We start from the raw sequence: 57671 nt of genomic DNA, 5'->3' as shown, positions 1-57671 counted from the left end.
TATATAACTGAGAACGGTGCAGCGATGGCCGATGTATTAATAGATGGAAACGTAGATGACATACATCGTATCAATTACTACCATACACACCTTAATGCCGTTCATAATGCCGTTGAGCAAGGCGTTAATGTGCAAGGCTACTTTGCATGGAGTTTAATGGATAATTTTGAATGGGCCTATGGCTATGAAAAACGCTTTGGGCTAGTCTATGTTGATTACCAAACTCAACAACGCACCTTAAAACAAAGTGCAATTGCGTATCGTGATTTTCTTAAACAGCGCCAAAAATAATAATGAGTGGCTTTTATGCTGAGTAAAAAAGAAAAAATAGCTTATGGCCTAGGTGATACGGCCAGTAATATTATTTTTCAAACCGTAATGCTATTTTTAACTTTTTTCTACACCGACATTTTTGGTATTTCGCCTGCTGTTGTTGGTACCCTTTTTTTAGTCGTCAGAGTCATTGATGCAGTTACAGACCCAATAATGGGCGCCCTGACCGATGCCACTCATACAAAATACGGTAGCTACCGACCTTATCTACTTTGGCTTGCCATCCCCTTCGCTGTTATAAGCGTGATTACCTTTACTACCCCCGCGATGGATGACGGCAACAAAATTATTTACGCGTTCGTTACCTACACCTTGCTAATGTTGGTTTATACCGCAATTAACATTCCTTATTCGGCACTTGGCGGCGTACTCAGTAGCAATCCTAACGAACGGGTTTCTATTCAATCATATCGATTTGTGTTTGGCATGCTGGGGGGGGTATTGGTTACCAGCTGCACTTTACCTTTAGTAAAGTGGTTTGGCGAGGGTAATAACGAGTTGGGCTATCAACTCACCATGCTGGTTATGAGTTGCCTTGGTGTAGTGTTATTTCTAATTTGTTTTCGTTACACCAAAGAGCGGGTGATCAATCCACCACATAAATTATCTTTAAAAACACAACTTCACGTTTTATGGCAAAATCAGCCGTTTAAAATATTGTGTATGGCAGCACTGATATTATTGACCAGTATGGTGCTGCGCACTACCTTAGCTATTTACTATGTAAAGTATGTTCTTGGAAAAGAAGATTTAATCACCGAATTTGTGACTTTAGGTATGGTCGGTAATATTATAGGCTGTGCGTGTGCGCAACCTTTAAGTAAACGCTTAGATAAAAAAACGGCTTATATTTATCTGCAATATATTTCTGCCATATTGAGCTGTTTTGCTTTTTTTGTCCCTAATGAGCAAGTTTTACTCGCCTTTTTAATGTATTTTTTATGGTGCTTTTTCACTCAAATGGCGACACCTTTATTGTGGGCAAAAATGGCAGATGCTATTGACTACGGAATTTGGCAAAATGGTCAACGACTCACAGGTTTGGTTTATGCAAGTGTGGTATTTTTTATCAAATTGGGGCTCGCATTAGGCGGCGCTATAGCGGGTTGGTTACTTGCGTATTATCAGTATCAAGCCAATGTAGAATTAAGCGAAGCAACTAAAAGCGGTATTTTAACCTCATTTACACTCTACCCTGCGATTGGCAGTATACTTGTGGCTTTAATAATGACTAAATACAACTTAGATAACAAAACCATAAAAAAAATCACCGCCGATTTAACACAAAAAAGTAATTTGTAACAAGGAATAGTATGGCCACCATTTATGAGGTGTCAAAGCTTGCAGGGGTATCACTTGCCACTGTTTCAAGAGTAATGAACAACAATGCAAACGTAAGTGATGCAACCAGAAAAAAAGTGACTTTAGCGATGGAAGAATTAGGCTACCGCCCAAATTCTATTGCCCAATCACTGGCCTCTAATTGCTCTAATAGTGCTGGCTTATTGGTTTCTGAGTTAAAAGGTCCTTTTTATGGCCCTATGATGAGCGGCATAGAAAACACCCTCAGAAAACAAGGTAAACACGTTATTATTACCGCAGGGCACAGTGACGCAGAGCGAGAACAACAAGGCATAGAGTTTTTAATTAGCCGTAATTGTGATGCACTTATTTTGCATGTTGAAGCGGTTAGCGATGAATATTTAATAAAGCTGAGCAAAGGTAAAACGCCGTTTGTTTTACTTAATCGCCATATTCCTGAGCTCGCCGATCGCTGTATTATTCTTGATAATGTTAAAGGGGGCTATTTAGCGACTAAATACATTCTTGAGTCTGGTCACAAAAACATTGCTTACATTAGCGGCCCTTTATGGAAAAAAGACGCTCAAGAGCGTTTAAACGGACATAAACAAGCACTTGCTGAACATACCATTGAGTTTGATGAAAACAGTTTGTATGAAGGTGACTTTATAGAAGATAGCGGCTACGAAGGATTTACTGCTCTTTATAAAAAAAATCCCGCCATTACCGCCTTAGTGTGCGCCAATGACGAAATGGCAACGGGTGCAATGGTCAGTGCCAGAGAGCATGACATTGAACTACCCGCACAACTTTCAATAATAGGCTACGATAACGTGTTCTTTACCCGCCATGTGTACCCCCCTTTAAGCACTATTAATTACCCAATAGATGAAATGGGTAAAGTAGCTGCACAGTGGGTACTGAGCCATGTTTATCAAAAAAGCGTACACCCTATTCAAACGTTATTTGAGCCCGAGTTAGTTATACGCCAATCTGTGGTTAAACCTTTAACATCTAGGTAAGCTAATAGGGTGTTAAACAAGCTGATTGAGTAATGCTAAATTTATTGGTTTTAACAATACCTGCTCTATTTCTAGCTGTCTAATGTGTACGGCATCAGGCTCCATTCCACTAATAATAACTCGTTGAATATCAGGATAGTGTTCTTTAATAAACCCAGCAAGCTCTAAACCTGAACCATCAGGTAAATGCATATCGAGTAATACTTTGTCGTAATTACTGTTATGCTCAAGCGTCGCCTTACAGTCTTTGACACTTGTTGCTATATCCGTGTCTACATCCAAACTTTCTAATAATAACTGAGTAATTTGTCCGGCATCAGCATCGTCTTCCACTAATAAAAAACGCTTTATATTAGTATTATGTTTTGGCGTTGGCTGTATCGATGAAACACGTTGTGTTTTTTTCCCCAGCGCTGATTCTAAGCATTGGTATAGTAAGTTTGAATCCACAGGTTTGGCAATCATATCGTCAAACCCTAACGCGGTTAGTTCGTTATGAATACCTTTCATGGTGGCCGCGGTTAAAGCAATAATCGCCCCTTTAAACCCTAACTTTCTAAGTTCAATGGCTGCTTCTTTTCCGCCCATCACCGGCATATGAATATCTAAAAATATAATATCGTAAGCGGCGCGGCCCTCTGCAAGTTGCTTTTTAACCTTATCAAGCGCTTGTTTGCCATTATCAGCATAATCTACATCTGCACCCGCTGAGCCAATTAAATGGCCAACTAACACGCGTAAATCGCGTAAGTCATCCACCACCAACACTTTGCCACTTACTTCGCATGGCGCTACTTTTTGCTGCATGTTGGGGGTTAAATCAAGTTTTAATAAATTGCGCTCTACCTGTCTGATATCACCAGGGTATAAGGAAATGGTAAACGTTGAGCCCTCACCTACATAAGAATCTAATGAAATGGTGCCCTGCATACGACTAAGTAGCTCAGAACAAATAGCTAATCCCAAGCCTGCACCACCTACTGAGCGCGACTCGACATCGGCAATTTGCTCAAAAGGCTTAAAGATGAGTGCTTGTTTTTCTGGAGCAATACCCAAGCCTGAATCTTTAATGCTAAAAAAGAGCATTTCACGATCAGCCACCGTCTCTGTCCATGCGTTAACGATAATTTCGCCTTGCTCGGTAAATTTTATCGCATTATTGATCAGGTTAATGAGAATTTGTCGAACCCGAGTAGCATCTACACGAATAACTAATGGCAAAGGCTCCAGTGATTCAAATTTTAATGATAAACCTTTATCAAGGGCTGATACACGCATTAGCGTAAACACGTCGGCCATTAGGCTATCAAGATTAACATCCCCCAAGCTTAGCTCAAGCTTATCGACTGCAATTTTAGATAAATCTAAAACATCATTCAGTAAGCTCAATAAGTGTTTGCCATTACGATAAATAACACCCAACTCATTTTCAGCTTGCTTGCTAAAATCACTGAGCATAAGTAGTTCGGTATAGCCTAAAATAGACGACAAGGGAGTTCGCAGTTCGTGGCTTAAATGCGCTAAAAAGCGGTCTTTTGAACGGTTTTCGGCCTCTGCTTTTAAGCGCTCAACTCGCTCATCTTCTACATCGCGGCGCGCTAATGCATAACGAATAGAACGGGCAAACCGGCTACCACTCATTTCACTTTTAACTAAGTAATCAACCGCACCAGCATCAAGCGCAGCCGAATCTAGCGCATCGTTAGATTGCCCCGTTAACATGATAATAGGCCCACAAAAGCCATTCTTAATCGCTTGCTTTAAAACACTTAAGCCATCTGAGGCACCTAAGCGATAGTCAAGCAAGCAAATATCATGCTCATTTTTACTTAGTACATGTATTGCCTGCTCAGGAGAGCTTGTCCAGTCTATGTCAAACACATGGGAACTGAGCTGCTCTAAATAGTCACGAGTAAGAATGTAATCATCTTCATCATCTTCAACCAATAGCAGCTTCGTTGCCTTTGCTAACATAGCGTCTCCTATTTTAATTATATGCTTAATCGTTAAACGTGCTTGGTAGCTCTACAAATTCAACCCAGTATTTACCTAACGTTTTCATCAACTCAACTAAACCATCAAAAGTTACTGGCTTGGTAATATATGACGCCGCACCTAAATCGTAACCTTTAACCATATCCTCTTCTTGCTTTGAAGTAGTTAAAATAACAACGGGAATACCTTTTAAATTAGGGTTGGCTTTAATCGCTTGAAGTGCTTCACGTCCATCCATTCTCGGCATGTTTAAGTCGAGTAAAATCAAGCCAGGTCTTGGTGACAGGGTTTTATCTTCAAACTTGCCTTTACGCTCTAAATACTCTAAAAGCTCTACACCGTCTTCAACAAAGTGTAATTCATTTAAAACGCGACTTTCAGCGAGGGCATCTTGGGTTAATAAACGATCATCTTCATCATCGTCTGCCATTAAAATGGTAATGGGTTTTACGTTTGTTAATGGCATATTATGCCTCTCCTTGTAATGTGAATAACTCTGCATCCACAGGTAGTTTAATAATGAAGGTTGCGCCTTCATTAGGGGTGCTTATTGCTGTAATAGTTCCGCCATGTCGCTCTACAATTCTGCGACACACAGATAATCCAATGCCGGTTCCTTTATATTGAGAACGCCCATGTAAACGCTGAAATGGCACAAATATTTTATCTGCATACTCAGCTGAAAAGCCGATACCATTATCTTTTACAGTAATAACATGCCAACTTACTTTACTATTATGGTCTTCACTAAACTCGCTAATTCGTTCAAAGCTAATATCAATAACAGGATTTACGTTAGGCGCTCTAAACTTCACAGCATTTGAAATTAAGTTTAAAAACAGCTGATGCATTTGACTCGGATCAGCCTGAATGATTGGCATATCAACCGTTATCACTTGCGCATTAGACTCGTTAATGGCTATTTCTAAATCGCTTAAAATATCATTAAGTATGCTATTTAGATTGGTGTCGGTAAAATCTATACCTCGAGTTGTTACTCGAGAGAACTCTAATAAATCATTAATTAAATTAGACATGCGCTGCGCAGCATTTTTCATTCGAGCAATGTAGTCAGTTCCCTTTTCACCTAACTCGTCTTTAAACATGCTTTCAAGACGATCGCTAAATGCTTGAATTTTTCTCAGCGGCTCTTGCAAGTCATGACTGGCAACAAAAGCAAACTCTTCTAACTCACGGTTACTGCGACTTAACTCATCAGAATATAACGTAAGTTCTTGGGTACGTTCGGTCACTTTACTGGCTAAGGTTTCGTTTTGCATTTCGAGCTCAGCTCGATATACCGCTGCATTTTTTAAGTTAAGCCGCGCAAGTAAAAACATACCACCAATAAGTAAAGCACTCGTGATGGCTGTAATTGCAAAAGTGATTTTTGCCTCGTTTTTTATTTGCGCTAATTTAGAAAAGTGACTGACTTTAAATAACAGCTCACGATCTTGAATATCATTAACAAGTACACGAATCTCTCGGTATAGGTCACGCCCTTTATGAGAGTTGAGTATGAGCATTGCACGTTCTTCTTTGTCATTTAATGCTAATTGAACTGTGCTTTTAAGCTCAGCAATTTTACTTTCAACTAATAAAATTAACGTTGCAATACGCTCAGCTTGCCCCTCAATTTCAGAGTTTAAAGAGCGAACATAATCGGTTTGCGATTCAATTTGTGCAACCGCATCGTAATATGGAGCTAAGTAATCATCGTCCTGCGTTAATAAATACCCGCGCTGCCCTGATTCAGCCTGCACTACAGAGAGATGCATTTGCTCAATGGCTGTACTTAGCATATTAGTGTTATCTAAACTTTGCTGAGTACGCGTTAAGCCTTGTATGGTATTAACCGCTAAAAATGCATTACCTACAATAATGCATAGTATTATGGAGATAAATAACGCCCATATAACATTTGCTTTGCCTTGCTGTTTGCGTTTAATCATTCATCGTCCTGGTTTTTATTATTTTGAGTCTGAAATAAGCTGTAAACTGTCACTACATGCTTGGCAATTAACAATTATTTTATCGAGCGCCTCGAGTGCTTTTTCGACGGGCATATCGTTTTCAAGTACTAGCTTGATAAGCTCAGCATTCATTGAAATACGATTTAACGGTGCCCGCGCATCATGTACTAATTCGTTTAAAGGCTTTATTTGTTTAGTTAATGCCATACTATCCTCATGTTGTTTTATTTATATTCGCCAATGCCACCATATGCGTTAAGGCGGTTATAAAGCGTTTTAGTACTTATACCTAACATTTGTGCAGCCAATGTTTTATTACCTTGTACCTTATCGAGCGTGGCATGAATAAGCTCTTTTTCAACTTCTTCAATTGTTTGCCCTGCTGATACCTGTTTGTCTTCAGATTGAGTGTTAACCCTTGAAAAAGGCGATTCTAAGTTGTCAGGTAATGTAATTGTGCTAGTTTGCGGGTCGCTCATAATAAAAGCGCGATGAATAGCATGGCGAAGTTCACGTACGTTACCTGGCCAGTCGTATGTTTGTAGCTCTTTAAGCTGTTCGTTAGCCCAGGCAAACGCTGTACCATTTTCATCGTTCAACTGACCTAAAAACGCTTTTGCGAGTAATGGAATATCTTCTTTTCGCTCTCGTAGTGGCGGTATATCAATTGGAAAAACAGCCAGTCTAAAGTAAATATCTTCACGTAAAATATTATTCTGCGCTAAATCGGTAAGAGAGCGGTTAGTCGCTGAAATAACACGGCAATTTACTGGTAACTCACGATTACCGCCTACTCGTGTTACTTTTTTAGTTTCAAGTACACGCAGTAAATTAGGCTGCATATCAATCGGCATTTCGGTGACTTCATCAAGAAATAACGTTCCGCCATCTGCTTGTTCAAAAACGCCCTCTTTACGGGCAATGGCACCGGTAAATGCGCCTTTTTCGTGGCCAAATAATTCACTGCCAATAAGCTCTTTAGAGAGTGCCCCACAGTTACTCGCCACCAGTGGACCTTCGCATTTACTAGCATTATGAATGGCTTGGGCTACCACCTCTTTACCTGAGCCACTTTCACCCATAAGCATAACATTAGCATTGGTTTTAGCTACACGCTCAATCATAGTATAAAGCTGTTGCATGGGCGCAGACTCGCCAATAAGCGTGTCAAAATGATGAGTAATAGCGGCGCTTTTCTCTTTTTTTACTGTTTTTTTAGGGCCATTTAAAACCAGTTCTAAATCTTCACGTTGCAGCGGCTTTAATAAATGCGACACATTAGGCTCACACATCTCAGCTAAAATACCTTTAACCGAAGGGTGACCTGAAATAAGGGTGACTTTAGGCGATTGACCAATCATTTTTAAGTGATCCAGCAAGTGCAAACCACTGCCATCAGGTAACATAAAATCGAGCAGCACATGATCAAAGGTGTTATTTTCAAACCATTGATGCGCTTCTTTTAAACTGGTTGCTGTATTAATGTTGTGGCCAAGAAACTCAACAATATGGCAAATAACATCACTGAATTCGACGTCGTCATCGACTAAAAGTATATTTAACATGAATAATCCCTGTGCTTTTTCACCATTCTACTTACCCTTTAATGTAAATGAAAGATATACATAATTAAGGTACAAAATGCAGCTGTTTTATTTTTAATCCACTAGTTTAATCATAAGTAGCTGTATAGGCGCTGAAATAGCGCTATTTTATGCGGCTTATTAAATCTCTATTAAAGCAATTAATATAACCAACTGATATAATTTATTTTTATTACAGGAGTTGTTATGCGCTTATTAAAAACCTACATTCATCCCTCAATCAATATTGAGCAAGGTCGTCAATTTTCTCGCCCAACCGCTCGCGCTATTGCATTTAAGCAACAACACATTTTACTTATGTATACTCAGCGCTATGACGACTTTAGCTTACCTGGCGGTGGGATTGACTCACATGAAAGCATAAAGCAGGGATTGATCAGAGAACTAAGTGAAGAAACTGGCGCACAAAATATAAAAGTATGTAGCGAGTTTGGGCTTTACGAAGAGTACCGCCCTTGGTACAAAGATGACTTTGATATTATTCATATAAAGTCATACTGTTATGTATGCGAAATTAACGAACAACTCGGCCAAGCACAGCTTGAGCACTATGAGCAACAAAATGGTATGCAAGCTAAATGGGTAAATATTTTTGAGGCGATAGCTCACAACGAACGCACATTAGCTAATAGCGATAAACAAGGATTGTCGATTATTCGAGAAACCTTTTTATTAAAAGAAATTGCCAAACAGTTCTTTTAATAAGTTTGCATTGCTGCATTTTACGTTCCTACTTGAGGTTCAGCAAGGCTTTTTTACTAATATAAAATCGATATAAACCAAATAAGTTACTACTTAAAAATAGGCTTTCCATAATTATTGCCACAGGGGAGCCAGCAAAAATATTATGCGTTATCCAAAAAGAGGTTCCCACCACCATACATAACCTCAAGTGCAAGTCTCTATTTTGAAATGAAGCAATGGTTTGTATTAATGTCGCCACCAGCGCAAAGCCACTAAACCAATCTTGCCATGTTAAATAAACGGCTAAACAACTCACTGTCATAAATCCAAACATGGCCCAAGTATGCTTAAAGTATATGCAGTAAAAATAACGTAACGCGGCAATAAGCATTAAGCAGCCGGCACTGTTATAACCCAAAATAAAAAAGTGGACTGAGGTTAATAACACAGAGGTAAATAAACAACATAAGATAATGCGTCGGGACTTAAACTGAAATGAAGCTAAGTCGAGTAAAGTCGCGACGGCAACCAATGATTGGGCAATTAAAAACATAACACTCCAAGGCACTAAAGGCATAAAAATGAGGAGTGTATAGTGCTTTATATAAACAGCACTTAACTTAAGTTAAGTCGCTTACGAATTCGAGATAACGAAATGGCCGAAATACCTATATACATAGCCACTTGGCTTAAGCTTAACTGCGCCAACCAATGCGGTTTATGTTTGAGCAAGTAACAGTATCGCTGCTCGGGGCTGTTGAGTAATAAAAATGCTTCTTTGGCTTCTTTAAATATTAGTTGCTGCGCAATGAGTTGCTGCTTAATGAGTTGGTACTGTGCTTGCTCAAATAGTGTTAGCGGTACTTTAATTACACTTGCCTCATTAATTACTTTTAATTGATAAAAAGCGGGGCTTGAGGTCATCCAATTGGCAAACAGCAATGCTAACTCATTTTTAAAATAAAACTCTTTGCATTTTTGCCCGCCATCAATATCATCATGAATAGCACCTAAAACCCCCTCCACAATTAAATAGCCATAACGCTGCACATCGCCTTGGGGCAATAACACGGTATTGCGCGCGACAAGCTGTTGAGGGTAAATACCTGCCAATTGTGTTTTAAGCGTATTTATAAGCACTTCGTAACTATCGCCAAGCGATAAAAGTGGGTTATCAGACATTAAACTCTACCATTTTTTCATTAAAATATGCGTAATATCCGCAGCTGATACCCCCACCCTAGGAATATATTTCTGGCCACACCACAAAGGCGAAAAATCACTTTGGCCTGCTTTTTCAGCGCATGTTCTTAATGCTGTTATTGCGCTACTAGCGTGAGGAAACGAAGGCACGCCCTCAGGCATAGTACCTAACTCGAGCATGACGCGGTTTTGAATCCCCCGCGCAGCCCGACCTGAAAACAAAGTAGTTAGTGCGGTGCTATCTTGAGCCTGCTCTAAAATAGCTTGCTGATGTAAAGCAGATGTTTTTGCCTCTTTAGATAATAAATAAGCGCTACCAACTTGAACTCCACTGGCTCCCAGCGCTTTCATATGCTTTACATCATCTGGCGTTGCAATACCTCCTGCAGCAATAATCGGTAATGATAAATGCTCAACACAACGCTTAACTAACTGCTCAGTGGTTTGTTGCAAGCTTAAATCCATTGATAAAAAATGCCCTCGATGCCCTCCAGCTTCTAAACCCTGAGCAATAACAGCATCAGCGCCATTTTCACTGAGCCAAATAGCTTCATCTAAAGTGGTCGCCGTTGAAATTACTTTAGTGCCCCAGCTTTTTATTTGCGCCACAATAGCGTGCTTAGGTAAACCAAAATGAAAACTCACAACCGCCGGTTTATAGGGTGCAATAATATCAACAACAGCTTGGTTTATAGGCTGACGGGATGCCCCTGCGGTTAAACTTTGCGGGTCAATTTCATACTCTGCAAAATAAGGGGTCAGCATATTATGCCATTGCTGTTTTTGTTGGCTGGTGTAATCAGTAACCGTGTGACAAAAAAAGTTTAGATTAAATGGTTTATCTGTTTTTTGAGTAAGTAAGTCGAGCTGTTCAACCAACTGTGCTGGCGATAACATAGCGCAAGGCAACGACCCTAGCCCGCCAGCTTCACAAACGCTTGCAGCCAATTCAACGTTTTGTACGCCCGCCATAGGCGCTTGAATAAGAGGTAAATCGATATTAAACAATGACTGTATCATCTAACTACTCCCTGTAACTTTTTCAACAACTTGCAGTATTTACAGAACCATAGCAAAAACGACGAACAAACAAAATCTAGATTTTTGTATAAAGTAATATAAAAACCATTATTAACAAAAAGTTATGAGTTTTTATAAACTATCGCCCAACTGGCTTTGGTTTTGCACCTACCCTATTACATAATTTGTTAGGAGGTAAAATGAGTAACACAGTAGATACGATCAATCCAGCAACCGAGCAAGTCATCAATAGCTATACGCTGCTTTCTCAAGCTCAAGCAGAACAAGTGATCGAAAAGTCTCATGAAACATACTTAACATGGCAATTAACCTCGTTTACGGAGCGCGCTAAATACCTGAATAAGCTAGCCTCTTTATTTGAAGAGCAAAAAGAAGCGCTTGCTAAACTGATGACCGAAGAAATGGGTAAAGTGTACGAACAAGGCTTTCAAGAAGTGCAGCTTTGTGCTGACATTTGCCGTTATACCGCAGTACATGGCGCCGATATGCTGAGCGACGAAGAACGCGATATGCAAGGCGGTCGTGCAATTATAAGTTATCGCCCCACTGGCGTGTTGCTAGGTATTCAGCCATGGAACTTCCCACTTTATCAAGTCATTAGATACAGTGCCGCAAATATTATGGCGGGTAATACCACGGTATTAAAACACGCGGGCAATGTGTTTGGTATGGCTGAAAAAATAGATACCTTATTTAAACTAGCTGGGTTCCCTGAGCATTGCTTTAGTAACTTACTAATTGACGGAAAAACAGCCAGCGCACTTATCTCTCATAAACACATTAGTGGCGTTACCTTCACAGGAAGTGATGGCACAGGCAAAAAAGTAGCTGAGCAGGCCGGTAAGCACGTTAAAAAAACGGTATTAGAGCTTGGTAGTAACGATGCTTATGTTGTACTTGATGATGCTGACCTCGCACAGGCAGTTAAAACCTGTTTGCAGGGCCGCATTATTAACAATGGCCAAACCTGTGTGGCTGCCAAGCGTTTTGTGGTAGTTGACTCTTTATACAATGACTTTAAAGAAGCGCTGAGCCAGCAATTTAAAGCAATTAAAATGGGCGACCCTATGGATAAAGATACGGAACTGGGTCCTATGGCACGAGAAGATTTACGCGACAAAATTCATCAGCAAGTGCAAGACTCAGTTAATGCAGGCGCAAAAGTAATTGTAGGCGGAGAAATTCCGCAGCAAACAGGCTATTACTACCCGCCTACCGTGTTAGAAAATTTATCACCAGGGATGCCTGCATATGATGACGAATTATTTGGCCCTGTCGCATCTTTGATTAAAGCCAAAGATAATGACGACGCTATGCGTATTGCCAACGACTCCCGTTATGGACTAGGCGGCGGTATCTTTTCAAAGGATGAGAAAAAAGCCATTGAGCTGGCTAAAAAGCATTTTGATACCGGTATGATCAACATAAATGGTTACGGACTGGCACAACCGAACCTACCATTTGGCGGTGTTAAAGACAGTGGCTATGGCAGAGAACATGGCGGCTTTGGTATTCGCGAGTTTGTGAATGTTAAAAGCATCATGATTAAGAGCTAATATCAGGTATCAGGTATCAGGTATCAGGTATCAGGTTAGTAAAATTAAATACCGCGCTTGTCGCAAGCGTGGTGTTTTTTTGTCTAATAAATTTAAAAACCTGAGTTAGGCTGTTTTAAAAATTCAAGCTCTTCTTTTGTAGAGTCCCGCCCCAGTATCTTATTACGATGCGGATAACGATTAAATCTATCGATAATCGCTTTATGTTGATACTCAAAGTCTAAGTTATTTTGAATACCTAACGCTTTATATAACTTCACTGCTTCCTTATGAATTAGCTTTGATTCGCTGTGCATAAAAGGCATATACAAAAATACGCGTTGCTCATCCGTCAATTCCTTATCAAACCCTTTGGCAATAGCTGCTTGCGCTAACGCTAGAGCTAACGCATCACAGGCAAATGCTGCGGGCTTTTCACGGTAAATATTGCGCGAGAACTGATCAAGCACAATAATTTCCGCAAGACTACCTATCGCACTTTCACGCCAATCAAATAACTCATTTACACTTGCTTGATGATGCAATTTACCAAAACGAGTTTTAATTTGTGCATCAAGCCCATCGTCTTTTTGCCACCACTGTTTAGGCTCAAGCTCGGTAAACCAAAAGTCGATAATTTTATTAAACATAATGAATCTCTTTGTTAATTAACGCTAAACCAAATAGTTTGCTACAAAAAACTTCGTCTAAAACCATTAACCTAATATCTGTACTATACCTAGCTCTTTTCAAACATAGGTACTTTGCGTTTATCTGCTTTGTTCATTGCCAGCTCTTGTATGTCTTGTTGCTTTTGCTCACTTGGTTTTGTTTCTAGGGATTGCTGATTAGCATCTTCAAATACCAATTCGGTTAATAAGGCAAAATGATCGGAGCCATATTTAGCAAGGCGCTTTATTCGTTTTACACTAAAGCCTTTTGAGTGAAACAAATGATCAAGCGGCCAACGCATAAAAAAGTAATTAGCATGAAAAGTATTAAAAAAACCACGGCCTTTACGGGGGTCTAAAAAGCCACTAATTTGCATAAATAAACGAGTACTGCGTGACCAAGCAACATCATTTAAATCGCCGGCGACTATCGTCGGGCGAGTTGAACCTTTAAGGGCTTTGGCCACCATTATTAATTCGCTATCGCGCGGACGCGATGAATCTTTTTCTGTTGGGCTCGGTGGGGCAGGATGAATAAAGTGGCCTTGCATTTTTAGCCCTTGATGATTTTCAAACAAAATATGAATAGAGGGAATATTATCTTCTATGAGTTCACAAATTTGTGCATCGAGTATGTTAAATTTACTAAAGACATGCATGCCGTAGCGGTTATCTTTTGGACACTGTACTTGATAAGGGTAGTTTTTTTTAAGCACGGACAATTTATCTTGCCACCAACTATCGCTTTCTAAAGTGATGAGTAAATCGGGCTGATATTTATCGACTAAGTTAATTAGCTGCTCACTATGTCGATTCGACATCAGTACATTAGCGGATAAGATTCTGATGCTATGATCACTACTTTTTGGCGCTGTTAATACTTCTTTTTTAGCAAACCAAGTGTAGGGATAAATCCACTTAGCTTGAAGCGCACAAATAATTAAAGCAACAGCCGCTATTAATGAGTATGCAATAAAGTCGCTTTGCCACATACCTATTAGTGCCACGATAATTACAGCGCTTGCTAGGTAGCACACCTGCAAGCGCACAAAGTCGCAACTACGTATCAAGTAATGCTGACTGTATGACAGGGGTAATAAGGTTATTAATAACAACAAGCCAGTAACTATGACCAATACAGTGAGCATTTATAAATCCTAATAGCGCTGTAAAATAGAGAGTATTTCACGAGTGTCGTGCACTAGGTGAATAATAGTGCGATCAATTTCAACTCGCACTGTGTCTCTTTCTCGGTCTATTACTCTAGCACGCTTATAAATGTCATGCCCAAGGATATCACCTTGATGATAAGATCTGTGCCACCCTGGTGGAGTCCACCCTTGACGAATTAACTGCTTGGCTTGTTTCTTAGAAAGCCATTTTTTATTATGGTATTGGTTATTTTTTTGCTTTTTCCAGTGATGCTTGTTTGCGTGTTTATTCGCATGCTTGCCTGCATGTTTGTCTTTGTGTGGTACAGCAAATGCGTTTGTTGCCGTTAGCGCAAAAACCATTAATAAAATACTGATTAATGTTTTCATGGCTGTTCTCCAGTGTGGTTATTACTGAAGATTATTAACGCTTAAGCCTGAACAACACATGAAACCCTAAAATTAGCGCTGTTTGTACTGTGTTTTACAATGACTGCGCATAATCGCGGGGTCGCGCAACTTTAGGTGTTTAGTTTTACGCCCGGCATGGCGCTTACGCCATACTTTAAATGACCCGCTAGAGATATGCTCCCGCATAAAATTAACTAATTGAGGGTAATTTAGCCCATACAGATTTTCAATGGCTTCAAACGGTGTTCTGTCTTCCCATGCCATTTCTATAATGCGTGATTGCTGTTCTTGGTTAAACATATTTATTCCAAATTCTGTTGATACGCAAAAGTTAAATTTAGCGATCATCACTTGGTTGTGATGTTAAAAATATAACCTCTTTTCATTTATTAACTTTAATTAAGTGTATGATTAATCTACACACTGAAACCGGAGCTAAAAGGATGTTTACAAAACTACCTAAGTGGGTCGAATATGGTGCGTTTACCCTCGCTTTTATTGCCGGTATGGTAAACGCAGTAGGCTTATTAGGGTTTGAACAGCAAGCAATTTCTCATGTTTCGGGGTCGGTGACTTCATTAGCTATTGAACTTACTACCAACATCAATGCAGCGTTATTTTTAATTGCGATTGTACTGAGCTTTATATTTGGCTCGGCATTAACAGGCTTAATGCTCTCAGGCGGGTCACTTAAGTTAGGACGCCATTACGATACGCTCTTATTTATTGAGGGTATTTTACTACTGGTAAGCGCACAGCTACTTCAACATTCATATCCTTACGCACTTACACTCGCCTCTGCCGCCTGCGGCTTACAAAATGCTTTAGCCACTAACTACAGCGGTGCTGTAGTGCGTACCACTCATTTAACCGGTATTTTTACCGATCTGGGTTTGATGTTTGGTAAAGCCCTAAAAGGAGAAGCTTTTGACAATAGAAAATGCTTGGTCTTTGCATTAATTGTTGCCGGTTTTTTAACCGGTGGAGTGGTAGGCGTATTGCTATTTAAACATTACTCAGTGCTCACTTTAGTTTTTCCGGGTATTTTTTGTATTGTTTTATCGATTACTTATCGGGTTTATAGGTTGAGTGTGCTTTAACCAATTCACAAACTCCCCTACCCTAAACTTATCAACTTGCCGATGTGCTGGAATTTATGAAATATTACTATTTACCCTCTTTATTGTTATGCAGTCAGTTAAGTTTAATTAATAGTGCGTGTGCTGAAGATACCGCGCAATCAATTGAACGTATCACCACCACAGCATCACGTAGTGAAGCGCTCTCCACCCCATTACCTTTGGTGATCAGTGTATTAAGCGAATCACAACTTGAGCTTATAGCCCCTACCCATGTAGAAGAAGCACTGCAACGCGTTGCAGGTGCCAATATACAACGTGGTAATGGTCAAGAATATTTACCCGCCCTGCGCTCGCAAGTACTTTCTGGTACGGGGGCTTGTGGTGGTGTTTTAACCGCAGAAGATGGCATAGCTCTTCGTGCAGCTGGGTTTTGCAATATTAATGAGCTGTTTGAAGCACATAGCGAAATGGCACAGCGTATTGAGGTATTAAAAGGCCCAGGCTCTGCACTGTATGGCTCAAATGCAGTGCATGGCGTAATTAACGTCATTACACCAGACACGACCCAAGGTGGTGGTTTACTAGGCTTTGATTATGGCTCTTACGGTTATGCTCGCTATAAATTGCGTGCAGGCCATGCTATGGATAATTCAGGGTTCGGTATTAATGCCAGCTTTACCGATGATGGCGGTTACCGAGATGATGAAAGCGTTAAACAACAAAAAATAAATGTGCGACATCGGTACGCTAACAACAACTTAAGTTTAATATCGGGGTTGACCTATACCGACTTAGACCAACAAACCGCAGGGTATATTAGTGGCTTTCAAAGCTATAAAGATGAAGATATTGCACAGCAAAATTTTGATCCTGACGCCTTTAGAAAAGCCCGTTCGCTTAGGGCTTGGAGTAAAGCAAGCTGGCAATTAGGTGAGAACATACTGGTTATTACTCCTTATATTCGTGACCAAAGCATGGACTTTTTCAAACACTTTTTACCCGGTACTCCGCTCGAAAAAAACAGTCAAACGGGGTTTGGCCTACAATCGCTTTATCAACATTATGTGAACGACAATACGAACTTAAAGCTTGGCTTTGATGGTGAGTTTACCCAAGCCGATTTTTTACAAGCCCAAGATAACCCCACCCAAGGCTCTGCGTTTTTAGTGGCCACTGTGCCGCAAGGTAAACATTACGATTACCAAGTCGATGCAACCTTATACGCTCCATTTGCCGCTATTGATTGGCAGCTTAATGACTGGCTTATTACCGCTGGGCTGCGTTATGAGCACATGCAATATGACTATCAAAATAATATGCTTGCAGGGCGTACAAAAGAGGATGGCAACGAATGTGGTTTTGGTGGCTGTCGTTATAGCCGCCCCGAAAGCACTAAAAACAGCTTTAGTAATCTTTCGCCAAAACTCGGGGTGAGCTATCAGCTTAATATTAACAATACACTATACGCTAACTTTTCAAGAGGCTATCGAGCCCCCCAAGCTGCTGAGCTTTATCAATTACAACGCGAGCAAAGTACTGCCGACTTAGACGCAGAAATAGCAAATAATGCTGAGTTAGGTATTAAAGGGGTGTACAACAATACTCGCTACGGTTTGTCGGCTTATACGATGAGCAAGCACAATACCATCTACCGTGACAGTGACTTTTTTACTGTTAATGACGGCCAAACTCGACATCGCGGCATTGAGCTTGAGTTAGCGCATAGCTTTAATCAGCACTTATCGGTTAACTTCGCAGGCACTTATGCCAAGCATACGTACTCGAATGAGCAAGTTATTGGCAGCATTAATATTAAAGGTAACGATATTGATACCGCACCTCGAAAGGTTGCTAATATCGATTTTAACTGGCAAGCCAACGAGAGTATTAGCCTTGCGCTGCAATGGCACTATGTTAGCCGCTACTTTACCGACCCTGAAAACTTACATGAATATCAAGGCCACGATATTTTAAGCTTGCGCGGCCAGTGGCAAATTAGTCCACAGCTATTACTGAGTGCCCGAATTATAAACTTAACTAACACGGCCTACGCTGAGCGCGCCGATTACACCAGCTTTACTGGGGATCGTTACTTCCCAGGTAAACCACGTAATGCCATGATTTCGGCAACTTATAATTGGTAGGCATCCAGTTCGCTCATGTAACGCATGGGCGATTTTTTCATTACCTTTTTGAACATAGTAATAAACGCACTCACCGATTCATAACCTAATAACTCTGATACCTGTTGTACACTTTGCTGATTAGATAACGCCTGCAGTGCAATTATAATATGCAATTGAGTACGCCATTTACCAAAGGTCATGCCTGTTTCTTTTTTTATCAATCGCGCTAAAGTACGCTCAGTTAAAGCAAATTGCTGCGCCCATTGTGGTAATGTTTTGCGGCTATAAGGCTGACTAATAAGCTGATTACTCATGTTTTTAATCACACTATTTTTTGATAGTACAAAATCTAAAGGTTGAATTGGCATATCCACTAGTTGATCAAATAATACTTGTGCAAGCCGCGCGGTTTTACCTATTAAGCTATAGTTTTGCTGGTTACCTGCCAAACTAAGCATTAATTCTTTTACAAGAGGACTGATAGTTAATGTACAGGCTGTAGCTGGCATTCCTTGTAAGTTTACATCAATGAATAAATGGCATAAATGCGCATTATCAGATGCCCTATTACTGTGCTCTACATTTGCTGGGATCCAAATAGCACTGTGGGTAGGTACCATCCACATTTTTGTTGCTACTTCACAAGTAACATAGCCGTATAGAGCTAAAATTAACTGCCCTTTTGGGTGTGTATGCAGTGGAATTTCACGGCTAAGCTGGGCATATTCTATTTTTGCAATAACCGGCTGCGGCATAATTTCAAAGTTTATTATTTCATTCCAATCTTGGGAAAGCTGCATTTTGTCTGTTTTTAGTTATTTAATGTCTCTTTTACTAAATTATAGTGATGATTAAGCCTTTATACTAGGCTCAATTGCCTCTTGCTAAATAACTAACTTGCTAGGACATTTACCTTGTTAATCCAACAACCTCAATCTCGTTTATCTTTCGCATTATTAATACTGGGTATTATACTTATTGCTAGTAACTTACGTGCGCCGGTGACTGGTTTAGCTCCTGTATTGGACCAAATAATTCTTAGTTTTAATTTAAGCGCATCACAAGCCGGTATGCTTACCACCTTACCTTTAGTTGCATTTGCTTTAGCAAGCCCATTAGCAACTAGTTTAGCTAAGAGGCAAGGTTTAGAAGTATCGCTATTTATTGCTCTTATTTTGATTGGCCTAGGCTTAGCATCACGCATGATAGATTCAGTGCCGATACTCTATTTAGGCACCGTTGTCATCGGGGTAGGCATTGCGATAGGTAATGTACTGCTACCGAGTTTAATTAAGCGCGACTTTGCACATAAAGTAGCAGTAATGACCTCGGCGTATGTACTTGCTATGGGTATTTTTGGTGGTAGTTACTCAGCGTTAATTATTCCACTTGCAGAATATAAACAAATAGGTTGGCAAATCGCTTTGGCCAGTTATGCGTTAATTACTTTACTAAGTTTATTTATTTGGTTACCGCAATTAAAGCTACGCACCAAACCAACTAAAGATCTGGTTGAAAATACCGATGAGGTTAAAGTATGGCACCAAGCGCTTGCGTGGCAAATTACCTTGCTACTTGGCTGTAATTCGTTATTTACTTATATAATTATAGGCTGGTTACCAAGTATATTAATTGACAGTGGCTTCAATGCACAGCAAGCGGGTGCATTACAAGGCTCATTTCAGGTGGCTTCGGCATTGCCTGGTATTATCCTAATTCCTTTATTAGCAAAACTGAAAGATCAGCGTGTACTCACCTTTGCCTTAGGAGTATTGGCAAGCCTATCTTCAATAGGACTACTGTATATGCCAGTACATGCGTTTGTGTGGTCAATTACTATGGGGTTTTGCTCGGGTGCATGCTTTATATTGGGCTTGTCGTTTATAAGTTTACGTACTCACGACTCACATCAAGCTGCTGCCCTTTCAGGTATGGCGCAGTGTATTGGTTATTTACTTGCCGCTACGGGGCCTATTATTGCAGGTGCACTACATAGTTATTTTGGTAACTGGACATCTACTTTGTGGTTTTGCGCGAGTGCGAGTGCACTAAGCGCTATGTTTGGCTATTTAGGCGGACGGAATATTACTATACGCAACAAGGCCTAAGTGTAAATTTAAGGTGGGCCGTGTAATCATAAGCCCACTGTTTATACTTTAAACTAGTTTAATAAGCCTGAATTGCTTTTTGCCACGTTGCATTATCCAAAAGCGTTCAAACAACGAAATATCAAGCTGCGCATGCTCGTCAGTAACGACCATACTATTAATTTTAATCGCATTAGCTGTTATTAATTCACGCGCCTGTCGCTTTGAGCTGGCCAGTTTACTTTTAACTAGTAACTCAGCAATACTTATTTGCATGTCGCTAATAGTGTTCACGGTTAGCCCATCTTGCTCTAATTGTTCAAGTTCTGCCAAGGTGAGTGTTTGCACCTGACCATTAAATAACAACTCAGTGATACGCTGCGCACTTGCCAAGCCTTCTTCAGCATGAACAAAACGTGTTAATTGCTCAGCTAAAATGCGCTGTGCTTGAGGCTTTTGGCCGCTTATCTTATCGTTTGCTTCTATGGCCTCAATTTCTTTAACTGATAAAAAAGTATAAAAACGCAAAAAGTTATACACATCAGCATCTTCACAATTTAACCAAAACTGATAAAAACGATACGGTGAGGTTTTTTTGGGGTTGAGCCAAATAGCACCGCCCTCGGTTTTTCCAAATTTTGTACCGTCTGACTTGGTAATAAGTGGCAACGTTAAACCAAACACTGTTTGCTGGTTTAAACGGCGGGTTAAATCAATTCCACTGACGATATTACCCCACTGATCGTTACCGCCTATCTGCAAAGTACAATTTAGCTCACTATTGAGCTTAGCAAAGTCATACGACTGCAATAAGGAGTAACTAAATTCAGTAAACGACAAGCCTTGGTCTGGACGTTGCAAACGTTGTTTTACTGACTCGCGGTTGATCATGGTGTTAATTGAAAAGTGTTTACCTACATCACGAAAAAAGTCTAATACATCAATACTGCTAAACCAGTCAGCGTTATTTTTTATTTGCAGTGGCTGGTTTAAATGCGGACCAAGTACACTCTCAACTTGGTTTGCAAGCGCATCCACCCATTGCGACACCGTTTGTTTGGTATTTAGGCTACGCTCAGTGGCTTTAAAACTCGGGTCACCAATCAATCCTGTAGCCCCCCCAATTAATGCCACACCTTGATGCCCTGCATCCATAAAACGCTTTAGCATTATTAATGGTACTAAGTGACCTATATGTAAGCTACCTGCGGTAGGATCGAAGCCACAGTAAACCACCTGTGGGGTTTCAAGCTTCTGGGTTAATTGCTCAATATTACTCACTTGAGAGACTAAACCACGCTGCGTAATGTCATTAAGTAAATGTGCTGTCATCGTATTTCTCAAAATTATCTATAAGAAAAATACTAATTAAACTCAGCGATGGGCACTATATCCCTAAAGGGACATAAACGCATTTTATTCTGTGCGCATTAAATGGTTTAAAAACAGTCGAAAAAATTCACTTAGTGAAGCAACGTTTAACTGCGAATATATACGTTTGCGATGGTTTTTAACTGTACCTAGGGTGATCCCAAGCTGAGCAGCAATATCTGCGGAGTCGCAACCTTGTACAATTAAACAAGCAACCTGATGCTCTCGCTGAGTGAGTTGTTGATTAGCAAATGATGTGAGTGCATTTTCCATCAGCTGTCCAGTCGCTGTACTATTAAATTGATTTAATAGTAATTTTTGGCTACCCCAATGTTGGCTACACAGTGCTTTTATTAAATTAAAATGTGCTATTAATTGCTGCTTTTGCAACGCACTAAAGCGCTGGTTATTGGATAATAAACCAAGGTAAATAACAATCGAGCGACCGTTACCTATATTAGTACAAATACTTAGCTCATCAGTCCAGTCAGTGTGAGTATAAAACTGCTGTTGATATGCCTTAAAGGTCAGTTCATCTTGATAACGAGCTATATCAGCGAGCCGAAATACTCCTTCCTCAGCTTTACTAACCAGTTCAGTATAAAAAGGGTCGTTTACAAACGAGTTAGTAAGGTAGCGCTGAAATAAAAGTTCACGCTGTTTCTCGATAGAATCGAATAAATAAATGGGATGCTTATTTACTCTGCAAGCCAATACAACCGCACAATCAAACTCAACAATAAGGGCACAGCTTTTGCGCAAAACTGGTCCCCTTTATAGCTTGTACACATTGCGCTAACGCATCTTGCTGAGTTAATTGCTGCTGCGAGTCCGACTGCATTATGATGCCATTTTACACTGAGTATTACTGATACAAGTTTGCTTGCTTAATACTGGCAAAATCATTAAAACGCACGCCGTGTTGGCGCATCACTTCAAGGATTTTTTTACTGATCATTTGTCGTAAATAAAACGGCTGATTCGGCACAAAATGATGAATAGTATGAGTATGCCCAAAGTTAAAGCAAAATAAATTAAATGGCATAAACAAACGGCTGGTGATGACGTGAGTTTGTTCAAGCATATTATTAACACCGCCGTAATAATGCATACTTGAAGTAACAAAATTAAGTGAGCTCGAACGCACAATATTAGGCACAATCAGCACCACCATTAGAAATTCAAACACATTCATTACATCAAGCAGCAATACAGGTGAATTAGCAGCCAGTGGAGTGAACAAATTAACTAAGTGAAACACAATTACGCTATATAAAATGGCGAAATACGCAGTAGTAATGGGAAAACCTGCATTAAACACTTTAAAGAAGCTAAACCCATTAATTTCTTTACTAAAACGTTTTGCATTAATTAATAAACCGAGTAATCCATCAACAATTACCAAGGCACGTAAAAACGGATTTTTAATACCATTACCTACCAAACGCTCTTCTAAATCTTGCTCAGTCCCCGAGGTTTTATGATGATGTAAATGCATCTTGCGGCGGTACCACGGGCTAATAGTATTAGGACGCATCAACCACACGGTTAGCATCATAAAATTATGTAAAAATGGCTGGTTACTAAAATACTGTTTGTGAATTAGGTCGTGCTCAAGTTCATGGGAAATAGAGGTGGCAATCGCCGCTAAAATCATACACAGCCACGCGGGGATGATAGCAAAGTAATACAACGCGCCAACACCGATTAACGCACTTAAAGAGAGTAGTAATATAGCCATCCCTAAGGTATTTTGATGTATTAATAGCGGGTGTTTTTTACGCAGTAATGCTTCTTCAGCCTTAATCGCTTTTACAATGGCTTGAATATTCTGTTTTGCGGTTAGTTGAGTCATGATGTTTTATTCGCAACAAGAGGTTGAGGTATATAATACCCGAGTCAAAACACATTGCACAACTTAGCGCACCCGTATCAATGAAAAATACGATTAAAGTCGAGCCCGTATTTACTATATAACCTGTGCCCTGGACAATAAACCTATCTCATGCCAGAGTTTAGGTTAAATAAACTAAAACGTTCACAGGCCAAGTTTAGATCAAAACCTACTGCTTATAAAAGTAGCAATGTTGGACACATTTTTTGTAATTAAAATCCGGCAACTCAAATCTTAGGCATAAAAAAACCCCTGCTAAATCTAGCGGGGGCTATAAAAAGTGGTACCAGCGGCCGGACTTGAACCGGCACGCCTTGCGGCAGGGGATTTTGAATCCCCCATGTATACCAATTTCATCACGCTGGCATCATTTTTCTTTAACCTTCTAAACACGAGAAGATAAAGAAAAACCACTTTAGAGTGAAAGATTATGTACCCTCTTCCATCTCACTGTCTAGCATTATACAAACAATAAGCAAAGCGGCAAGCGTTTTATGTATTAAGTATGATCAACCGCTTAACATTTAGGCAACCATTAACATTTGAGCCAATACCGAGTTAAGCACGTAGCGTAATAGGTAGTATTTAACGGCTTATTTGCTAAACTAGCCACACATTAACAGTGAGAGTATTTTTATGTCGGGTGAGTTTCCACGTGCTGGCTTTTGGCGCCGTTTTGCGTCATTGGTGTACGATACATTAGCTATTATCGCTTTTGCGATGCTAACGGTGGTACTGTATTTATTTGCTATTCAAGGGCTTATTTCCCTTGATGTTATTGCTCTTAATGGCGCTGAAGATGTCTCAGCACGTATTCAGGACTCACTGTTACTTTCAGGGATTCGCAGCTCACTGTTAGTTCTGGTTGGTTTGGTTTTTTTTGGTTATTTTTGGACTAAAAGCGGGCAAACAATCGGTATGCGTGCGTGGCGATTAAAAGTACAAACCCATCAGGGAAACTTAATTAGCTGGCCACAAGCCATTATCCGCAGTATCAGCGCATTGCTGGGTTTAGGTAATTTAGTGGTATTAGTGGATTTTAAAAATAAAAAAGCACTACAAGATTACTTATCAAAAACCGAAGTGGTTACGCTCACCAAAGAAGAAAATAAACGCGTTTATCGCGAACTATGATATCAATCCGCAATAATACTTAATTAAGCGAATTGGTATAATCTCAAGTTAAAGCATAAAAAAACGCGGCGCTTTTTACAAAGGCCGCGTTTTTTATTTAAGCTTTAAGTCTAGCTACACCCGCTTATTCATTAAATAAGCTGCAAACCCAGTAAATAAAATGCTCGGTAGAACAGCGCCTATAATCGCTGGAATTTGATATACCATTACCACAGGGCCAAATATCTCGTTGGTTAGGTGGAACACAATACCGGTTACCACCCCCATAATAATTCGTGCCCCCATAGTTACAGTTCGCAGCGGACCAAATATAAACGACAAGGCAACCAACAACATTACGGCAATAGACACGGGCTGCATTAATTTACGCCAGAGCGCTAAATCATAGGTGCTGGTGTCTTGCTCATTTTGTTGTAAGTAAGCTAAATATGACCATAGCCCTGAAAACGACAGTGATTCTGGTTTTACCGATACCACGCCTAGCTTTTCGGCGGTAAGCTGCGACGGGTAAAACTCTTCAGAAACTTGTTCAGTGGTAATTAACTCTTCGCTGATCATCACTTTATTTACATCGCGCAATAGCCAACCACTATCTCGCCCTACGGCTTCTTTTGCTTTGGTGATTTGTGTTAGTGATAACGATTTATCAAAATGATACATGTTAACGCCGCGCAGCATGCCATTTTGGTCAACATCTTCAATGTTAATGAAGTTATTAGCGTCTTTAGCCCATACTCCTTTTTGCGCATTAAACACATCCCCACCATGAATCGCTTGATTACGCATTTCCTTAGCGTGCAGCTGTGCAGCAGGAGCGCCCCACTCGCCTAAAGCCATTACGCACAATGCCATAAAAATAGCTGTTTTCATTACTGAGCCAATAATTTGTAAACGCGACATCCCCGCCGCTTGCATTACTACCAACTCACTATTTGAGGCAAGCGCTCCTAATCCAGTTAAGCCACCAATAAGTGCAGCCATAGGAAAAAACACCACTAAATCATCTGGAATACTGTAAATAGTGTACAGCATGGCAGTCACTATATCGTAGCTCCCGCGCCCTACAGATTTAAGCTGCTCAATAAACTTTATTAATGTACTAATACCCACTAGCACCATTAACGCAAACCCTGTGGTTTGCAAAATGCTACGACCTAAGTACCAATCAAGTGTTTTCATCATAGGTTTTGCTCCCGCTTAGTGACGACAGCTTTAAGCCAAGCACCCAATGGACGACCTCTAATAATTAATAAGCTACCAATAAATAATGCACTTAAATGAATCCACCACAGTCCAATTGATGGCGGAATTTTGCCATCCTCTACTGCAAATTTGGCCGCATTAAGTAAAATAAAATAACCTAAATACAAGCTGATAGCGGGTACCAATTTTGCAAATTTACCTTGGCGAGGGTTTACTACACTCAAAGGCACGGCCAGCAAAGTTAATAACGGAATGGAAAGTGGGATCGCTAAACGCCACTGCCACTGTGCAATTGCTTCGGGAGTATTAATTGACATAAGTTCACGGGTTGGCACAGCTTCTAATTTACGACGTTGATGCTCTATTTCTTGTTCGCGAATTTGTACGCTGTAACCATCAAACTCAGTTAAGTTAAGCGAAGGCGCTTCGCCGTCAGTTTCATAGCGCTTACCATCAGTAAGTACTAACTGCTGCTCACCATTTTGCGCTTCAATAACAACACCTTGCTCTGCATAAACTAAACGCGCTAAGTCACCTTTTTCGCTATCGGGTAGCTGGGCAACAAAAACTTTGTTGAGCTCTTTGCCGCCATTTTCAATATTATGAATAAATACCACAGCTTTTTCGTTACCGGTTTGCTGAAAACGCCCCGCTCGAAGTGCAGATAAACCAGCATCAGCCTTGGCTTGTTCTTTAAGTTGGTATTCTTGCTCGCTTGCCCAAGGTGCAACATACAAGGTAAGTACCGCGGCGAGTAACGCTAAGATGACACTAGAAATAAGCGTAATACGCACTACATACCACTCACTCACGCCACAGGCTTTAAGTACCGTCATTTCACTGTCAGCGTAAATACGGCTATAAGCTAGAATAATTCCTAAAAATAAACTCAGTGGCAAAATTAACGATGCTAACTGCGGCAACTTAAGCGCAATCATGGCAAACACGAGTTTAGCTGGGATACTCCCCTCTGAGGCATCACCAAGAATAACAACAAACTTTTGCGACAAAAATATGGTCATTAAAGTTAAAAATACGGCGACCTGCGATTTTAAAACCTCAGCGGTCAAATAACGGAAAATTAGCAACATTCGCCCCTGTTAAACATGGAATTTCAATATAGTAATAAAAAACAATGAGTGAACTAGTTAATTCACTCATTTTAAATGAGTATTAAGCACATATTATAAGCCATCAATATTAATTATCCTACCTAACATCACGATATAATGTTGCATTAGTTACCCTTAAGCATATAAAGTTCAAATACACAGTAAGAGTCGAGTAAAATCTACTAATATTAGCGCTAGACCTAAAAATTTAGGTAAAAAGACTAGAAAACACATTTTTAGTCCCAATTTAGCTTCTATAGATGACTCAAAATCAGGAGTGACAATGGAATTCAACGTAAAAAGTGGTAGCCCAGAAAAACAACGCAGTGCGTGTATTGTTGTGGGTGTATATGAACCACGCAGGTTATCCCCCATTGGTGAACAACTTGATAAAATTAGCGATGGTTATATCTCTAATTTATTACGCCGTGGCGACTTAGAAGGTAAGCCAGGACAAGTACTACTATTGCATCATGTGCCCAATATTTTAAGCGAACGTATTTTACTTGTTGGCTGCGGTAAAGAACGCGAACTTGACGATAAACAATATAAGCAAATTATTTCTAAAACTATCAACACGCTAAACGAAACGGGTTCAATGGAGGCCGTGTGCTTTTTAACTGAACAACATGTTAAAGGGCGTGATACCTATTGGAAAGTACGTCAAGCTGTTGAAACAACACAAGATTGCCTTTACACCTTTAATCAGCTGAAAAGTAAAAAAGTAGACCCTCGCCGCCCACTACGTAAAATGGTGTTTAATGTGCCTACGCGCCGCGAACTGACTATAGGCGAAAGTGCCATTGAGCATGGTTTAGCGATTGCGGCAGGTAGTAAGCTGTGTAAAGACGTTGCTAATATGCCGCCTAATATTTGTAATCCAGCGTACCTTGGCGAGCAAGCCAAAGAACTGGAAGCTAATTTTGATAACATCACTGTTGAGCTAATTGGCGAAGATAAAATGGCCGAACTAGGAATGAACTCATACCTAGCAGTAGGTCGTGGCAGTGATAACGAATCAGTTATGTCGGTAATTAACTACAAAGGCGCAAGCGATGACCAAGCGCCTATCGTTCTCGTTGGTAAAGGCTTAACCTTTGACTCAGGCGGTATTTCATTAAAACCAGGCGAAGGCATGGATGAAATGAAATACGATATGGGCGGTGCTGCTGGTGTTATTGGCGCTATGCGCTCACTTGCACAAATGCAGCTACCTATAAACGTAATTGGTGTTTTAGCCGGCTGTGAAAACATGCCAAGCTCAAACGCCTATCGCCCAGGAGACATACTAACAACTATGTCTGGGCAAACGGTAGAAGTACTTAACACCGATGCCGAAGGCCGTTTAGTATTATGTGATGCGCTGACCTATGTTGAACGTTTTGAACCAGAAACCGTGATTGATGTTGCAACCTTAACCGGTGCATGTATTGTTGCTTTAGGTGCCCATGCTACGGGTTTATTAGCAAATCATAATCCACTGGCGCATGATTTATTAAAAGCGTCTGAGCAAAGTGGCGATCGTGCATGGCAACTGCCATTATGGGATGATTATCAAGATCAACTTGAAAGCCCGTTTGCCGACTTTACTAATTTAGGTGGGCGCGCTGCAGGTACTATTACCGCGGCCTGTTTCTTATCTAAATTTACTAAAAAGTATAATTGGGCTCATTTAGATATTGCCGGTACTGCATGGCGCAGCGGCGCTAAAAAAGGCGCAACAGGTCGTCCTGTTCCTATGCTGACTCAGTATTTATTAAACCGAGCTGGTATTAGCGAAGCAACTCATGACTAACAAACCAACACAGAGCTTCAAAGCTCAATGTAGAGTATAAAATAAGGCGCTTTTAAAGCGCCTTATTTATTGGGTATTAATTGAAGCAAACCCCGTTATATGGCAAAATCCCCTTCTTAATTTGTGTGTATTTAATAACAGCACAATCAATGTCATGGGAAATCCCGATACAATGAGCATGAATGCCCAGTTTTTCATTTTAAAGCAACAAGATGAGTCATTAGCTAAAGCCGATGATCACTTTGCTTTAGCAGCTCAAATAGCTGGGCAACAGTATCGGCTTGGTCAACGCGTATTTATTTTTGTAGATAGCGAAGAAACCGCCAACAGCATTGACGAAACTATTTGGACATTTGATGCCGACAGTTTTGTACCTCACAATTTACAAGGCGAAGGCCCAAAAGGCGGCGCACCTGTAGAAATAGGCACAACACCACCCGTTGGTAATCGTAAAGTATTAATTAACTTGGCCAATCACTTACCGGATTTTATTCGTCGGTTTAACCAAGTTTTTGATTTTGTACCCGTAGAGCCCGTAGCCAAACAAGCCGCTCGTGAGCGCTTTAAAAAACTACGCCAACTCGGTGCCAATATCACCACGCAAGATATTAATCGCTAACGCTCACTGCGTACAAAGCTAACTAACTCATTTAAGTACTTATTTAAGGTTCTGTGTAATGGATAAAACCTACAATCCGCAAGATATTGAACAGTCTCTCTATCAAGACTGGGAACAAAAAGGCTACTTTAAGCCATCTGGCCAAGGCACCCCATATTCAATTATGATCCCGCCGCCAAATGTCACGGGTAGCTTACACATGGGCCACGCTTTCCAAGATACTATCATGGATACCTTAACGCGCTTTAAACGTATGCAAGGTAACAATACGTTATGGCAAGTAGGTACTGACCACGCAGGTATTGCCACGCAAATGCTAGTTGAGCGTAAGCTTGCTGCTGAAGAAGGTAAAACACGCCACGATTTAGGCCGTGATGCATTCATCGATAAAATTTGGGAATGGAAAAACGAGTCTGGTGGCACGATTACAAAACAATTACGTCGCCTTGGTGCTTCTGTTGATTGGGATCGTGAACGCTTTACCATGGACGATGGCTTATCTGAAGCGGTTAAAGAAGTCTTTGTACGCCTTCACAAAGAAAACCTAATTTACCGCGGTAAGCGCCTAGTAAACTGGGATCCAAAATTACACACAGCTATTTCAGACCTTGAAGTTGAAAACAAAGACAAACAAGGCCACATGTGGAATTTGCGCTACCCACTTGCTGATGGCGTTAAAACACAAGACGGCAAAGACTACATTGTCGTAGCAACAACACGCCCAGAAACCATGCTAGGTGACTCAGGTGTTGCGGTTAATCCAGATGACGAGCGCTACACAGATTTAATTGGTAAAGAGATTTTACTGCCTATCGTAAATCGTCGTATCACAATTGTTGCAGATGAACACGCTGATAAAGACAAAGGCACGGGTTGTGTAAAAATCACCCCTGCACACGACTTTAACGATAACGAAGTTGGCAAGCGCCACCAGATGCCGATGATTAATATCTTCGATAAAGACGCGGCTATTTTAACTCAAGGTGAAACCTACACCTTTGACGGTAAAGAACTTGAGTTTGACGCGCCAATTCCTGAGCGCTTACATGGCCTTGACCGTTTTGACGCACGTAAAGCGATTGTTGCTGAATTTGAAGAGCTCGGCCTACTTGAAAAAATTGAAGACCATGGCTTAACCGTTCCTTACGGAGATCGCTCTGGTGTTGTTATTGAACCACTACTTACTGACCAATGGTATGTACGTGTTGCACCACTTGCTGAACCTGCAAAAGACGCAGTTAAAAACGGCGACATCCAATTTGTACCTAAGCAATACGAAAACATGTACTTTTCGTGGATGAACGACGTACAAGATTGGTGTATTTCACGCCAGCTTTGGTGGGGTCACCGTATTCCAGCTTGGTACGACAGCGAAGGTAACGTATACGTTGGTCGTGATGAAGCAGAAGTACGTCGCGATAATAATATTGCAGATAGCGTAGCACTAAGCCAAGACGAAGACGTTCTTGATACCTGGTTTTCATCTGCACTTTGGACATTCTCAACTCAAGGTTGGCCAGAAAATACTGATGACTTAAAAACTTTCCACCCATCTGACGTGTTGGTAACCGGTTTTGATATCATTTTCTTCTGGGTTGCGCGTATGATCATGATGACGCTGCACTTTATAAAAGATGAAAATGGCAAACCACAAGTGCCATTCAAAACGGTTTATGTAACTGGCCTAATACGTGACGATAACGGCGATAAAATGTCTAAGTCAAAAGGTAACGTACTTGACCCACTAGATATGATTGATGGCATCGAGCTTGAAGATTTAGTACAAAAGCGTACTGGCAACATGATGCAGCCTAAACTTGCCGCTAAAATTGAAAAAGACACGCGCAAAGTATTTGCAAATGGTATTGAGGCACACGGTACCGATGCGCTTCGCTTTACCCTTGCAGCAATGGCATCAACCGGCCGTGATATCAACTGGGATATGAACCGTCTTGAAGGTTACCGTAACTTCTGTAATAAATTATGGAACGCAAGCCGTTACGTATTAATGAACACAGAAGATCAAGACTGTGGCTTTAACGACAGTGAAAAACAGTACTCGTTAGCTGATCGTTGGATTTTAGGCCAATATGAGGCAACGGTTAAAACCTACACCGAGCATCTTGATAACTACCGTTTTGATTTAGCGGCGAACACGCTTTATGAATTCACCTGGAACCAGTTCTGTGATTGGTACTTAGAGCTAACGAAGCCGGTATTATTTAAAGGCAATGAAGCACAGCAACGCGGTACACGTCATACCCTTATTACCGTACTTGAAAGCTTATTACGCTTAATGCACCCAATGATGCCCTACATCACTGAAACGATTTGGCAACGTGTTGCACCACTTGCTGGCCTTGAAACAGCAGGTACCAGTATTATGGTACAAGGGTTCCCTGTTTATAACCAAGCCAATGTTGATGCACAAGCAATGGACGATTTAGAGTGGGTTAAGCAATTCATTTTAGCAATTCGTAATATCCGTGGTGAAATGGATATCAGCCCAAGTAAACCACTTAGCGTTTTACTGGCTAACGCATCAAGCGATGATGTGCGCCGTATAAACGAGAATGAATCATTCCTAGCGTCATTAGCTAAGCTTGAAGCGTTTACCCTGCTTGAAAACAAAGACGATGCTCCAGCGTGTGCGACCTCTTATGTTGGCAACCTTGAGATTATGATCCCAATGGCGGGCTTAATAGACGTTGAAGCCGAGCTTGCACGAATTAACAAGCAACTTGAAAAAGCAGAAAAAGGGCTAGCCCAAGTGCAAAACAAACTCGCTAACGAAAAGTTTGTAAACAACGCACCTGAAGCAGTACTGGCTAAAGAAAATGCTAAGCTAGCTGAATTTACCGATGCTAAAACTAAGCTACTAGAGCAAAAAACTAAAATAGAGAGCTTATAAACTTTCATAAAATGCCTATTAACATCATTTAATAGGCATTAAAAAAGCCGCTCACTGTTAAAGTGAGCGGCTTTTTTGTGCCCTGCGAATAACCACAAGGCATTTCTACATTAAAACTTGTAGTTATACTGAGCGCCAACTAGTACTGCATGACCTTTTGATTCAAAAGACCATTGCTGAGGTAGCGTTTCGCTTTCTACTTTTTCAGTGAACTTTTGCGTTTTACCACGTAATACACTCACACCCAAATCAACATTTGAGTTTTGATCAATCGCGTAGTTACCACCGAACGAGAACCAGAAGCGGTCTGTATCAGGAATAGAAATTGATAAATGCTGTTGTGACACTGGCGACTCATCAAACGCAAAGCCGGCACGTAGCATTAAGTTTTCGCTGTATTGGTAATCAGCACCGATTGAGTAGCGCATTGCATCAGAAAAGTCTTCTGTTTTTTCGAAGGCACTGAACTTATCGCCTGTAGGCGCAGTAACTTGCGCTTCTAATGAGTCAAAGCTGCTCCAACCTGTCCATAATACGCTGTAGTGAACGCCTAGTTTCTCGTCTAACTGATGAGAGCCTGAGAACTCAGCAATTGCTGGTAATGTAATTTCAACAGAGCCCGGTAATTCAAGCTGTCCGTTTAATCCACCAGGAATAAATGAAGGTAGTTCATTCGAGTATTCACCTTCAAAAGTAATATCTGTTTCTGTACGGTAGTTAAAACCAAAGCGGCTATTTTCATCTAGCTGATACATTAAGCCGATGTTTAAGCCGTAGCCCATATCATCACCTTCAAGGTGAACAGCATCAGCACTTGCAGGAATAGAAGCAATAGCAGGGTTTACAGGAGGTACTACACCAAACTTACGGATAATCTTCGCTTCTGCATAAATTGCATTCAAACCAATACCAAAGCTAAACTGCTCTGATACTTTATATGCAACACTTGCGTTCATGTTTACAGTAACAATTTCAGTTTCACCGGCAATTTGGCCAGCTGCGTAATCATCGTTAAACTCAGTAGCAAGGCCAAAGTTAGAAAAAGCACCAAACCCAACCGATACTTTATCGTTTACTGGCATAGTGAAATAACCTGCTGGAATAATCGCGCTTGGTGCAATGCTGTCATCATTTAATACGCTGTTATCTAAACCATATCCGTTACCGGTTCCTTCTAAACTCACATCTGGAATTACAGCAATAGCTGCAACACTAAGTTGCTTCTCTTTAAACAACGTCATTAATGCTGGGTTACGTGCAACCACAGACGCATCGTCTGCTACAGACGCTTCACCTGCGTATGCGCGGCCTAAACCAGATACGTTTTGCTCAGCAAGTTGAAAAGCCGCTGCAAAAGTATCAGCTGAAACAAATGCCAGCGATGCCGCAATAAGAGTTTTAGTAAATTTCATTGTTGTGTCCTTAGCCAAACTTACTGTTTGGATAGCTATGTGTGTTGTTATTAGAGTTTCAAACCTACGTACCCTACCTTAATTTTTTATAAAAAACCTTACTAAAACGTTAAAAAAAGCCAAAAAACACGTTTTTTAACGACAATTTAACAACTATTTAAAACTCATCGGACAAGAAGTGTGGTATTAGAGTATATACTCTAATGAGATTAATTCTTATTTGCATTGACTTAAAATACTTTGCAATTTACACTGCAATTAAAATCACAAAGGGAGAAAACTGTGATCATTTTACTTATTATTGCTGGGCTTATTTTTTGCGGCATTAGTGTTTATTTCTTTTATAAGGCAAATTATTGCGCGTGTACGCGTGCTGGGAAATGTGACAATCCTGTCAATCAATATTGGCTCGCAGCCATTGCCATGGCGATTATTTCTTTGGTTTTTTGTTGCTTAGCGCTGCATGTAGAATTAGGCACATTACTGTGGTTAACGCTGATGGGAAGTTGTTTTTTGGGTGGCTATATTTCTGTTAAAACAAACGAAAAAAGAAGATGTAACGCTAAAGCAGTAAATGCTCTTTTAAAAGCCGAGGCAAATTAATCTTATAATCAGCAGGTTTAACACTTGCCTGTATTTTTATCTCGTTATTATTTAAGCTTAAATCTATATCTTTTGCGGTAACATGATGGTTATGTTTAGCGTTGTAAAAAAGCTTCACTTTAGGTTTGATAGGGTTTGAATGATTGCCCTCTAGCACCAACGCTAATCGCTCATTGGTTAACTTAACAATAGTCCCTACTGGGTGTACACCTAAACACTTAATAAATAACTGTACTAACTCTGCATCAAACAGCTGTTTGTTAGCTAACAAATAGCGAAGCGCATTAATTGGCTCATCACCCTCTTGATGCGGTCTATCTGCTGTCAATGCATCGTATACGTCTACAATCGCAATGATCCGAGCTGGGCGGCTTAATTTGCTTCCATCTACACCTCTTGGATAGCCTGAACCATCAAGACGCTCATGATGATTTACAATCATATCAAGCATTAAAGGCGTAATACCTTTTCCGCCTTTTAACAATCCTAAGCTTTGTGCGACATGCTTTTTTATTGCCGTCATTTCGTTACCCGTGACTTTTCCTGGTTTGGAAAATATCCCTTGCGGTAACTTAGCCTGACCTAAGTCATGCATTAAAGCCCCCATTGCAAGCTCTTGCACAACAGCGCGTTTATAACCCAAGTATTTAGCAAACACCGCTGTAAAAATGGTGCAGTTGATCATATGACGCCAGTTGTAACTGTGCTTATCTTTGATCCGAGTTAAAATAGTCATAGCGTGTTCATTACGAAATACAGAGCTCACTATTTCATTACTTATTTCATTGAGCGCTTCAATATTAAGTGACAAACCTGATGTTAAATCACCAAAAATACTTTGTAGTTTTCTGTTGTGCGCATCATAACTCACACTGGCTTTTGCAAACTCTTGCTCTAAGCTTATAGCAACCTTTGCCTTAACTGGCTTATCTTGCTTATCTACAGGAGCTTGTGGTTTTTGTTTTTCTTTGTATTTAGCAGGTACGGCGACATCACTTTTTGTAAAGTCGATGAGAAGCTCAAGCACCCCTTCGGTAATTAAACGCTGAATGATTGATTTATCACGAACCAAACCACTGGTTTTAATTTTTATGCCATCCACACTCTCCTGCTGCTTAGTAACGCTATTTACGTACATGCCTGGAACGAGTTCTGATATAGGTAAGGTGATTAGCATAAAAATGAGGGTTTCTATAATTAATGAATATATACTTTAAATAGCATTATTTAGCTATAAAAGTCTAGCTTTTGAGTTCAGGGTAATAATAAATGATTAACATCAATAATTATACGCACTAGCAAGAATAAACCATAAGCTCAGCAATGAATATACGCCTAAAGGTATAAAATAGATTGCTACATATTTTATTATCGAAAATTAAATAATGTAAGGCAGCGGACTAATTTAAATAATTGTAGGTATTTTGAGGAAGAAACAGGAAATGATACTTTAAACGCAAATGGCGCTCTCGGCAGGGATCGAACCTGCAACTTAGCCTCCGGAGGGCCACGTGATATCCATTTCACCACGAGAGCACATTTGTTGCCGCCACATCAACTCGCGATATCAATGCTTCAGCATGCGCAATAATAAAGGCATCTTTGTATAAATGCCAGCATGATTCGTTTACATGTCTATAATTTAAACTAATCACTTCACAAAAGGTAAAAAAAGCGCTATTTGTTTATATTCTATAAAAAACAGTAACGCTTTAGACACATATTATCTATTATTGTCACTGAACGGAAAGATTAAACACGAGGAAGTAATTATGAAGTTAATGTCAACAGAGCAAGTTGCTGAATTTTTAGGTGTAAAAGTAGAGCGCGTTAAACGCCTTGCTCGAGAAAGCCTATTAATTGCTAAATCAGAAGATGATAACAGCGAAATGCAATTTGACGCTGATGAAGTAGCAAAATACAAAGAGCTTGCGGAACGCTTTGGCGGACTTTAACCCTCCATTAAAGCAATAAGCTCATCCAGTTGCGCGCGCAATACAACAACCTGATTGTCTATATCGCGTTGCTCATACCAACCTATACATAACAGTAAGTAAACTAACTGATAGCAATTGAGTTTATGCATAGATAAATAAAATTGACCTGATAGGGTGTGCGTTTTGTAATTGTTAAGCAGAGCCTGCTTGCCTGAAGCATCTAATTTAAAACTAACCACTAACGCAGCAAGATCAAAATACACATCATTTGTTTGAGCATACTCAAAATCGATTAAATAAACGCCTTGCGGGTTTACCACGATATTTTCTTTGACTAAGTCGTTATGGCAAAAGCCGCTATCTACGGGCATGTTGGCAATGCTTTTTAATGTTTTGCTTATGAGCTTTTCATACTGTTTAAACACTAATAAATGCTGATAGGCTTGCAATTCCAAAGCTATATTCATTGCCTCATTATTAGTTGTATACGCATGTAGCTTAACAAGTTTAGTCAGTAGCGGCATCGCCAAATAAGACTGAGCGACGTCGCCATCAATATAGTTAAAAGCTGCGCGCTTATTTTGCTTATCAAGCCAGATGGGAGCAGAGCAAACTTGTTGTTTACTGAGCTCATATTGGGCATGTAACCCTACTTGTGGCCAATACGATTTATAACACTTTAATAAATAAGCTTGGCTGTCAGTACGGATCAAAAAGTTATCGTTGCTTAAACCGTTAACCAAATACTCTGTTGAGGTTATTGTGCTCGGTACTAAAAACGCGCTACAAATATTAACTAGCTGAGAATGCTGATTCATAGATTAAAGTTGCGCCATGGGCTTGGCTTGGCTTTGCTCGTATTCTTCGTACCACGTTTTAAATCCCCATGCTGCCATAACGGTATAAAATACAAATAAAACAAGGGTTGGGTAATAGCCTTTTTCATAGTACAAATACATAGAGGCCGCATCAATGACTATCCAATAGAGCCAATTTTCTAATACTTTTTTAGCTACCAGATACGTAGTAACCACGGCAAAGCAGGTTGTGAAACTATCAAGATACGCAAAATCTGCATGCGTATAGTTTTGCATTACATAGCCAATTGCTAATGACACTAATGCAGTCAGTACAATTAAAATAATATGTCGGTTTACCGGCCAGGATGTAATTAGTCGCTGCGCTTTATTAGCCTTGCCTTTGCGCCACACGACCCAACCAAACACCGCCATATACATATAATAAAAGTTTAGTAACGACTCCATTAGCAGCGCGCCATTCCAATACATAATGGTATAAATAAGCGTACTAAAAAAAGCCGCAGGCCAGCACCATAAGTTCTCTTTAATGGCCAGTAATAAATACGCCATCGACAAAGCAACCGCAATATATTCCCAATGCGACATTGCAGTAAAACCACTGAGTATTTGCGTTACAAAATCCATCATTATAAAACGACCGTGTTTGTTAAGGGGTTATTCGGGAGATAAATCGCCCGAAATAAATTTACACACAAATATAGCTTTACCAAATTGCTCATATGAATGTTTAATTTCTGTGCTGATCACTTGCATAACTAGATCATAATCACCAAATATTTGGGTCGACATCGTATTAGTGATCACTTTAAGCTCTTCGTAGGCATTAACTCTGTCGATAAAGCCTTTAATAAAAGGAATGTAATCTTGGTGGAGCGGGTATTTACTGATCTCTACTGATAATTTCATTTCAAACTCACCTTTTTAATTATTTGATTTCAACTAATCATTCAACGCAACTTAAATACAGTGTAAAATTACACTAACACTCAATTTAAATGAGCTCATTATGGCACGCAGAATTACCTACACTTTTAAAAATCAACCGCGCGAAATTAACTTCGCCAAAGATAAATACCACGATATGTATCAGGCTATTGCGGCTGCCGAAGGTATCGATTTAACTAACTACTTAAACATGGTACGCCAAATTGAAATGACCTCTAAAGGGTCATCGGCAGTGCGTAACTTTCGTGATCAAGAATTTGCTCGCATGGGCTTTAGCGATATTTACTTTATAAAAGAGTAACGATACCGATTAAGTGAGCATCACGATCATTCTAGCAATGTAAACTTAATGGGTATTTTTAAAATAAATATTAGCGCTGGTACTCATAACTTACGCGCGGTGTAATATTACACAATAACTCGTAAGATATAGTATCAGCACATTGTGCAATTTCTTCTACCGGCAACTCAGGGCCCCACATTACTACCTCATCGCCGACTTTGATGCCATCAGCATTTTCACCAATATCAACACTGATCATATCCATAGAGATGTTGCCAGCAATACCATAACGTTTGCCAGCAATCGCTACTGGGGTACCATGTTTAGCATGACGCGGATAACCATCACCATAGCCCATAGCAACCACTGCAAGCTTAGTTGGCTGAGTACTTTGCCAACTGCCACCATAACCAACACCTTGCGCAGCATCAACATCGCGAATTGCAATGACCTTAGTGGTTAAGCGCATCACCGGCTTAAGCTGATGATCTTTGCCTGAAGTGTTAAGCATTGGTGATACACCATACATCATCAAGCCTGGACGCACCCACTCGCCATGACCGGCAGGCCAAGCAATAATACCGGCCGAATTTGCTAAACAATGTGCTTGTTGTTTGCCTTGCACTAATGAATCAAACAAAGCAATTTGCTCAGCTGTTTTGGGATCATTAACATCATCGGCACTGGAAAAGTGCGTCATTAAATTGATTGTATCTTTAGCGTTATCAGTCGCTTGCAAGCGCTGATAAAAATCATTCAATTGCGTCGGTGCAACCCCTAAACGATGCATACCCGTATTGATTTTTAACCAGCAACTGATTGGTGCATCGAGCTTTGAATTTTCAAGTGCTCTGAGCTGGTTTTCATCATGGATTATGGTTTGAAAGTTATTGGCTAATAAAATCGGCAAGTCATCTTGATGGAAAAAACCTTCCAACAACACAATAGGCTTGGTCAGCCCGCCTGCTCGCAGTGCGAGCGCTTCATCTATTCGTGCCACTGCAAATGCGTCGGCATCATTAAGGTGCTGCGCTATTTTTACTAAACCATGGCCATAAGCATTGGCTTTTAATACCGCCATAACTTTACTGTTAGGCGCAAACTGTCGCACTTGCGCTAAATTATGAGCAAGTGCTTGTAAGTTAATTTCGGCAATAGCTAAGCGCATTAGTAATCATCATCTACAGCAGGCCCCGCGTAATTATCAAAGCGAGAGAATTGACCTTGGAAGGTTAGGCGCACTTTACCAATCGGACCGTTACGCTGTTTACCAATGATAATTTCTGCAACACCTTTATCAGTACTGTCTTCGTTGTATACTTCGTCACGATAAATAAACATGATTAAATCGGCATCTTGCTCAATAGAGCCCGACTCACGCAAATCTGAGTTAATTGGGCGTTTATCAGCACGTTGCTCTAGGGTACGGTTAAGCTGCGATAGTGCAACAACCGGACACTGTAATTCTTTTGCTAATGCTTTAAGTGAACGTGAAATTTCGGCAATTTCTAAGGTACGATTATCTGACAAGCTAGGTACGCGCATTAATTGTAGGTAATCGACCATGATCATACTAATACCACCATGATCGCGGGCAATACGACGTGCACGTGAACGTACATCAGTGGGTGTTAAGCCTGAGGCGTCATCAACATACATTTTGCCTTTTTCCATGAGTAACCCCATGGTTGATGAAAGGCGCGCCCAGTCATCGTCATCTAGCTGACCAGTACGTACTTTGGTTTGGTTAATTCGGCCAAGGGACGCCAGCATCCTCATCATAATTTGTTCAGAGGGCATCTCTAGTGAGTAGATAAGTACAGGCTTGTCTTGGGTCATTGCTGCATGCTCAGCAAGGTTCATCGCAAAGGTAGTTTTACCCATCGATGGACGTGCTGCTACAATAATTAAATCTGAGGGCTGCAGACCAGTCGTCATTTTATCTAAATCAGCGTAACCTGTGCTTACACCGGTAACACCATCTTGTGGTGACTGATAAAGCTCTTCTATTTTATCAACGGTTTTTTCAAGTATGTTGTGAATGCTTTGTGGGCCTTCACTACTTTTTGTACGCTGCTCAGCAATTTTAAAGACTTTACTTTCAGCAAAATCAAGTAAGTCGTGGCTAGTACGCCCCTCAGGATTAAAGCCCGCTTCGGCTATTTCATTGGCAACACCAATCATTTCACGAACAACGGCGCGCTCGCGTACAATGCTAGCGTAAGCATCAATATTAGCAGCACTTGGGGTGTTTTTAGCTATTTCGGCTAAATACGCAAAGCCACCAATCCCTGAAAGCTGATTATTTTTTTCTAAACTTTCAGAAATAGTAATTAAATCAATCGGATCGCCAATTTCAGCCAGTGCTGTCATTGCCTCAAAAATAAGCTTATGGGTACGGGTATAAAAGTCCTGTGACACAACAAGTTCAGCTACGCGATCAAATGCTTGATTATCAAGCATTAAACCACCTAAAACAGATTGTTCAGCTTCTATTGAATGGGGAGGAACTTTAAGAGTGTCGACTTGCTTATCTGGTTTGGCCATAACTTCACAGTACTAAAATTGAATGGCTCTATTCTATCGACTTGGCAGGGCTGTGCAAATAGCAAAGCAGGAAATCTTTCCTGCTTTTTGTAACTTAAAATAAAATGGATGATTATTGGCGCTTAAGTCCAATCGTCCCACTTATGGTATTCATTTCTACACTGGCATCGGTGCCATTAGCATTAAACTTAATTCCACTAGCTGGGCCATACTTGGCTTTTTGCACTTGGTCGCTCGTTAGCTGGTTGTCAATTTTACCGCCGGCATGGGCTTGCACTTCAAATTGTGCCGATAAATCAGCTGGAAAGTAAAACTCAGCATTGCCACTTACAGATTCAAAACTTACATCAGCATCACTTAAAAGGCGATTAATACGCACTTCAACTTCGCCATTTACAGTGCTTATTTGTAACTCTTTGATTGCATCGAAGGTAAGATTGATATCACCGTTTACGTTTTCTAAGCGAATATCATTAGCAGTCGAGTTTGATTTTATATTCCCATTAACCGCATTAAAACGAACTTCTCCGTTAGATTGCTGATCATCAATTGCGCCATTTACAGTTTCAAATTGCACTTTACCACTGAGGTTTTTTGCGTTGATGTCACCGTTAACACTAGTAAGCTTAATATCGCCGTTAAGATCATTTACTGTAATGGCGCCATTGACTACATCAATTTCAGTGCCTCTTTTTAACTCTTTTGCAGTTACCGAAGCGTTAACCCCAACATACTCCAGCGCACTGCTTTGAGGCATGAAAATAGTTAGCGTTGAGCCATTATTGTTATTATCCCAATTTGAAAGATCAGGCATTTTTACAATAAACTGAGTTTTATTACCCTGTGTTTTAAGAGTGTAGCCTTGTGCTTTATCGTCAAGCTCGCCGCTCACTTTAAATTGATTTTTCTCCCAGCCCATAATATTTACATTGCCGCGCTGATTTTCTATATGAATAACGCCACCGTTTGGTACTTCAATTTGTTGTTCTATTTTTTCACCGGCAAATACAGCCATTGGTAATAAAGCTATTCCAAGTATTATTGCTTTCATTTATTTCTCCTAGATTTGTTGCCAACGCGGTGCATGCACCTTGTTAATTAAGTCGAGTTGTTGTTGATATACTTGCGCTAACATAGACAGTAGCGCCTTATTTTGTGGTTCATTTTCAAGTGTTTGCTTTATAGCCTGCTCAGCATCTTCAAGTTCTTTTAGCTGCACTTGCCAGTTATCTGTTAATGCCGCTTGGCTTTGGTATTGAACAAGTAAACTTTGTTTTTGCTTAGTAAAAAAATCACTCATCGCCACAGCGGTATTTGTCTCTGGAGATGTAAAAAACACCATAGTGCTAACCAAAGCAGCCACACAACATGCCGCAATAGCAGTTAGCTTCGGCCAAACTACACTCTTAACTGTACTTGCCTGCTTATTAGTCATTATGGCGCGCTCAATCCCATCCCAGAGCTCTTTATCGGGTGTTATATTTTTATTTAATTGTGTTAGCGACTCATTTAAGTAGTCATCAAAATTTGTTTTACTCATTTTCGTACCACTGTTTTAATAATTGCCTTGCACGATGATATTGCGCCTTACTAGAGCCTACAGCCATGCCTAGCAAGGTTGCTATTTCTTCATGCCTATAACCTTCAACGGCATACAGTACAAATACCATTCTTGCACGCTCAGGCAGCCTAACGATTAATTTATCTAAGCCATTTAAGCCATTGCAGTCATTTGCAGATTGCTCATCCATACCGCTTTGTTCAAAGCTAATAACTTTATTAAGCCAATGTTTTTGCTTACGCACATAGCTAATAGCAATATTACTGGCGACACTATAAAGCCAAGTGGAAAACTGCGAACGTCCATCAAATTGCGCTATTTTGTTCCATACTTGCACAAATACTTCTTGGGTAGCATCTTGTGCATACTCCTCATCGGCTATAAGCCTCAGGCATAAGCCATAAACTTTTGCTTTATGCATGTCATAGAGCGCTTTATAGGCTAACTGGTCGCCGTTTTTAACTTGATCAATAAGCATTTGCTGCACTTGATCAGTTATTGGCTGATTAGCGTCCATTAACATCGCAAATTTTTCCTGTTTATAATTATGTAATTGCAATTTAACTTATTAGACGTGAGAAGAAATAGAAAGGTTTAAATGAAATAGAAAATATTTGTAGAAAATGAAGCTTTATTTTAGAAACGTGCTTAATTTTACCCACAGCAAACAATTTATTGTTTTGAATTACAAATTTTAGATACAAAAAAACCGTGCAAAGCACGGTTTTTTTTAACTTAATTTTAAAAATTAAGCTTCAGCAATAACGATTACTTTAATAGTAGCTGTTACGTCTGAGTGTACTGCGATTGCAACGTCAAATTCGCCAGTCTCACGGATAGTACCTAGAGGTAAACGAACTTCTGATTTAGCAACTTCAACACCAACAGCTGAGATAGCGTCAGCGATGTCACGAGTACCGATTGAACCGAATAATTTACCTTCGTCACCAGCTTTAGATACTAATGTAACTTCTGCTAATGCTTCAAGTTTGTCAGCGCGTGCTTGTGCTGCAGTTAACTGTTCAGCGATTTTTGCTTCTAGTTCTGCGCGACGTGCGTCAAACGTTTCAATGTTTGCTTTAGTTGCAGGAACTGCCTTACCTTGTGGGAAAAGGAAGTTACGTGCGAAGCCAGATTTAACAACAACCTGGTCACCTAGGCCACCTAGGTTAGCGATCTTATCTAGTAGAATAACTTGCATGTTTCTACACCTTTTAAAAACGTGTTAATCCGCTGCTTACTTATGTAAGTCAGTGTATGGAAGAAGGGCTAAGTAGCGAGCACGCTTAATAGCAGTTGCTAGCTGGCGCTGGTATTTAGCGCTAGTACCTGTGATACGGCTAGGTACGATTTTGCCACTTTCTGTAACATAGTTTCTAAGAGTAGCTAGATCTTTGTAATCGATTTGTTGTACGCCTTCCGCTTTAAAGCGGCAGAACTTACGACGTCTGAAATAACGTGCCATGAGATTAATTCCTCAAATAATTCTTTCTATATGCTGAGCATGCAAAACCAATTGGCTAAGGCCGTTACGACCTTCGTGGCGATTTAAAAAACCACTCACTTGCAATGCCTGCCCAACGTGCAAATGTTGAGTCTGTTGTTGCATTTGCTTACCACTGGCAACCACCTGAAGCCTCACATAACTATTACGGTTAAGATCTGCTTCAACTTGCATTGATTTATGTTCTACAACAAAAATACAATGCGGTATACCCGCGGGGCTTTGGCTAAACTTGGGTGTTTTACAAACAACCCCCGATATAACCAGCTGATTCGTATATGGGCTAACCATTATAGTAACTGCTGACTACGTGCCATGCTAGGACTCAAAACAATTAAGCAGCTGGTGCTTCTTTCTTCTCTTCTCTTACAAGAGGAGACGCTTCAGTTACAGCGTTTTTAGTACGCATAACTAAGTTACGAAGCACTGCATCGTTGTAGCGGAAAGTAGTTTCTAGCTCGCTGATTACTTCAGTTGGTGCTTCAACGTTCATAAGAACATAATGAGCTTTATGAAGCTTGTTAATTGGGTAAGCCAGTTGACGACGGCCCCAGTCTTCAAGACGGTGGATAGTACCACCTGCTTCAGTGATAGAACCAGTATAACGTTCGATCATACCAGCAACTTGCTCACTCTGATCAGGGTGAACCATGAATACGATTTCGTAATGACGCATGGATATTCCTTACGGTTAATAGAGCCTTCTACCGTTTCGGCCGGTCGGTTTAAGGCAAGGAATTAATAGTTTAAAAGCCGAAATGAGCGCGCATTTTACGCCTAGTAGGATAATTAAGCAAGCAGGTTTTTTTAAGCTTTAATAGATAAGTGTTGGAGGGTTCGGGTTTCGGGTTTCGGGTTTCGGGAAGACATTATTAGATGCTCCCCTGATATCAACAAATAAAATAAAGATTAGTGTTTAATATTTACGAGGTAGCCGCTGAGCTAACCCGCGTGAAGCATAGCTTTTAATTGTTTAAATTTACACTTACTCGCAAATTTAAATATTTACTCAAACTTGAAGACATGCAATTATTAAACAAGCTTCTATTAAATAAGGATATTTATGAACTTCATATTCGAGCTGATACTTCTAGCTTCCTACACCTTTTTGAAACTAAATAAGCTTTATTCTTAAATAAACCCTAAGTTAAATTTCGTTTAATAATCTTTCCCAGACAATATAATTATAGGAAGTAAAATTGTGAGTATAAATTTTGATGTTGTTATAGAAAGTGATGATTACTCCGTAGATATGCAATCTGGACTAGAAACATTAAAAGGTGCATCGGAGGCAACACGACAAATTGCAACAACGATCATTGAAAGGCGAGTACCTCAAAAACTTTCATCTGAAAGCAAAGTAAGAACTAACCTTAAAAAATCATTTAGAGGCTCATACGGCCAACAGTTTTCGTTAGATTTTTACGACGAAGAAGCCAAAAAGCGCTTTAGAAGTATCGGTAAGCAAACAATCTCAGAGCTTATTTCATATTTTATAAATGAAGCTTTATACCAAGAGAGCCTGCAACTTTCAGGTAAAGCAAAAAATGTTCTTAAAAACCTAGGAGAAGATCTCGAAGGAAAGCTTATTAAACAGCTACAAAAATCATCACTTGAGCACTTACATTCAGTAGCAAATAACTTTAATAAAGATGTGAAAATCCGATTTAGAAAAAATCAAGATACAAAAACAACCCTAGCTAACCTAGGAAAAGCGACTTACGCAACATTAAAACCTCTCACCAATAAAAATAAAATAGAGATTACAGCGAGTATTACGCGCTTAAATATAAACACAGGAAATGGCAGACTTTTGGTGAAAGGAGAAGATGAAACAGTGGCTTTCGGTTTCCCTGCTCAAAAACAGTATGGTGAGTTAAAATTTGCAGCAAAGCAAAAATTTTCAGATAACCTACACAGCAATAACGGAATACCTTCAGAAAATTGGAAAACTTTAAAGCTCAAGGCACATACTCAGAGAACAAGCGGAGGTCAGATAATAAAATACCTGATTGAAGGATTTAACGATGCTTAATCGTTTTTCTATAACAGCTATAATATTAATGCTTATTGTTATTGGCGTTTATATTCTCCAGTTCTATTTTAATCTGAAGTATCAAATATCTGAAAAACCATCCGACTGGGTCGACTTTAGTAATTTTTTTAATGGATTAGTTACTCCACTACTTAGTTTTTTTTCGTTAGTACTGCTTATTCAATCTCTAAGTATACAAAATCAAACAAATACAGAGTTAAGAGATGAAGTCAGAAAAAATAAAAAGAAAGAGCTACTACAATCCTTTGAAATTTATTTTTTTGGATTAATTGAAGCTCAAAGAAATGCATTTAATAATTTAAAGCTAAGTTTTTCAATTCAACTGGATGAACAAGAATTGAGCAACGTTAAGTTAATACAAGAGCTCGAAGATAGTATTGAAGCTAAACGCGCTGAAGGTGTAAGCACCGAAAATATAAGAGATTTTATAAATACTACCGATGCAAATGAAAGTATATTTAATACAACTCGCATTTTTTATAACGTTGTTAGAATGATTACCGAAAAGTTAACAAATGAAAATGGATTTGAATCTTTAGAAAGAAAAAACCAATTTAAAACTCTAATTAGCTTTACTGAATTTTCTCAACTCAGACTTATAATGATAAGCATGCAATTCATGGATTGGGAGTCGGCAAAGTACTTAAAAGAAAATGACGAATTTATTGAAGTACTCAAAGATTTAGGCGGTGGTACAGACCTATACTGAGTATCTAAAAAACCGATGTTTAAACTAAACATCGGTTTTTCTTTGGCTAAAAGCTGACAGCTAAAAACTGACAGCTTGGCTTTATCACTTCCCTATCGCTTCTTTGGCGAATAGGTGCTTTATTGGCCCAAGGTTATCAACGAGTGATAACCCTACTCCACGAATAAGCTTTTTAACTGGGTTTGCGCCTTCAAATAGCTCTTTTAGCCCTTGCATCATGGCAATGTGTTTTTGTGCATCGAGTTTACGGGTGCGCTCGTAATCACGCAGTATGCGCGTACTTGCAAATTCTTTGGTGTCTTGACTTAGTAGCTCGATTAAATAAGCCGCGTCTTTTAGACCTAGGTTCATACCCAGCCCTGCCAATGGATGAATGGTATGCGCTGCATCGCCCATTAGCACCACGTTGCCATTTACCCATTGCTGGGCATAACGCATTTTAAGTGGGAACGCGACGCGCTTACTTTGCACTTCACATAAACCGCATTGGCCATCTATTGCAGCCATAACTGCTTTATTAAAAGTGGTGTCGTCCATTGCTAACAATTCATCACAATGATTCGGGCTGGTAGACCACACAATTGAATGAGTATGCTCATCGCTCAATGGCAAGAACGCTAGCGGCCCTGTAGGTAAAAACACTTGGCGTGCGGTATTTTTGTGTGACTCTTTGGTTTTAACTGTCGCTACTAACGCATGGTGATCGTAATCTTTAAAGCTCAGCGCCATATTAAACTGTTTACGAATCGCTGAATTTGCACCATCAGCCGCCACCAGCAACTTAGCAATAATAGGCTCACCAGTTTTTAAATTAATAAATACATCAGACTCGCTTTGGTGTATTTGCTGATACTCGGTATTAAACATGAGTGTGGCATTACTTTGCTGCTCAAGCTCTTTTATTAGTGCAAAGCGAATAATATCGTTTTCAACAATGTGCCCTAAATACTCAAGCTCAAGTTGCTCGTTATTAAAGGCTATTTTTCCAAAGCTGTCGGCATCGCGTACATCCATGTGCGTATAAGCACAAGCACGCTCAGCTATTATGTGTGGCCATACATTTAACTGCTCAAGCAAAGTTTGGCTGGCAATACTCAATGCGCTTACACGTAAACCATAGTCATCGCTTGGTGGAGCTTGAGTTGGCGCTGCATCTAACACAACCACACTGATATTCGCTTTAGCAAGCCCTAGCGCCAGCGTTAAACCTACGCAGCCACCACCCACTATACAAACCTGTACTTGTTTCATAAACGTGTGCCTTGTTTAACTTGTCCCATTAACTGTTTAGCCAATGGGGCTTTAAATGCGGGGAATAAATCCATTGAAAATAGCCCAATACTACGACCAAGCGCTAACACCCGTGATGAGTTTGAAAAAAGTCGAACCAGTGCATCGGTCAATGTCATTACGGTTTTTATATCATCACTGCGCTTAATTAAATATTGACGAGTAAAGGCATAACTACCTAAATCGTGTTCACTGTTTGCAATTAAGTTACTCAGCACTTGTACATCTCGCAACCCTAAATTAAAGCCTTGTCCTGCAATTGGGTGAATGGCATGTGCCGCGTTACCTATTACCACAGTACGGTGCGCTGTTAACGATTCTATTTGCCCATAAACCAGCGGATAACTGGCGCGCATACCGACTTTTATAAATTGCCCTGCACGATAACCAAAGGTGGTTTGCAGTACGCTTAAAAAGTCTGACTCACTTAATGCCATATGCTGCTCAATATGTTCTTGGCGCATACACCATACTAACGAATAGCGGTTATTACTCATGGGTAATAAAGCCATTGGGCCATTTTGGGTAAACCGCTCAAACGCCTGATGATGGTGTCCAGCAGCCACTTCTATATTGGCAATAATCGCACCTTGTTTATAAGGCTGAGTATTGAAGCCGAGCCCTAATAAATTACGAGTTGGCGACTGTGCACCGTCGGCAATCACTAACAGCTTAGCGCTTAGTTTTTCACTACTTTGTAATGTAAGTTCATTACTATCGGCGTTTTGTTTTATCGCTGTTACGCTATCTGGGCAAAAAAGCGATATGTTTGATTGCATTAAACGCTGATGCAGCGCTCTGCCAAATGGGTTTACCTCTACCACATAACCTAATGAGGGTTTTGCAAACTCATCACACTGTATATGGGTTTTACCAAAGTGTCCTTTGTCTGACACACTCACTTTTTTTATGGCCGCAGCATAGGGAGCGTTCATTTCAAATAAATTGAGGCTTTGTAAATACTCCACCGACTGCTGGGCAAGTGCGATGCTTCTGTCATCAAAGCTTGGATGATAATCAGTGGTTACTTGGTTTGCTTCAACCACGGCAATATGTAGGCTGGGATTTTTTTTACTTATACTTAGAGCACAACTTGCGCCGACTAAACCACCACCAATTACTACAATATCAAACTGCTTAGCCACTTTGATCTCCAAGCTTATGCGTTTTTAGCGCTTTGCATTAGCGCTTCTATTTCACTAATTGTTTTAGGCACGCTAATGGTTAAGTTGTCGTGACCTGAATCAGTTACTAATAAGTTATCTTCAATACGAATACCTATACCTTGGTATTTTTGAGGCGCATTTGAGTCTTTACTAATATACAGCCCGGGCTCAATGGTTAGCACCATACCCGGCTCTAAGACACGCTCTTGGTTATTAACCTTATAATCACCCACATCATGAACATCAAGTCCTAACCAGTGACCAAGACCATGCATGTAGTATTCTTTACAGGCACCTTGTGCCATTAACTCATCAAAATCGCCGGTTAAAATACCTAAATCGAGTAACCCTTGGGTTAGTACTTGCATAGCGAGTGTATTTGCCTGAGATAAAAGGCCACCGGGTTTTATCTCGCTAAAAGCGACTTCTTGTGCTTTGAGTACAATATTATAAAGCGCAGCTTGCTCAGTGCTAAATTTACCGTTAACCGGGAAAGTACGCGTTATATCGGCGGCGTAGCCTTGTAGCTCACAGCCTGAATCAATCAGCACTAAGTCGCCATTGTTCAATACATCGCTATTTTGGGTATAGTGCAAAATATTGGCGTTATCGCCACTGCCAACAATAGTGCCATAAGCAGGATGTGGCGCACCGTTCATTGCATAGTGATGATGAAGCTCTGCCTCTAATTGAAACTCGGTTGCGCCAACGTGGGAAAAACGCATGGCTCGCATGTGTGCTCGGGCACTTATTTCACAGCCTTCACGCATAATGTTAATTTCGCTTGGCGATTTAAATAGGCGCATTTCATGTAATAACGGGCGAATATCTTTAATTGTACTCGGTGCTGTATCGCCTTTTTTGGGGGCACTGCGCAAAGTATTGAGCATTGAAAATACTTTGCCGTCAAAGGTAGGATACGTCCCTTGTGCATAAAATAAAATCTGTTGGCCGTTCACCAAATTCAATAATTGTTCGTTTAGTTCACTTAATGCATAAGTTTTGTCGAATAAGTATTCACTTTGCGCTTTTTCAAAACCAATGCGCCTGCCGTGCCATATCTCTGCAAGTTTATCTTTATCTAAACAAAACAATATAGAAGGCGTATCACTGTCTTTGCATAACACCAATACCGCATCGGGTTCGTTAAAACCAGTTAAGTAAAAAAAGTCACTGTCTTGTCTAAACGGATAATGAGTATCTCGGCTACGTGTGAGCTCGGTTGCAGCAGGAATTATCGCAATACTGTTGCTATCCATTGCCGCCAATAAACGCTCGCGGCGCGCTTTAAACTCTGACTTTTGTATTTCAACCATTAATAACTAACCCATTACTTTTGTTGTATTACTAAATTAATGCAGTGTTTTTTTGTTGCTTTGTGGGTTTTGCTCTTTGCCAAGTTCAGCAAAACACAGTAACGCCGATACGCGTACGTACTCAATCACTTCATGCAGTGCTTGGCTATCTTCTTCGGTTTCTTCAAAGGTTGTATCAAGGCGCGTAATTTCGCTAAAGTCGCTAATCACTTCTTTTACATCTGCCGACAGCTTGCCATAGTCTTTTTGCTTTAAGCCAAAGCCCAGCATAAACCCAGCTACCCATGATACGAGCCCATTGGCTTGATCGATGAGTGTTTCGTCATCACTCGGTAAAAACAAATCAAATTGAAACTCTTCGTTATTAAAGCTTTCAACAACTTGTTGATAAACTTTACCAAAAAACTGTTTTAAATCGTTGCTAAACGACTCGCCATCATTAAATACGTCGCTCAGTAAGCCTAAGTATTCTTTATCGTCAATGCTTAGCCCACAAGCAAGTAAGCCGCTAATAACGCCATGCGCTTCAGCAGGTGATACAAATATTTCGTTTTTCTCTAAAAGAAGTTGGGCTTTTTCGTAATCTGGTAAGTTATTCATAATGACGTCTTCGCTTTGCTAATTAAAGCAATGCTACCACTCGATAAAAAGCAACTCCAATGAATTCTATGACTGAGGTCAAAAGCAAGCGATTGAAAAGCTGATTAAGTTCAAAAAGCAATCTTAAAAGTAAATACAAGATTAAATTTGCAGGAAAACTGAGCGAACGGTTTAATTTTTTGCGTTTGGGGTTTAAGGATTGGAATATGTCTTATATACTGAATTTGTTCCCTGGGGTGCAGGAGCTTGGTTAAGTCCCTGAGCCGATAAATTTTATACCAGGATTTTTGTTCGTCTACTATTGTGCAAGCTCGGCATGTACCGAGAAGCCTACGGTAAACCGCAGATTTCCGCCCTGAAACCTCAAGGTTTCAGGACTGACACCGGGCACCGCATTCTCGGGGAACACCTCCAATAACTTAAATCCCTCAGCAATTACTTTTATACCCTTGTTTTATTAATCACCTAGTTATTATAAAAAAACACCGAACTGAATTTTTACAGTCCGATGCTTTACTTACTAGTACCTGAAACTTAGTGTCTGAGAACTCTACTTATCTATGTAGTCTGCACTTACTTAAACCAACCTTGAAAGCGCTCCATCAGCATATAGTTAACCGGAACGAGTAATAAAGTTATAAAGGTCGCAAATATAATCCCAAAACCTAGGCTTACTGCCATAGGAATTAAAAACTGAGCCTGAGTTGCCTTTTCAAACAGCAGCGGCATTAAGCCTATAAAAGTGGTTAAACTAGTTAGCATGACCGGGCGAAAACGCGCTACGCCGGCGGTTTTAACAGCTTCCATTAAATCGAGCCCTTCACTGCGCTTTTTATTAATAAAATCAACCAATACTAACGAGTCGTTCACCACGACCCCAATTAACGCGAGCATTCCCAGCAAACTCATAATGGTAAGCTCCATAGCCATGATCCAATGGCCAATTACTGCGCCAATCATGCCAAAAGGAATAATGCTCATCACCACCAGTGGTTGTAAGTACGATTTAAAGGGAATTGCGAGCAACCCATAAATTACAAAAAATACAAATACCATTCCCCACAGTAACGAACCAAACGATTCGCGCTGCTCTTTGGCTTCACCTTCTAATGAATGGCTTACACCTGGGTATTGTTGCACCAGTTCATCTAAGTAGGTTTTTAAATCAGCTTGAAGCACGGTCATATTGGTATCGGTTTTTTCTACATCCGCCGACACATTAAGTGTACGGTAACGATCAATACGGGTAATGGTTGATGGGCTTTGACCAGGTACTAAAGTGGCCACGTGTGACAGCGGCACTCGCCCACCATTAGGCGTTTGTATTAATATATCTTTTAAATCAGCAACTGAGCGCCTTTCATCTATAGGTAAGCGCACCATAACGCGCACATCATCACGCCCGCGTTGAATGCGCTGTACTTGTACACCAAAAAACGAGTTACGCACTTGTCTTGATACATCAACTCTATTTAATCCAAGTGCAAGTCCTTGCTCTGTTAGCTCTATTTGTAGCTCTTCTTTACCATCAGACATGCTATCGGCAATATCAAACACGCTTGGATAAGTGGCCAATCGTTGTTTAATTTGCTCAGCCACTGTTTGCAGTGTGGTTATGGAATTACCCGATAATTGAATATCAATTGGGTTTGAGCTTCTACCTATTTCTGCTCTAAATGTGAGACTTTCAGCCCCTGGGATCACCCCTATTAATTGCCGCCACTCTTTTACCAACTCACGCGAACCAATATCAGACTCTCGTTGTTCTGCTGGGGTGATTTCAAAGCGCACACTACCCGAATTAGCCGCACCGCCTCGCCCGCCAGTGCTGGCTAAAATATTAAGGATAATACTTTGCCCTGTTTCTTCATCTTGATACTTACGCTGAAGCTCTCTGGCTTTATCTGACATATCAATAATGTATTTATTCGTGACTTCAAACGGTGTTCCCGCAGGAAAAGTTAAATTAACCCGAACTGTTTCACTGGGAATACGTGGGAAGAAAATAAACTTAGTCCAACCACTGGTGAGCATGGTTAAAATAATTAAAAACACGCCCATAAATAAACTGACTGTGGCCAGTTTGTTGCGTAGCGCTAGCCCTAATACGGGTTGGTAATATTTTAAAATGGCATGCTCAAAACCATCTGCAAAACGTTGTTGGAGTTGCTCTAATTTAGAACCTTTGCCTTTTTGCTGGCGCAGTTTGATATATTTTAAATGCGCTGGCAGCACAAATTTAGATTCAATCAATGAAAACAATAATACCGGGATAACCACCACCGGAATTTGCGCAAAAATAGCGCCTCGTGCGCCTTCTATAAAACCTAACGGTAAAAAAGCGGCCACGGTGGTTAACACGCCAAATGTAACTGGCGTGGCTACTTCTTGAGTTCCTTTTATAGCAGCCTCTTCGCCCGATTTGGCGGTTTTTAAATGGGTATACACGTTTTCACCGGTAACAATGGCATCGTCCACCACAATCCCTAGCACCAATATAAAACCAAATAAGCTGATCACATTTATGGTCACGTCAAAGGCGGCCATTGCCATAAACGCGCCCATAAATGAAACTGGAATACCAATAAATACCCAAAACGCGATGGCAGGTCTTAAAAATAATGTCAGTAACCCCAGTACCAAAATACCGCCCTGTAAAGCATTGCTAGTTAGGGTAGCAATACGGCTTTTTACTACCTCAGAGTCATCATCCCAATAGCTTAAATAAAACCCTTGCGGTAAATTAGCTTGCTCACTGGTAATATAGTTTTTAACTGCATCGGCCACTTCTATCGCACTTTGCGGACCAATGCGGTACACATCGATAAATGCGGCTTGTTTGCCATTAAAGCGGGTGCGCACGGGAGTTTCTTCAAAATCATCGTTAATGGTTGCAATATCACTTAAGCGAATAATAGTGCCATCGGCTTGATTTTTTATCACAATGCTTGCAAATTCATCTTTGCGGTAAGCTTGCCCTTTAGAGCGAATAAGTACATCGCCGCCCTCTGTTTTAAGGTTTCCTGCTGAAATATCAGAACTTGAATTGGCAATGGCACTGGATATTTGCGCCAAGGTTAAATCGTATTGGCGCAGCGTATCTTGGCTTACTTCGATTGCCAGCTCATAATTACGTACGCCACTAAGTTCAACTTGGGTAATCGCCGGAATACGCAGCAATTCATCACGGACTTGCTCTGCATATTCTAGGGTTTCTTTTTCGTTGTAGTCACTTGAAACAGTGACTGCTATTACTTCACGCTTACGCTGGATTAACCCTATTACTGGTTTTTCTGCATCGGCTGGAAAGGTGTTAATGGCATCGACACGGCTCTTTATATCCGCTAACAATTCACGCTCGTCGTAGCCAGTGTCAACCTCAACGCTCACTTGTGATGACCCCTCAGAAGAGCGGCTCGATATTTGTTTAATACCTTCGAGATCTTGTAATGCTTCTTCTATTCGTATGGTGACCCCTTTTTCAGCATCTTCTGGGGTTGAACCACGTAAACTCACACTAATATTTATACGATCAGAAACAAACGAGGGAAACACCTCTAACGGTAACTTAGAAGACAGGCTGAATAGGCCGCCCAACACAATACTAATTAGCAGTAAGTTGGCAGCCACATGATTACGTGTAAACCAAGCGATCATGGCTGCTCTCCTGGTTTTTGTGCTTTAAGAGTCGCATCCATTATCTGCACTGGCGTACCTGAACTCACTTGACCCAGTGGCGTCAGCACTAATTGACTCCCCGCTTCAAGACCTTTACTCACAATGCCTTGCAGCGCATTTTGCCACGCTAAAGCAATATTTTTACGCTGTAGTGTGCCATTTTCAACCACATAAACATAACTGCCTTGATATATCGCACTATTGGGAATAACGAGTACCTGAGAGGCGACTTTGCCATTAATTTTAGCTTTAACGTATTGCCCTATTTTTACTGGGTATTGATTATCACTGGTTGATTTATAAGGGTCATTAATTTTAGCCACCACATACAATTGCTGAGCACTTTCATCTATTGCGCCCTCAGTACGAATAAGTTGGCCTTGCCATTGTTGCTCGCCAATTAAATCTGAAGTGAAATTAACCGCTGAGCCACGCTGATTTTTAGCACCATCTCGATATTGCTCAGGTAAATTAATAAAAGGCAGATCTTTATTCTTTATCGGTAAGCGTATTTCAACACTGTCGGTTGCATAAATTGTCGCCAACTGCATATTGTTAGATACCACCTGACCTAAGTCAACGCTGCGGTTTAATACTCGCCCAGCATAAGGGGCTTTAATTTTAGTACGTTCAAGATTTAGTTGCGCTTTTTCCAATTGTGCTTGTGCTGACAAAACCTGTGCTTGCGCTGCAGCTAGCTGTGGCTTTCTAAGTACTAAAATACTCGGTTCAGACTCATTGCCTAAACGTTGCCAATCAGTAAGCGCTTGTCGGCCTCGCGCTTGCTCTTCTAATAAGTTTTGCTCGGCATTGAGCAAATTAGCTTGTGCTGATTTTACTTCTGCTTTTAAATCGCGATCATCTAACTGAAGTAACACATCGCCTTTTTCAAAAAAGCCGCCTTCGCGGAACTGCTCATTTATATCAATAATCAGCCCAGAAACCTGAGCCACCAACATACTTTGAGTTCGTGGTTTAACCGTACCAAAGCTATCAATTTCAACGGGGTAGTCAATCAACTGCAATGGTTTTACCGCTACATTAATTTTTGCTTTTAGCGGTGCTGAAAAACGTGATGCTTTAGGCGGGTTTCCTTTAATAAACATCACCAAAAAAATGGTCGCTATAATGATAGCAGCGGGAACAATTATTTTTTGTTTGTTGAGTTTCATAGTGCTTGCTCATCCTGTGCGGATCTTGATTTTGCAAAGTCGCCCCCAAGAGCAACATGTAATTTAATGCGATTTGTGAGTAATTGGTTTTTAATTTCAATCAGTGAACTTTGTGCATCAAACGAGCGTGCTTGTGCATCTAATACGGTGGTGTAGCTCACTAAACCACTTTGATATTGTTCAAACGATAATTGCTCTGCTGCTAAGGCATTTTCTTGTGCCTGCAAGGTGCTTTGGTAGCGTGCCTTTAAAGATTGTTGTTGGGTAATAGCATTTTCAACATCACCAAATGCATCATATAAAGATTGCAGATAGGCTTGCTCTTGCTTTTGCGTTTGTAAACTGGCTATTTCCTCGTTCGCAGCAAGTCGCCCAGCGTCAAAAATAGGCGCTGAAATGCTACCAATAAGTGACCACGCAAGACTTGAAGCAGAAAATAAGTCGCTTACCCTGTTAGTGCTATCGCTTAAACCTGCCGCTAAATTTAAACTCGGAAAACGCTGTTTATGCGCATACGCAAGCGAAGCGTCGCTGGCTAATAACTGATACCAACTAGCACGCAACGCAGGTTTGCGAGTAATAAGCTCCGACGGTAAACCAAGAGGAATGTCGTCATTAATTACAGGTAGGTCGTTATTCGCTGCTATCAATCCTTTTGGATACTCCCCCAATAAACGCTCAAGGCTACGTGCAGCTTGAGTCAAATTTGCTTTTTGGGTTGCTATACGGGAGCGTTCATTGTTTAACTCATTGCGAGCTAAATAAACATCTAACGCTTCATTTAAACCTTGGCGATAACCCGACTCAATAATCTCAAGGTTTTGCTGGGTGTTAGCTTCTCTGCGCTTAAACAAATCAAGTAATTGCTCTGCACTGATTAAGTTAAACCAATTTGTTATAACATCTGCAATAAGCTGTTGTTTAGTTTGCTCATAGCGAGCTTGCTGAGCAAGGTAGTTGAGGTTGTCTCTACGCTTTGCATCAGAGAGTTTACCCCATAAATCAATTTCATAGCCTAACTCTAACGATACAGAGCTTGAGTTATTATAACTAACCGGACGATTATCTTTGCTACGTCCTACTCGCGTTGAAATATCTAAACTGGGCCATAAAGCTGCACCGGTGACAATTAATTGCTGTTTTTGTATTTCTACATCAAAACGGTTTTGCAATAGTTGCTGATTGTTTTTTAGCGCTTGAGTAATTAGCTGCTTTACTGTTGGTGAAGCAAGTTTATTAAACCATGTGTCGTTGACAGCAACTACTGATTCAACAGCTGTTTGTTGCCACTGATCTGGGAGTGTATTCGGTGCTTGCTCACGTAGTTGCGGGTTTAAGTTACTCGCACAACCACTTAGCAGCATAATACTTATTGCCAATAAAGATGGCTTATATTGCCACATCATGTTTAAACCTGATTAATGCTATTTATGAATGTTATTCAAGCACTTTAGCAAACGTTGCTCAATTGACTTTACATAACATTACATACTTTGCGATGAAATTATAAGTGCCGTAGATACGCCAATCATTAACATATTGATCACAAACTAATAAACAATCTAATTTTTAGTCAAAAAAGCTGAATAAAGTTCTCAAAGCGGTACGAAAAGGACAGAGGGACTTACTGTTTATGACATACTGGAAAAATAGAGCAGGATAGAAAAAACTTAGAAAAAAAAGCCCCGCATATGCGAGGCTTTGTATAAATGGTACCGACTAACCGAGTCGACGGATAACTTGAACAGACTACTGATTACAGTTTCTTTTTCTAGTTACATTGTAAATGGTGCCGACTAACCGAGTCGATGG

General features: G+C 40.3%; 56 protein-coding genes, 2 tRNA genes and 1 other RNA gene (1 of these 59 running past the window's edge). 18 read left to right on the top strand and 41 right to left on the bottom strand.

What is annotated here, in order from left to right; genetic code table 11:
• The 3 genes in view from CWC14_RS01655 to CWC14_RS01645 are tightly spaced (at most 15 nt apart) and all read left to right on the top strand, a layout consistent with a single transcriptional unit that may run on beyond the window.
• Nucleotides 1-291, top strand: the end of a protein-coding gene (locus CWC14_RS01655; RefSeq protein ID WP_138560903.1) for a GH1 family beta-glucosidase. 1044 nt of this gene lie to the left of the window's left edge; only the last 291 of its 1335 coding nucleotides appear in the window; its start codon lies off the left edge, out of view; the stop codon is at nt 289-291.
• Nucleotides 292-306: 15 nt separating this feature from the next.
• Nucleotides 307-1635 carry a glycoside-pentoside-hexuronide (GPH):cation symporter gene (locus CWC14_RS01650; protein WP_138560901.1) on the top strand — a complete coding sequence of 443 codons (1329 nt, stop codon included), beginning with the start codon at nt 307-309 and terminating at the stop codon, nt 1633-1635.
• 11 nt (nt 1636-1646) lie between these two features.
• Nucleotides 1647-2657: a LacI family DNA-binding transcriptional regulator gene (locus tag CWC14_RS01645; protein ID WP_138560899.1), complete on the top strand. Its 1011-nt coding sequence runs from the start codon at nt 1647-1649 to the stop codon at nt 2655-2657.
• Nucleotides 2658-2669: 12 nt separating this feature from the next.
• Here the strand turns inward: CWC14_RS01645 and CWC14_RS01640 are convergent, their stop codons facing one another.
• The 5 genes from CWC14_RS01640 to CWC14_RS01620 are packed head-to-tail and all read right to left on the bottom strand — an operon-like array spanning nt 2670 to nt 8190.
• Nucleotides 2670-4631, bottom strand: coding sequence for a response regulator (locus tag CWC14_RS01640; RefSeq protein ID WP_138560897.1), 1962 nt, complete (start codon nt 4629-4631; stop codon nt 2670-2672).
• 25 nt (nt 4632-4656) lie between these two features.
• Nucleotides 4657-5118, bottom strand: a complete 462-nt coding sequence (locus CWC14_RS01635; protein ID WP_028834347.1) for a response regulator — start codon at nt 5116-5118, stop codon at nt 4657-4659.
• A gap of 1 nt (nt 5119) precedes the next feature.
• Nucleotides 5120-6604, bottom strand: a complete 1485-nt coding sequence (locus CWC14_RS01630) for a sensor histidine kinase (protein ID WP_138560895.1) — start codon at nt 6602-6604, stop codon at nt 5120-5122.
• 18 nt (nt 6605-6622) lie between these two features.
• A complete protein-coding gene (locus CWC14_RS01625; protein ID WP_028834349.1) occupies nt 6623-6832 on the bottom strand; it encodes a hypothetical protein in 210 nt (69 codons plus the stop codon).
• 17 nt (nt 6833-6849) lie between these two features.
• Entirely contained in the window at nt 6850-8190 is a 1341-nt protein-coding gene (locus CWC14_RS01620) for a sigma-54-dependent transcriptional regulator (RefSeq protein ID WP_138560893.1), read from the bottom strand.
• A gap of 225 nt (nt 8191-8415) precedes the next feature.
• Here CWC14_RS01620 and CWC14_RS01615 point away from each other — a divergent pair, with 225 nt between their 5' ends.
• Nucleotides 8416-8931 (top strand): NUDIX hydrolase, encoded by a 516-nt coding sequence (locus CWC14_RS01615; RefSeq protein WP_138560891.1) that lies wholly within the window; start codon nt 8416-8418, stop codon nt 8929-8931.
• Nucleotides 8932-8959: 28 nt separating this feature from the next.
• Here the strand turns inward: CWC14_RS01615 and CWC14_RS01610 are convergent, their stop codons facing one another.
• The 3 genes from CWC14_RS01610 to CWC14_RS01600 form a co-directional block, all read right to left on the bottom strand.
• Nucleotides 8960-9466 carry a YgjV family protein gene (locus tag CWC14_RS01610; RefSeq protein ID WP_138560889.1) on the bottom strand — a complete coding sequence of 169 codons (507 nt, stop codon included), beginning with the start codon at nt 9464-9466 and terminating at the stop codon, nt 8960-8962.
• 62 nt (nt 9467-9528) lie between these two features.
• Nucleotides 9529-10095 carry a Crp/Fnr family transcriptional regulator gene (locus tag CWC14_RS01605; protein ID WP_138560887.1) on the bottom strand — a complete coding sequence of 189 codons (567 nt, stop codon included), beginning with the start codon at nt 10093-10095 and terminating at the stop codon, nt 9529-9531.
• A 6-nt stretch (nt 10096-10101) separates the two neighbouring features.
• A complete protein-coding gene (locus CWC14_RS01600) occupies nt 10102-11136 on the bottom strand; it encodes an NAD(P)H-dependent flavin oxidoreductase (protein WP_138560885.1) in 1035 nt (344 codons plus the stop codon).
• Nucleotides 11137-11336: 200 nt separating this feature from the next.
• On the opposite strand from CWC14_RS01600, the gene CWC14_RS01595 reads away from it, so the two are divergent.
• Nucleotides 11337-12713, top strand: coding sequence for an NAD-dependent succinate-semialdehyde dehydrogenase (locus CWC14_RS01595; protein ID WP_138560883.1), 1377 nt, complete (start codon nt 11337-11339; stop codon nt 12711-12713).
• Between the two features lie 92 nt (nt 12714-12805).
• Here the strand turns inward: CWC14_RS01595 and CWC14_RS01590 are convergent, their stop codons facing one another.
• From CWC14_RS01590 to CWC14_RS01575, 4 genes are all read right to left on the bottom strand, one after another.
• Nucleotides 12806-13342, bottom strand: a complete 537-nt coding sequence (locus tag CWC14_RS01590) for a DUF924 family protein (RefSeq protein WP_138560881.1) — start codon at nt 13340-13342, stop codon at nt 12806-12808.
• Nucleotides 13343-13431: 89 nt separating this feature from the next.
• Nucleotides 13432-14511: an endonuclease/exonuclease/phosphatase family protein gene (locus tag CWC14_RS01585; RefSeq protein WP_138560879.1), complete on the bottom strand. Its 1080-nt coding sequence runs from the start codon at nt 14509-14511 to the stop codon at nt 13432-13434.
• Nucleotides 14512-14520: 9 nt separating this feature from the next.
• Nucleotides 14521-14904: a hypothetical protein gene (locus tag CWC14_RS01580; RefSeq protein ID WP_138560877.1), complete on the bottom strand. Its 384-nt coding sequence runs from the start codon at nt 14902-14904 to the stop codon at nt 14521-14523.
• A 72-nt stretch (nt 14905-14976) separates the two neighbouring features.
• Nucleotides 14977-15225 (bottom strand): TIGR03643 family protein, encoded by a 249-nt coding sequence (locus tag CWC14_RS01575; RefSeq protein WP_138560875.1) that lies wholly within the window; start codon nt 15223-15225, stop codon nt 14977-14979.
• Between the two features lie 143 nt (nt 15226-15368).
• Here CWC14_RS01575 and CWC14_RS01570 point away from each other — a divergent pair, with 143 nt between their 5' ends.
• Both CWC14_RS01570 and CWC14_RS01565 read left to right on the top strand, forming a co-directional pair.
• Nucleotides 15369-16025 (top strand): YoaK family protein, encoded by a 657-nt coding sequence (locus tag CWC14_RS01570; RefSeq protein WP_069439243.1) that lies wholly within the window; start codon nt 15369-15371, stop codon nt 16023-16025.
• A gap of 56 nt (nt 16026-16081) precedes the next feature.
• Nucleotides 16082-18151 (top strand): TonB-dependent receptor, encoded by a 2070-nt coding sequence (locus tag CWC14_RS01565; protein WP_138560873.1) that lies wholly within the window; start codon nt 16082-16084, stop codon nt 18149-18151.
• On the opposite strand, the gene CWC14_RS01560 is transcribed toward CWC14_RS01565, so the two are convergent.
• Nucleotides 18139-18933: an AraC family transcriptional regulator gene (locus CWC14_RS01560; protein WP_075170392.1), complete on the bottom strand. Its 795-nt coding sequence runs from the start codon at nt 18931-18933 to the stop codon at nt 18139-18141. The genes CWC14_RS01565 and CWC14_RS01560 overlap by 13 nt on opposite strands.
• Before the next feature lie 114 nt (nt 18934-19047).
• Between CWC14_RS01560 and CWC14_RS01555 the strand changes: the two genes are divergently transcribed.
• Nucleotides 19048-20241, top strand: coding sequence for an MFS transporter (locus tag CWC14_RS01555; RefSeq protein WP_138560871.1), 1194 nt, complete (start codon nt 19048-19050; stop codon nt 20239-20241).
• 48 nt (nt 20242-20289) lie between these two features.
• Here the strand turns inward: CWC14_RS01555 and tyrS are convergent, their stop codons facing one another.
• From tyrS to CWC14_RS01535, 4 genes are all read right to left on the bottom strand, one after another.
• Nucleotides 20290-21552 carry a tyrosine--tRNA ligase gene (gene tyrS / locus CWC14_RS01550; RefSeq protein WP_138560869.1) on the bottom strand — a complete coding sequence of 421 codons (1263 nt, stop codon included), beginning with the start codon at nt 21550-21552 and terminating at the stop codon, nt 20290-20292.
• A gap of 84 nt (nt 21553-21636) precedes the next feature.
• Nucleotides 21637-22353 carry a LuxR C-terminal-related transcriptional regulator gene (locus CWC14_RS01545; protein WP_249928666.1) on the bottom strand — a complete coding sequence of 239 codons (717 nt, stop codon included), beginning with the start codon at nt 22351-22353 and terminating at the stop codon, nt 21637-21639.
• 103 nt (nt 22354-22456) lie between these two features.
• Nucleotides 22457-23446 carry a fatty acid desaturase gene (locus CWC14_RS01540; RefSeq protein ID WP_138560867.1) on the bottom strand — a complete coding sequence of 330 codons (990 nt, stop codon included), beginning with the start codon at nt 23444-23446 and terminating at the stop codon, nt 22457-22459.
• A 320-nt stretch (nt 23447-23766) separates the two neighbouring features.
• Nucleotides 23767-23851: transfer RNA gene (locus tag CWC14_RS01535), tRNA-Leu, on the bottom strand.
• 270 nt (nt 23852-24121) lie between these two features.
• On the opposite strand from CWC14_RS01535, the gene CWC14_RS01530 reads away from it, so the two are divergent.
• A complete protein-coding gene (locus CWC14_RS01530; RefSeq protein ID WP_138560865.1) occupies nt 24122-24619 on the top strand; it encodes an RDD family protein in 498 nt (165 codons plus the stop codon).
• Nucleotides 24620-24733: 114 nt separating this feature from the next.
• On the opposite strand, the gene lptG is transcribed toward CWC14_RS01530, so the two are convergent.
• Nucleotides 24734-25801: an LPS export ABC transporter permease LptG gene (lptG, locus tag CWC14_RS01525; protein WP_138560863.1), complete on the bottom strand. Its 1068-nt coding sequence runs from the start codon at nt 25799-25801 to the stop codon at nt 24734-24736.
• Nucleotides 25798-26910 carry an LPS export ABC transporter permease LptF gene (gene lptF / locus CWC14_RS01520; RefSeq protein ID WP_138560927.1) on the bottom strand — a complete coding sequence of 371 codons (1113 nt, stop codon included), beginning with the start codon at nt 26908-26910 and terminating at the stop codon, nt 25798-25800. The genes lptG and lptF overlap by 4 nt, the downstream gene beginning before the upstream one ends.
• A 307-nt stretch (nt 26911-27217) precedes the next feature.
• Between lptF and pepA the strand changes: the two genes are divergently transcribed.
• The 3 genes from pepA to CWC14_RS01505 all read left to right on the top strand — a co-directional run bounded on the left by pepA (nt 27218) and on the right by CWC14_RS01505 (nt 32259).
• Nucleotides 27218-28729 (top strand): leucyl aminopeptidase, encoded by a 1512-nt coding sequence (gene pepA / locus CWC14_RS01515; RefSeq protein ID WP_013464166.1) that lies wholly within the window; start codon nt 27218-27220, stop codon nt 28727-28729.
• A 172-nt stretch (nt 28730-28901) separates the two neighbouring features.
• Entirely contained in the window at nt 28902-29348 is a 447-nt protein-coding gene (locus tag CWC14_RS01510) for a DNA polymerase III subunit chi (RefSeq protein ID WP_076922058.1), read from the top strand.
• A 58-nt stretch (nt 29349-29406) separates the two neighbouring features.
• On the top strand, nt 29407-32259 hold the full coding sequence (locus CWC14_RS01505; protein ID WP_138560861.1) for a valine--tRNA ligase: 2853 nt from the start codon (nt 29407-29409) through the stop codon (nt 32257-32259).
• A gap of 110 nt (nt 32260-32369) precedes the next feature.
• Here the strand turns inward: CWC14_RS01505 and CWC14_RS01500 are convergent, their stop codons facing one another.
• Entirely contained in the window at nt 32370-33671 is a 1302-nt protein-coding gene (locus CWC14_RS01500) for an outer membrane protein transport protein (protein ID WP_138560859.1), read from the bottom strand.
• Nucleotides 33672-33953: 282 nt separating this feature from the next.
• Between CWC14_RS01500 and CWC14_RS01495 the strand changes: the two genes are divergently transcribed.
• Nucleotides 33954-34274, top strand: a complete 321-nt coding sequence (locus CWC14_RS01495) for a hypothetical protein (RefSeq protein WP_076922061.1) — start codon at nt 33954-33956, stop codon at nt 34272-34274.
• Here the strand turns inward: CWC14_RS01495 and CWC14_RS01490 are convergent.
• Both CWC14_RS01490 and CWC14_RS01485 read right to left on the bottom strand, forming a co-directional pair.
• The gene (locus CWC14_RS01490; protein ID WP_138560857.1) at nt 34234-35451 is read right to left on the bottom strand and encodes a cyclic di-GMP phosphodiesterase; all 1218 of its coding nucleotides are present in this window, start codon (nt 35449-35451) and stop codon (nt 34234-34236) included. The two genes, CWC14_RS01495 and CWC14_RS01490, sit on opposite strands and share 41 nt — an antisense overlap.
• Before the next feature lie 284 nt (nt 35452-35735).
• Nucleotides 35736-35810: transfer RNA gene (locus CWC14_RS01485), tRNA-Arg, on the bottom strand.
• A 236-nt stretch (nt 35811-36046) separates the two neighbouring features.
• Between CWC14_RS01485 and CWC14_RS01480 the strand changes: the two genes are divergently transcribed.
• On the top strand, nt 36047-36229 hold the full coding sequence (locus CWC14_RS01480; protein WP_138560855.1) for a helix-turn-helix domain-containing protein: 183 nt from the start codon (nt 36047-36049) through the stop codon (nt 36227-36229).
• Here the strand turns inward: CWC14_RS01480 and CWC14_RS01475 are convergent.
• The 3 genes from CWC14_RS01475 to CWC14_RS01465 are packed head-to-tail and all read right to left on the bottom strand — an operon-like array spanning nt 36226 to nt 37938.
• On the bottom strand, nt 36226-37029 hold the full coding sequence (locus CWC14_RS01475) for a phosphotransferase family protein (protein WP_138560853.1): 804 nt from the start codon (nt 37027-37029) through the stop codon (nt 36226-36228). The two genes, CWC14_RS01480 and CWC14_RS01475, sit on opposite strands and share 4 nt — an antisense overlap.
• 3 nt (nt 37030-37032) lie before the next feature.
• Nucleotides 37033-37656, bottom strand: coding sequence for a nicotinamide riboside transporter PnuC (gene pnuC / locus CWC14_RS01470; protein ID WP_138560925.1), 624 nt, complete (start codon nt 37654-37656; stop codon nt 37033-37035).
• A 30-nt stretch (nt 37657-37686) separates the two neighbouring features.
• The gene (locus tag CWC14_RS01465) at nt 37687-37938 is read right to left on the bottom strand and encodes a hypothetical protein (RefSeq protein WP_008110382.1); all 252 of its coding nucleotides are present in this window, start codon (nt 37936-37938) and stop codon (nt 37687-37689) included.
• 100 nt (nt 37939-38038) lie between these two features.
• Between CWC14_RS01465 and CWC14_RS01460 the strand changes: the two genes are divergently transcribed.
• The gene (locus CWC14_RS01460) at nt 38039-38278 is read left to right on the top strand and encodes a DUF2960 domain-containing protein (RefSeq protein WP_004588463.1); all 240 of its coding nucleotides are present in this window, start codon (nt 38039-38041) and stop codon (nt 38276-38278) included.
• Nucleotides 38279-38348: 70 nt separating this feature from the next.
• Here the strand turns inward: CWC14_RS01460 and alr are convergent, their stop codons facing one another.
• The 9 genes from alr to rpsF form a co-directional block, all read right to left on the bottom strand.
• Nucleotides 38349-39428, bottom strand: a complete 1080-nt coding sequence (alr, locus tag CWC14_RS01455) for an alanine racemase (RefSeq protein ID WP_138560851.1) — start codon at nt 39426-39428, stop codon at nt 38349-38351.
• Nucleotides 39428-40807: a replicative DNA helicase gene (dnaB, locus tag CWC14_RS01450; RefSeq protein WP_138560849.1), complete on the bottom strand. Its 1380-nt coding sequence runs from the start codon at nt 40805-40807 to the stop codon at nt 39428-39430. The genes alr and dnaB overlap by 1 nt, the downstream gene beginning before the upstream one ends.
• Before the next feature lie 112 nt (nt 40808-40919).
• On the bottom strand, nt 40920-41858 hold the full coding sequence (locus tag CWC14_RS01445) for a DUF4097 family beta strand repeat-containing protein (protein WP_036980056.1): 939 nt from the start codon (nt 41856-41858) through the stop codon (nt 40920-40922).
• A 9-nt stretch (nt 41859-41867) separates the two neighbouring features.
• On the bottom strand, nt 41868-42347 hold the full coding sequence (locus CWC14_RS01440; protein ID WP_036980058.1) for a hypothetical protein: 480 nt from the start codon (nt 42345-42347) through the stop codon (nt 41868-41870).
• Nucleotides 42340-42891: an RNA polymerase sigma factor gene (locus tag CWC14_RS01435; RefSeq protein WP_138560847.1), complete on the bottom strand. Its 552-nt coding sequence runs from the start codon at nt 42889-42891 to the stop codon at nt 42340-42342. The genes CWC14_RS01440 and CWC14_RS01435 overlap by 8 nt, the downstream gene beginning before the upstream one ends.
• A gap of 225 nt (nt 42892-43116) precedes the next feature.
• Complete coding sequence (gene rplI / locus CWC14_RS01430) at nt 43117-43569, bottom strand: 50S ribosomal protein L9 (RefSeq protein ID WP_008110407.1); 453 nt, start codon at nt 43567-43569, stop codon at nt 43117-43119.
• A 36-nt stretch (nt 43570-43605) separates the two neighbouring features.
• Complete coding sequence (gene rpsR / locus CWC14_RS01425; RefSeq protein ID WP_002962753.1) at nt 43606-43833, bottom strand: 30S ribosomal protein S18; 228 nt, start codon at nt 43831-43833, stop codon at nt 43606-43608.
• 12 nt (nt 43834-43845) lie between these two features.
• Nucleotides 43846-44163, bottom strand: coding sequence for a primosomal replication protein N (gene priB, locus CWC14_RS01420; protein ID WP_008466122.1), 318 nt, complete (start codon nt 44161-44163; stop codon nt 43846-43848).
• Between the two features lie 43 nt (nt 44164-44206).
• Nucleotides 44207-44548: a 30S ribosomal protein S6 gene (rpsF, locus tag CWC14_RS01415; RefSeq protein ID WP_036980061.1), complete on the bottom strand. Its 342-nt coding sequence runs from the start codon at nt 44546-44548 to the stop codon at nt 44207-44209.
• Nucleotides 44549-45073: 525 nt separating this feature from the next.
• Between rpsF and CWC14_RS01410 the strand changes: the two genes are divergently transcribed.
• Together CWC14_RS01410 and CWC14_RS01405 are read left to right on the top strand one after the other, a co-directional pair.
• On the top strand, nt 45074-45907 hold the full coding sequence (locus tag CWC14_RS01410) for a hypothetical protein (RefSeq protein WP_138560845.1): 834 nt from the start codon (nt 45074-45076) through the stop codon (nt 45905-45907).
• Complete coding sequence (locus tag CWC14_RS01405; RefSeq protein ID WP_138560843.1) at nt 45900-46637, top strand: hypothetical protein; 738 nt, start codon at nt 45900-45902, stop codon at nt 46635-46637. The genes CWC14_RS01410 and CWC14_RS01405 overlap by 8 nt, the downstream gene beginning before the upstream one ends.
• Before the next feature lie 84 nt (nt 46638-46721).
• On the opposite strand, the gene CWC14_RS01400 is transcribed toward CWC14_RS01405, so the two are convergent.
• Genes CWC14_RS01400 through CWC14_RS01385 form a run of 4 tightly spaced genes read right to left on the bottom strand, consistent with a single transcriptional unit; the run spans nt 46722 to nt 51009 of the window.
• Nucleotides 46722-47888, bottom strand: coding sequence for an FAD-dependent monooxygenase (locus CWC14_RS01400; protein ID WP_138560841.1), 1167 nt, complete (start codon nt 47886-47888; stop codon nt 46722-46724).
• On the bottom strand, nt 47885-49072 hold the full coding sequence (gene ubiH, locus CWC14_RS01395; protein WP_138560839.1) for a 2-octaprenyl-6-methoxyphenyl hydroxylase: 1188 nt from the start codon (nt 49070-49072) through the stop codon (nt 47885-47887). Before ubiH ends, CWC14_RS01400 begins: the two co-directional genes overlap by 4 nt.
• A gap of 14 nt (nt 49073-49086) precedes the next feature.
• Nucleotides 49087-50409, bottom strand: coding sequence for a Xaa-Pro aminopeptidase (gene pepP, locus CWC14_RS01390; protein WP_138560837.1), 1323 nt, complete (start codon nt 50407-50409; stop codon nt 49087-49089).
• Between the two features lie 36 nt (nt 50410-50445).
• On the bottom strand, nt 50446-51009 hold the full coding sequence (locus CWC14_RS01385) for a UPF0149 family protein (protein ID WP_024600851.1): 564 nt from the start codon (nt 51007-51009) through the stop codon (nt 50446-50448).
• A 225-nt stretch (nt 51010-51234) separates the two neighbouring features.
• Between CWC14_RS01385 and ssrS the strand changes: the two genes are divergently transcribed.
• A non-coding RNA gene (ssrS, locus tag CWC14_RS01380) (6S RNA) lies at nt 51235-51418 on the top strand.
• Nucleotides 51419-51582: 164 nt separating this feature from the next.
• On the opposite strand, the gene CWC14_RS01375 is transcribed toward ssrS, so the two are convergent.
• Genes CWC14_RS01375 through CWC14_RS01365 form a run of 3 tightly spaced genes read right to left on the bottom strand, consistent with a single transcriptional unit; the run spans nt 51583 to nt 57265 of the window.
• The gene (locus tag CWC14_RS01375) at nt 51583-54666 is read right to left on the bottom strand and encodes an efflux RND transporter permease subunit (protein WP_138560835.1); all 3084 of its coding nucleotides are present in this window, start codon (nt 54664-54666) and stop codon (nt 51583-51585) included.
• A complete protein-coding gene (locus CWC14_RS01370; RefSeq protein ID WP_138560833.1) occupies nt 54663-55859 on the bottom strand; it encodes an efflux RND transporter periplasmic adaptor subunit in 1197 nt (398 codons plus the stop codon). Before CWC14_RS01370 ends, CWC14_RS01375 begins: the two co-directional genes overlap by 4 nt.
• The gene (locus CWC14_RS01365) at nt 55856-57265 is read right to left on the bottom strand and encodes a TolC family protein (RefSeq protein ID WP_138560831.1); all 1410 of its coding nucleotides are present in this window, start codon (nt 57263-57265) and stop codon (nt 55856-55858) included. The genes CWC14_RS01370 and CWC14_RS01365 overlap by 4 nt, the downstream gene beginning before the upstream one ends.
• Nucleotides 57266-57671: the final 406 nt, after the last annotated feature.

This window comes from Pseudoalteromonas sp. S3260 (assembly GCF_005886925.1).
In the GTDB taxonomy this organism is placed as follows: domain Bacteria; phylum Pseudomonadota; class Gammaproteobacteria; order Enterobacterales; family Alteromonadaceae; genus Pseudoalteromonas; species Pseudoalteromonas tetraodonis.
This window is presented reverse-complemented; position numbering and strand designations above follow the sequence as displayed.

Excerpts from the sequence above, each read along its gene's own strand:
- CWC14_RS01650 (WP_138560901.1), top strand. The coding sequence starts at position 307 with ATGCTGAGTAAAAAAGAAAAAATAGCTTATGGCCTAGGTGATACGGCC.
- CWC14_RS01645 (WP_138560899.1), top strand. The coding sequence starts at position 1,647 with ATGGCCACCATTTATGAGGTGTCAAAGCTTGCAGGGGTATCACTTGCC.
- CWC14_RS01640 (WP_138560897.1), bottom strand. The coding sequence starts at position 4,631 with ATGTTAGCAAAGGCAACGAAGCTGCTATTGGTTGAAGATGATGAAGAT.
- CWC14_RS01635 (WP_028834347.1), bottom strand. The coding sequence starts at position 5,118 with ATGCCATTAACAAACGTAAAACCCATTACCATTTTAATGGCAGACGAT.
- CWC14_RS01630 (WP_138560895.1), bottom strand. The coding sequence starts at position 6,604 with ATGATTAAACGCAAACAGCAAGGCAAAGCAAATGTTATATGGGCGTTA.
- CWC14_RS01625 (WP_028834349.1), bottom strand. The coding sequence starts at position 6,832 with ATGGCATTAACTAAACAAATAAAGCCTTTAAACGAATTAGTACATGAT.
- CWC14_RS01620 (WP_138560893.1), bottom strand. The coding sequence starts at position 8,190 with ATGTTAAATATACTTTTAGTCGATGACGACGTCGAATTCAGTGATGTT.
- CWC14_RS01615 (WP_138560891.1), top strand. The coding sequence starts at position 8,416 with ATGCGCTTATTAAAAACCTACATTCATCCCTCAATCAATATTGAGCAA.
- CWC14_RS01610 (WP_138560889.1), bottom strand. The coding sequence starts at position 9,466 with ATGTTTTTAATTGCCCAATCATTGGTTGCCGTCGCGACTTTACTCGAC.
- CWC14_RS01605 (WP_138560887.1), bottom strand. The coding sequence starts at position 10,095 with ATGTCTGATAACCCACTTTTATCGCTTGGCGATAGTTACGAAGTGCTT.
- CWC14_RS01600 (WP_138560885.1), bottom strand. The coding sequence starts at position 11,136 with ATGATACAGTCATTGTTTAATATCGATTTACCTCTTATTCAAGCGCCT.
- CWC14_RS01595 (WP_138560883.1), top strand. The coding sequence starts at position 11,337 with ATGAGTAACACAGTAGATACGATCAATCCAGCAACCGAGCAAGTCATC.
- CWC14_RS01590 (WP_138560881.1), bottom strand. The coding sequence starts at position 13,342 with ATGTTTAATAAAATTATCGACTTTTGGTTTACCGAGCTTGAGCCTAAA.
- CWC14_RS01585 (WP_138560879.1), bottom strand. The coding sequence starts at position 14,511 with ATGCTCACTGTATTGGTCATAGTTACTGGCTTGTTGTTATTAATAACC.
- CWC14_RS01580 (WP_138560877.1), bottom strand. The coding sequence starts at position 14,904 with ATGAAAACATTAATCAGTATTTTATTAATGGTTTTTGCGCTAACGGCA.
- CWC14_RS01575 (WP_138560875.1), bottom strand. The coding sequence starts at position 15,225 with ATGTTTAACCAAGAACAGCAATCACGCATTATAGAAATGGCATGGGAA.
- CWC14_RS01570 (WP_069439243.1), top strand. The coding sequence starts at position 15,369 with ATGTTTACAAAACTACCTAAGTGGGTCGAATATGGTGCGTTTACCCTC.
- CWC14_RS01565 (WP_138560873.1), top strand. The coding sequence starts at position 16,082 with ATGAAATATTACTATTTACCCTCTTTATTGTTATGCAGTCAGTTAAGT.
- CWC14_RS01560 (WP_075170392.1), bottom strand. The coding sequence starts at position 18,933 with ATGCAGCTTTCCCAAGATTGGAATGAAATAATAAACTTTGAAATTATG.
- tyrS (WP_138560869.1), bottom strand. The coding sequence starts at position 21,552 with ATGACAGCACATTTACTTAATGACATTACGCAGCGTGGTTTAGTCTCT.
- CWC14_RS01540 (WP_138560867.1), bottom strand. The coding sequence starts at position 23,446 with ATGACTCAACTAACCGCAAAACAGAATATTCAAGCCATTGTAAAAGCG.
- CWC14_RS01530 (WP_138560865.1), top strand. The coding sequence starts at position 24,122 with ATGTCGGGTGAGTTTCCACGTGCTGGCTTTTGGCGCCGTTTTGCGTCA.
- lptG (WP_138560863.1), bottom strand. The coding sequence starts at position 25,801 with ATGATGAAAACACTTGATTGGTACTTAGGTCGTAGCATTTTGCAAACC.
- pepA (WP_013464166.1), top strand. The coding sequence starts at position 27,218 with ATGGAATTCAACGTAAAAAGTGGTAGCCCAGAAAAACAACGCAGTGCG.
- CWC14_RS01510 (WP_076922058.1), top strand. The coding sequence starts at position 28,902 with ATGAGCATGAATGCCCAGTTTTTCATTTTAAAGCAACAAGATGAGTCA.
- CWC14_RS01505 (WP_138560861.1), top strand. The coding sequence starts at position 29,407 with ATGGATAAAACCTACAATCCGCAAGATATTGAACAGTCTCTCTATCAA.
- CWC14_RS01500 (WP_138560859.1), bottom strand. The coding sequence starts at position 33,671 with ATGAAATTTACTAAAACTCTTATTGCGGCATCGCTGGCATTTGTTTCA.
- CWC14_RS01490 (WP_138560857.1), bottom strand. The coding sequence starts at position 35,451 with ATGCTAATCACCTTACCTATATCAGAACTCGTTCCAGGCATGTACGTA.
- CWC14_RS01480 (WP_138560855.1), top strand. The coding sequence starts at position 36,047 with ATGAAGTTAATGTCAACAGAGCAAGTTGCTGAATTTTTAGGTGTAAAA.
- CWC14_RS01475 (WP_138560853.1), bottom strand. The coding sequence starts at position 37,029 with ATGAATCAGCATTCTCAGCTAGTTAATATTTGTAGCGCGTTTTTAGTA.
- pnuC (WP_138560925.1), bottom strand. The coding sequence starts at position 37,656 with ATGGATTTTGTAACGCAAATACTCAGTGGTTTTACTGCAATGTCGCAT.
- CWC14_RS01465 (WP_008110382.1), bottom strand. The coding sequence starts at position 37,938 with ATGAAATTATCAGTAGAGATCAGTAAATACCCGCTCCACCAAGATTAC.
- CWC14_RS01460 (WP_004588463.1), top strand. The coding sequence starts at position 38,039 with ATGGCACGCAGAATTACCTACACTTTTAAAAATCAACCGCGCGAAATT.
- alr (WP_138560851.1), bottom strand. The coding sequence starts at position 39,428 with ATGCGCTTAGCTATTGCCGAAATTAACTTACAAGCACTTGCTCATAAT.
- dnaB (WP_138560849.1), bottom strand. The coding sequence starts at position 40,807 with ATGGCCAAACCAGATAAGCAAGTCGACACTCTTAAAGTTCCTCCCCAT.
- CWC14_RS01445 (WP_036980056.1), bottom strand. The coding sequence starts at position 41,858 with ATGAAAGCAATAATACTTGGAATAGCTTTATTACCAATGGCTGTATTT.
- CWC14_RS01440 (WP_036980058.1), bottom strand. The coding sequence starts at position 42,347 with ATGAGTAAAACAAATTTTGATGACTACTTAAATGAGTCGCTAACACAA.
- CWC14_RS01435 (WP_138560847.1), bottom strand. The coding sequence starts at position 42,891 with ATGTTAATGGACGCTAATCAGCCAATAACTGATCAAGTGCAGCAAATG.
- rplI (WP_008110407.1), bottom strand. The coding sequence starts at position 43,569 with ATGCAAGTTATTCTACTAGATAAGATCGCTAACCTAGGTGGCCTAGGT.
- rpsR (WP_002962753.1), bottom strand. The coding sequence starts at position 43,833 with ATGGCACGTTATTTCAGACGTCGTAAGTTCTGCCGCTTTAAAGCGGAA.
- priB (WP_008466122.1), bottom strand. The coding sequence starts at position 44,163 with ATGGTTAGCCCATATACGAATCAGCTGGTTATATCGGGGGTTGTTTGT.
- rpsF (WP_036980061.1), bottom strand. The coding sequence starts at position 44,548 with ATGCGTCATTACGAAATCGTATTCATGGTTCACCCTGATCAGAGTGAG.
- CWC14_RS01405 (WP_138560843.1), top strand. The coding sequence starts at position 45,900 with ATGCTTAATCGTTTTTCTATAACAGCTATAATATTAATGCTTATTGTT.
- CWC14_RS01400 (WP_138560841.1), bottom strand. The coding sequence starts at position 47,888 with ATGAAACAAGTACAGGTTTGTATAGTGGGTGGTGGCTGCGTAGGTTTA.
- pepP (WP_138560837.1), bottom strand. The coding sequence starts at position 50,409 with ATGGTTGAAATACAAAAGTCAGAGTTTAAAGCGCGCCGCGAGCGTTTA.
- CWC14_RS01385 (WP_024600851.1), bottom strand. The coding sequence starts at position 51,009 with ATGAATAACTTACCAGATTACGAAAAAGCCCAACTTCTTTTAGAGAAA.
- CWC14_RS01375 (WP_138560835.1), bottom strand. The coding sequence starts at position 54,666 with ATGATCGCTTGGTTTACACGTAATCATGTGGCTGCCAACTTACTGCTA.
- CWC14_RS01370 (WP_138560833.1), bottom strand. The coding sequence starts at position 55,859 with ATGAAACTCAACAAACAAAAAATAATTGTTCCCGCTGCTATCATTATA.
- CWC14_RS01365 (WP_138560831.1), bottom strand. The coding sequence starts at position 57,265 with ATGATGTGGCAATATAAGCCATCTTTATTGGCAATAAGTATTATGCTG.